The 54859-nt window shown below is 72.3% G+C and carries 56 protein-coding genes and 1 pseudogene (1 of these 57 cut by a window edge); 34 read left to right on the forward strand and 23 right to left on the reverse strand.

From position 1 onward, the window contains the following. Positions 1-878, reverse strand: partial view of a group II intron reverse transcriptase/maturase gene (gene ltrA, locus FHS34_RS22745; RefSeq protein ID WP_184968321.1) — the 5' portion only. 877 nt of this gene lie to the left of the window's left edge; the window shows 878 of its 1755 coding nt (coding positions 1-878); the start codon lies at positions 876-878; its stop codon lies off the left edge, out of view. 652 nt (positions 879-1530) lie between these two features. Next, positions 1531-1713: pseudogene (locus FHS34_RS22750) on the reverse strand (helix-turn-helix domain-containing protein); the annotation flags it as partial. Positions 1714-2047: 334 nt separating this feature from the next. On the opposite strand from FHS34_RS22750, the gene FHS34_RS22755 reads away from it, so the two are divergent. From FHS34_RS22755 to FHS34_RS22795, 9 genes are all read left to right on the forward strand, one after another. Further along, the gene (locus FHS34_RS22755; RefSeq protein ID WP_184968323.1) at positions 2048-3214 is read left to right on the forward strand and encodes a helix-turn-helix domain-containing protein; all 1167 of its coding nucleotides are present in this window, start codon (positions 2048-2050) and stop codon (positions 3212-3214) included. A gap of 52 nt (positions 3215-3266) precedes the next feature. Continuing rightward, the gene (locus FHS34_RS22760; protein WP_184968325.1) at positions 3267-3884 is read left to right on the forward strand and encodes a Uma2 family endonuclease; all 618 of its coding nucleotides are present in this window, start codon (positions 3267-3269) and stop codon (positions 3882-3884) included. A gap of 89 nt (positions 3885-3973) precedes the next feature. After that, entirely contained in the window at positions 3974-4828 is an 855-nt protein-coding gene (mshB, locus tag FHS34_RS22765; protein ID WP_184968327.1) for an N-acetyl-1-D-myo-inositol-2-amino-2-deoxy-alpha-D-glucopyranoside deacetylase, read from the forward strand. After that, on the forward strand, positions 4825-5241 hold the full coding sequence (locus tag FHS34_RS22770; protein ID WP_184968329.1) for a DUF6113 family protein: 417 nt from the start codon (positions 4825-4827) through the stop codon (positions 5239-5241). The genes mshB and FHS34_RS22770 overlap by 4 nt, the downstream gene beginning before the upstream one ends. A 193-nt stretch (positions 5242-5434) precedes the next feature. After that, complete coding sequence (locus FHS34_RS22775) at positions 5435-7795, forward strand: peptidoglycan binding domain-containing protein (protein WP_184968331.1); 2361 nt, start codon at positions 5435-5437, stop codon at positions 7793-7795. 350 nt (positions 7796-8145) lie between these two features. Beyond that, positions 8146-9072: an ABC transporter ATP-binding protein gene (locus FHS34_RS22780; protein WP_184968333.1), complete on the forward strand. Its 927-nt coding sequence runs from the start codon at positions 8146-8148 to the stop codon at positions 9070-9072. Continuing rightward, positions 9069-9809, forward strand: coding sequence for an ABC transporter permease (locus FHS34_RS22785; RefSeq protein ID WP_184968335.1), 741 nt, complete (start codon positions 9069-9071; stop codon positions 9807-9809). The genes FHS34_RS22780 and FHS34_RS22785 overlap by 4 nt, the downstream gene beginning before the upstream one ends. Continuing rightward, positions 9806-10999: a sensor histidine kinase gene (locus FHS34_RS22790; protein ID WP_372478591.1), complete on the forward strand. Its 1194-nt coding sequence runs from the start codon at positions 9806-9808 to the stop codon at positions 10997-10999. Before FHS34_RS22785 ends, FHS34_RS22790 begins: the two co-directional genes overlap by 4 nt. Further along, the gene (locus tag FHS34_RS22795) at positions 10996-11610 is read left to right on the forward strand and encodes a response regulator transcription factor (RefSeq protein WP_184968337.1); all 615 of its coding nucleotides are present in this window, start codon (positions 10996-10998) and stop codon (positions 11608-11610) included. The genes FHS34_RS22790 and FHS34_RS22795 overlap by 4 nt, the downstream gene beginning before the upstream one ends. A gap of 156 nt (positions 11611-11766) precedes the next feature. Here the strand turns inward: FHS34_RS22795 and FHS34_RS22800 are convergent, their stop codons facing one another. Together FHS34_RS22800 and FHS34_RS22805 are read right to left on the reverse strand one after the other, a co-directional pair. Further along, complete coding sequence (locus FHS34_RS22800) at positions 11767-12633, reverse strand: SirB1 family protein (RefSeq protein ID WP_184968339.1); 867 nt, start codon at positions 12631-12633, stop codon at positions 11767-11769. 29 nt (positions 12634-12662) lie between these two features. Further along, complete coding sequence (locus FHS34_RS22805) at positions 12663-13781, reverse strand: GNAT family N-acetyltransferase (protein ID WP_184968341.1); 1119 nt, start codon at positions 13779-13781, stop codon at positions 12663-12665. Positions 13782-13921: 140 nt separating this feature from the next. Here FHS34_RS22805 and fdxA point away from each other — a divergent pair, with 140 nt between their 5' ends. Together fdxA and FHS34_RS22815 are read left to right on the forward strand one after the other, a co-directional pair. Next, the gene (gene fdxA, locus FHS34_RS22810) at positions 13922-14245 is read left to right on the forward strand and encodes a ferredoxin (RefSeq protein WP_184968343.1); all 324 of its coding nucleotides are present in this window, start codon (positions 13922-13924) and stop codon (positions 14243-14245) included. 154 nt (positions 14246-14399) lie between these two features. After that, positions 14400-15497 (forward strand): bifunctional succinyldiaminopimelate transaminase/glutamate-prephenate aminotransferase, encoded by a 1098-nt coding sequence (locus tag FHS34_RS22815; protein WP_184968345.1) that lies wholly within the window; start codon positions 14400-14402, stop codon positions 15495-15497. A 148-nt stretch (positions 15498-15645) separates the two neighbouring features. On the opposite strand, the gene FHS34_RS22820 is transcribed toward FHS34_RS22815, so the two are convergent. Next, on the reverse strand, positions 15646-16092 hold the full coding sequence (locus FHS34_RS22820) for an ATP-binding protein (RefSeq protein WP_184968347.1): 447 nt from the start codon (positions 16090-16092) through the stop codon (positions 15646-15648). A gap of 284 nt (positions 16093-16376) precedes the next feature. Next, positions 16377-17369, reverse strand: coding sequence for a VldE C-terminal domain-containing protein (locus tag FHS34_RS22825; protein WP_184968349.1), 993 nt, complete (start codon positions 17367-17369; stop codon positions 16377-16379). Positions 17370-17463: 94 nt separating this feature from the next. On the opposite strand from FHS34_RS22825, the gene dapE reads away from it, so the two are divergent. Both dapE and FHS34_RS22835 read left to right on the forward strand, forming a co-directional pair. After that, positions 17464-18543 carry a succinyl-diaminopimelate desuccinylase gene (gene dapE / locus FHS34_RS22830; protein ID WP_184968351.1) on the forward strand — a complete coding sequence of 360 codons (1080 nt, stop codon included), beginning with the start codon at positions 17464-17466 and terminating at the stop codon, positions 18541-18543. 105 nt (positions 18544-18648) lie between these two features. Continuing rightward, positions 18649-19407, forward strand: coding sequence for an LOG family protein (locus FHS34_RS22835; protein ID WP_184968353.1), 759 nt, complete (start codon positions 18649-18651; stop codon positions 19405-19407). A 63-nt stretch (positions 19408-19470) separates the two neighbouring features. On the opposite strand, the gene folP is transcribed toward FHS34_RS22835, so the two are convergent. Next, positions 19471-20331 carry a dihydropteroate synthase gene (folP, locus tag FHS34_RS22840; protein WP_184968355.1) on the reverse strand — a complete coding sequence of 287 codons (861 nt, stop codon included), beginning with the start codon at positions 20329-20331 and terminating at the stop codon, positions 19471-19473. A 137-nt stretch (positions 20332-20468) separates the two neighbouring features. Between folP and FHS34_RS22845 the strand changes: the two genes are divergently transcribed. Both FHS34_RS22845 and FHS34_RS22850 read left to right on the forward strand, forming a co-directional pair. Continuing rightward, entirely contained in the window at positions 20469-20834 is a 366-nt protein-coding gene (locus tag FHS34_RS22845) for a DivIVA domain-containing protein (RefSeq protein ID WP_184968358.1), read from the forward strand. Then, complete coding sequence (locus tag FHS34_RS22850) at positions 20831-21415, forward strand: DNA-3-methyladenine glycosylase I (RefSeq protein WP_184968360.1); 585 nt, start codon at positions 20831-20833, stop codon at positions 21413-21415. Before FHS34_RS22845 ends, FHS34_RS22850 begins: the two co-directional genes overlap by 4 nt. Before the next feature lie 8 nt (positions 21416-21423). Here FHS34_RS22850 and chcB read toward each other — a convergent pair whose 3' ends face one another. Beyond that, positions 21424-22227, reverse strand: a complete 804-nt coding sequence (gene chcB, locus FHS34_RS22855; protein WP_184968362.1) for a 2-cyclohexenylcarbonyl CoA isomerase — start codon at positions 22225-22227, stop codon at positions 21424-21426. 372 nt (positions 22228-22599) lie between these two features. Here chcB and FHS34_RS22860 point away from each other — a divergent pair, with 372 nt between their 5' ends. Next, positions 22600-22767 carry a DUF3117 domain-containing protein gene (locus FHS34_RS22860; RefSeq protein WP_018544333.1) on the forward strand — a complete coding sequence of 56 codons (168 nt, stop codon included), beginning with the start codon at positions 22600-22602 and terminating at the stop codon, positions 22765-22767. A gap of 121 nt (positions 22768-22888) precedes the next feature. On the opposite strand, the gene FHS34_RS22865 is transcribed toward FHS34_RS22860, so the two are convergent. Beyond that, a complete protein-coding gene (locus FHS34_RS22865; protein WP_308288307.1) occupies positions 22889-23587 on the reverse strand; it encodes an O-methyltransferase in 699 nt (232 codons plus the stop codon). A gap of 225 nt (positions 23588-23812) precedes the next feature. Here FHS34_RS22865 and sigE point away from each other — a divergent pair, with 225 nt between their 5' ends. From sigE to FHS34_RS22890, 5 genes are all read left to right on the forward strand, one after another. After that, entirely contained in the window at positions 23813-24526 is a 714-nt protein-coding gene (gene sigE, locus FHS34_RS22870) for an RNA polymerase sigma factor SigE (RefSeq protein ID WP_184968363.1), read from the forward strand. Then, positions 24523-25539 (forward strand): zf-HC2 domain-containing protein, encoded by a 1017-nt coding sequence (locus FHS34_RS22875; RefSeq protein ID WP_184968365.1) that lies wholly within the window; start codon positions 24523-24525, stop codon positions 25537-25539. The genes sigE and FHS34_RS22875 overlap by 4 nt, the downstream gene beginning before the upstream one ends. A gap of 125 nt (positions 25540-25664) precedes the next feature. After that, positions 25665-27617, forward strand: coding sequence for a S1C family serine protease (locus tag FHS34_RS22880; protein WP_184968368.1), 1953 nt, complete (start codon positions 25665-25667; stop codon positions 27615-27617). A gap of 84 nt (positions 27618-27701) precedes the next feature. Continuing rightward, entirely contained in the window at positions 27702-28148 is a 447-nt protein-coding gene (locus tag FHS34_RS22885; protein WP_184968370.1) for a sec-independent translocase, read from the forward strand. Positions 28149-28389: 241 nt separating this feature from the next. Next, positions 28390-29055 carry a hypothetical protein gene (locus tag FHS34_RS22890; RefSeq protein ID WP_184968372.1) on the forward strand — a complete coding sequence of 222 codons (666 nt, stop codon included), beginning with the start codon at positions 28390-28392 and terminating at the stop codon, positions 29053-29055. A gap of 57 nt (positions 29056-29112) precedes the next feature. On the opposite strand, the gene FHS34_RS22895 is transcribed toward FHS34_RS22890, so the two are convergent. Further along, positions 29113-29850: a GbsR/MarR family transcriptional regulator gene (locus tag FHS34_RS22895; RefSeq protein WP_184968374.1), complete on the reverse strand. Its 738-nt coding sequence runs from the start codon at positions 29848-29850 to the stop codon at positions 29113-29115. A gap of 245 nt (positions 29851-30095) precedes the next feature. On the opposite strand from FHS34_RS22895, the gene FHS34_RS22900 reads away from it, so the two are divergent. Genes FHS34_RS22900 through FHS34_RS22910 form a run of 3 tightly spaced genes read left to right on the forward strand, consistent with a single transcriptional unit; the run spans position 30096 to position 32585 of the window. Then, complete coding sequence (locus FHS34_RS22900) at positions 30096-30767, forward strand: DUF4097 family beta strand repeat-containing protein (protein WP_184968376.1); 672 nt, start codon at positions 30096-30098, stop codon at positions 30765-30767. 55 nt (positions 30768-30822) lie between these two features. Continuing rightward, positions 30823-31794, forward strand: coding sequence for an ABC transporter ATP-binding protein (locus FHS34_RS22905; protein ID WP_184968378.1), 972 nt, complete (start codon positions 30823-30825; stop codon positions 31792-31794). Then, positions 31791-32585 carry an ABC transporter permease gene (locus FHS34_RS22910; protein WP_184968380.1) on the forward strand — a complete coding sequence of 265 codons (795 nt, stop codon included), beginning with the start codon at positions 31791-31793 and terminating at the stop codon, positions 32583-32585. The genes FHS34_RS22905 and FHS34_RS22910 overlap by 4 nt, the downstream gene beginning before the upstream one ends. An 87-nt stretch (positions 32586-32672) precedes the next feature. Here the strand turns inward: FHS34_RS22910 and FHS34_RS22915 are convergent, their stop codons facing one another. The 3 genes from FHS34_RS22915 to FHS34_RS22925 are packed head-to-tail and all read right to left on the reverse strand — an operon-like array spanning position 32673 to position 35743. Then, entirely contained in the window at positions 32673-33806 is a 1134-nt protein-coding gene (locus FHS34_RS22915; protein WP_184968382.1) for an Mrp/NBP35 family ATP-binding protein, read from the reverse strand. A 43-nt stretch (positions 33807-33849) separates the two neighbouring features. Then, the gene (locus FHS34_RS22920; RefSeq protein ID WP_184968384.1) at positions 33850-34464 is read right to left on the reverse strand and encodes a DUF1003 domain-containing protein; all 615 of its coding nucleotides are present in this window, start codon (positions 34462-34464) and stop codon (positions 33850-33852) included. Beyond that, a complete protein-coding gene (locus FHS34_RS22925) occupies positions 34454-35743 on the reverse strand; it encodes a magnesium transporter MgtE N-terminal domain-containing protein (protein ID WP_184968386.1) in 1290 nt (429 codons plus the stop codon). Before FHS34_RS22925 ends, FHS34_RS22920 begins: the two co-directional genes overlap by 11 nt. 207 nt (positions 35744-35950) lie before the next feature. Here FHS34_RS22925 and FHS34_RS22930 point away from each other — a divergent pair, with 207 nt between their 5' ends. After that, positions 35951-36694, forward strand: coding sequence for a hypothetical protein (locus tag FHS34_RS22930; RefSeq protein ID WP_184968388.1), 744 nt, complete (start codon positions 35951-35953; stop codon positions 36692-36694). 279 nt (positions 36695-36973) lie between these two features. Here FHS34_RS22930 and FHS34_RS22935 read toward each other — a convergent pair whose 3' ends face one another. Further along, positions 36974-37489: a hypothetical protein gene (locus FHS34_RS22935; protein ID WP_184968390.1), complete on the reverse strand. Its 516-nt coding sequence runs from the start codon at positions 37487-37489 to the stop codon at positions 36974-36976. Between the two features lie 33 nt (positions 37490-37522). Next, positions 37523-38647 carry a magnesium and cobalt transport protein CorA gene (locus FHS34_RS22940; RefSeq protein WP_184968392.1) on the reverse strand — a complete coding sequence of 375 codons (1125 nt, stop codon included), beginning with the start codon at positions 38645-38647 and terminating at the stop codon, positions 37523-37525. A 503-nt stretch (positions 38648-39150) separates the two neighbouring features. On the opposite strand from FHS34_RS22940, the gene FHS34_RS22945 reads away from it, so the two are divergent. Continuing rightward, complete coding sequence (locus tag FHS34_RS22945) at positions 39151-39735, forward strand: suppressor of fused domain protein (protein WP_184968394.1); 585 nt, start codon at positions 39151-39153, stop codon at positions 39733-39735. Positions 39736-39776: 41 nt separating this feature from the next. Here the strand turns inward: FHS34_RS22945 and FHS34_RS22950 are convergent, their stop codons facing one another. After that, positions 39777-41036, reverse strand: coding sequence for an MFS transporter (locus FHS34_RS22950; RefSeq protein WP_184968396.1), 1260 nt, complete (start codon positions 41034-41036; stop codon positions 39777-39779). A gap of 170 nt (positions 41037-41206) precedes the next feature. On the opposite strand from FHS34_RS22950, the gene FHS34_RS22955 reads away from it, so the two are divergent. From FHS34_RS22955 to FHS34_RS22965, 3 genes are all read left to right on the forward strand, one after another. After that, on the forward strand, positions 41207-41848 hold the full coding sequence (locus FHS34_RS22955) for a DUF6758 family protein (protein ID WP_184968398.1): 642 nt from the start codon (positions 41207-41209) through the stop codon (positions 41846-41848). 174 nt (positions 41849-42022) lie between these two features. Then, positions 42023-42880 (forward strand): PHP domain-containing protein, encoded by an 858-nt coding sequence (locus FHS34_RS22960; RefSeq protein WP_184968400.1) that lies wholly within the window; start codon positions 42023-42025, stop codon positions 42878-42880. Between the two features lie 85 nt (positions 42881-42965). Then, complete coding sequence (locus FHS34_RS22965) at positions 42966-43571, forward strand: MarC family protein (protein WP_184968402.1); 606 nt, start codon at positions 42966-42968, stop codon at positions 43569-43571. 56 nt (positions 43572-43627) lie between these two features. On the opposite strand, the gene FHS34_RS22970 is transcribed toward FHS34_RS22965, so the two are convergent. Next, positions 43628-43780 carry a DUF8834 family protein gene (locus FHS34_RS22970; protein ID WP_184968404.1) on the reverse strand — a complete coding sequence of 51 codons (153 nt, stop codon included), beginning with the start codon at positions 43778-43780 and terminating at the stop codon, positions 43628-43630. A gap of 206 nt (positions 43781-43986) precedes the next feature. Here FHS34_RS22970 and FHS34_RS22975 point away from each other — a divergent pair, with 206 nt between their 5' ends. Next, complete coding sequence (locus FHS34_RS22975) at positions 43987-44892, forward strand: NYN domain-containing protein (RefSeq protein ID WP_184968914.1); 906 nt, start codon at positions 43987-43989, stop codon at positions 44890-44892. A gap of 80 nt (positions 44893-44972) precedes the next feature. On the opposite strand, the gene FHS34_RS22980 is transcribed toward FHS34_RS22975, so the two are convergent. Together FHS34_RS22980 and FHS34_RS22985 are read right to left on the reverse strand one after the other, a co-directional pair. After that, on the reverse strand, positions 44973-45857 hold the full coding sequence (locus FHS34_RS22980) for an alpha/beta fold hydrolase (protein WP_184968406.1): 885 nt from the start codon (positions 45855-45857) through the stop codon (positions 44973-44975). A gap of 248 nt (positions 45858-46105) precedes the next feature. Then, positions 46106-48826 (reverse strand): DEAD/DEAH box helicase, encoded by a 2721-nt coding sequence (locus FHS34_RS22985; RefSeq protein WP_225817566.1) that lies wholly within the window; start codon positions 48824-48826, stop codon positions 46106-46108. Between the two features lie 502 nt (positions 48827-49328). Here FHS34_RS22985 and FHS34_RS22990 point away from each other — a divergent pair. Next, positions 49329-50075 (forward strand): ferritin-like fold-containing protein, encoded by a 747-nt coding sequence (locus FHS34_RS22990; protein WP_184968410.1) that lies wholly within the window; start codon positions 49329-49331, stop codon positions 50073-50075. Between the two features lie 10 nt (positions 50076-50085). On the opposite strand, the gene FHS34_RS22995 is transcribed toward FHS34_RS22990, so the two are convergent. From FHS34_RS22995 to FHS34_RS23010, 4 genes are all read right to left on the reverse strand, one after another. Beyond that, a complete protein-coding gene (locus FHS34_RS22995; RefSeq protein WP_184968412.1) occupies positions 50086-50355 on the reverse strand; it encodes a hypothetical protein in 270 nt (89 codons plus the stop codon). Between the two features lie 167 nt (positions 50356-50522). Further along, positions 50523-50750, reverse strand: coding sequence for a DUF3107 domain-containing protein (locus tag FHS34_RS23000; protein ID WP_184968414.1), 228 nt, complete (start codon positions 50748-50750; stop codon positions 50523-50525). Between the two features lie 145 nt (positions 50751-50895). After that, the gene (locus FHS34_RS23005) at positions 50896-51537 is read right to left on the reverse strand and encodes a TetR/AcrR family transcriptional regulator (protein ID WP_184968416.1); all 642 of its coding nucleotides are present in this window, start codon (positions 51535-51537) and stop codon (positions 50896-50898) included. A 156-nt stretch (positions 51538-51693) separates the two neighbouring features. Then, positions 51694-51927, reverse strand: a complete 234-nt coding sequence (locus tag FHS34_RS23010) for a hypothetical protein (RefSeq protein WP_184968418.1) — start codon at positions 51925-51927, stop codon at positions 51694-51696. Positions 51928-52125: 198 nt separating this feature from the next. Here FHS34_RS23010 and FHS34_RS23015 point away from each other — a divergent pair, with 198 nt between their 5' ends. The 3 genes from FHS34_RS23015 to FHS34_RS43835 are packed head-to-tail and all read left to right on the forward strand — an operon-like array spanning position 52126 to position 54710. Next, positions 52126-53124, forward strand: coding sequence for an alpha/beta fold hydrolase (locus tag FHS34_RS23015; protein ID WP_184968420.1), 999 nt, complete (start codon positions 52126-52128; stop codon positions 53122-53124). Between the two features lie 8 nt (positions 53125-53132). Beyond that, complete coding sequence (locus tag FHS34_RS23020; protein WP_184968422.1) at positions 53133-54557, forward strand: DUF3152 domain-containing protein; 1425 nt, start codon at positions 53133-53135, stop codon at positions 54555-54557. 57 nt (positions 54558-54614) lie between these two features. After that, positions 54615-54710, forward strand: a complete 96-nt coding sequence (locus tag FHS34_RS43835) for an Ms4533A family Cys-rich leader peptide (RefSeq protein WP_313149375.1) — start codon at positions 54615-54617, stop codon at positions 54708-54710. Positions 54711-54859: the final 149 nt, after the last annotated feature.

Genomic DNA, 54859 nt, shown 5'->3' on the forward strand with positions numbered 1-54859 from the left:
CAGATGACCACGAAGTCGTCCGCGTACCGCACAAGCGCCGGGGAGTCCTCCTTGAGGATCCGGGAATCCCGGTGCTTCCTCCAGGAGACCCCGGCCGCCTCCTCCATTCCGTGCAGAGCGATGTTGAGTAGGAGCGGGCTGATGACCCCTCCTTGCGGAGTGCCTTCCACCGTCGGTGCGAAGACGCCCCTGTCCATCACTCCAGCCTTCAGCCATCCCTCGATCGCATCCCTGGCCGGGAAGCTGCCGATGGACCGCATCAGGTGCGCATGGTCGATCCGGTCGAACGCCGCCGACAAGTCGGCGTCCAGCACCCATTTCCGGTTGCTGGCGGGCTTGCCCACCACCTGGAAGATGGTCGCCAGGGCGTCGTGACATCCCCGGCCGGGACGGAAGCCGTAGCTTCGCGCCTCGAAACGCGCCTCCCACTCCGGTTCCAGGGCGTTCTTCACCCTGGCCTGGTGGACCCGGTCCCGGATGACCGGGATGCCGAGCGGACGCGTCTTTCCATTCGCCTTCGGAATCTGTACTCGCTTCACCGGGCGCGGACGAGCGGCCCCGTCCCGCAGGAGCCGGCGGGCCAGTCGGCCCCGCTCCTTCGGGCTCAGTGCCGTCTCCCCGTCCACTCCGGCGGTCTTCCGCCCCCGGCTCACCTGCGTCACCCGGCGCACACTCAACAACGTGTTCGCGGCCGACCGCATCATGAGCTTCTGGAGGTTTCGGATCTTCTTCATGTCACCGGCTTGGGCGGCCTTGAAGATCCGCTGCCGCAATCTCGTTACTTCGCGGTCGACTTGGCCCCAGTCGATCTGGTGCCACGCTTCCGCGTCGTCGACAGCTCCGTTCCAGAAGGGCACCGGTCCGGTGCTCTGGTCCATGCGCCCTCCCTGTCCAACTTGCACTGTCGTGAACTCGATTCGTCATCGGTGCCTCAAAAACCCACCCGGTCCGCTTGGGCGTCCTTTCGGACCCGGGCATCAGCCCGGTATCCGCCGGGTTATAGCCGGAGGGCGGAGCCCCTGATCCCGGCCTTTCCCCTTGCCTTTCGGCATAGCGGCATTCGCTTCTCGGGCCATCCTTTTCCCGCAGAGGAGTTCAGCCTTCGTTGCCTCCGGCCTACCCATAGGGACCTCTACGGGGTTTCCCTGTTCCATACACACGAGATGCGTCCGGGGTGGATGCCCTCTCTGACCCGGGAGCCGCGGTGACCTACTCCGGTGATGGCAGATGGCATCCGGAGTCGCGCAGGGGTTCTCACCCGGTAGCTCCTGGACCGCCTCGACAGCTTCCACTGAGGCGGCTGATCTTTACGAGTCCTCATCAAGGGTTCACTTGTGTTCATCCGTTCGGACTTTCCCCGACCCGTACCGATCCAGTGGTCGTCTCGGCCTTCGGTCTGATGGCCAGGCTCCGCACCGAGGAATTACTTCCTCCGCACGCTGGCTGGGGAATCGACCAATTAGTCACAGGTCGAGAGCGTCGATATCTCCATCCCTACGCTCGCTCGCATTGTGCGGCTTTCAGGTCGCACATCTTGTAGACCATGTCCTCGCCGTACCCGACCGCCTTTCCGAAGTCGGCGGCCCGCATCCCCACCGCCTCGCGGCGCAGCCGCAGTTGCCTGCCCACGGTCGTGATGACCGCGACCCCCCACTCGTCGTCCGGGTCGACTTCCCACCCCGGCTCGCTCACGGCCTCCGTGTCCACCGACATCCGCGCCCTCCGTCGCACCCGTGGTTTTTCATCACGGTAAGTGCCGACGGCGACACGGAGTGATGCGAACACCGGAACCCGACCCCACGAGTTCCGGTGGCGCCGGCCGCCTAGAGCCAAGGACGGACGGGGGGAAAGAACCCCACCGAGCCCCACCCCTCCCGCCCGGAGCGCACGCTCACTCGGGTGGGTGAATATGCCCCGGTCAGCTGGATTTTGTGGACCCGGGCGGCTCTACGCTCGGCACAACACAACCGAAGACATGCGACGGCCCCCGCCGGGACGGCAATCCCAGTGCGAGGGCCTGACCACCGAGGAAGGTAAGGACTTCCCGATGGGTACCCAGAACCCTAGCGCGCCCCCGTGCGCCCAGGCCCCCGTTGCGGGCGACAAGCACCCGATCCGGCGTCCCCGGGCCGGTGGGCTCACTCACGACAACACCCGCCACGCCAGCCGCTTCACGGTGATCGGCAACCACCTCACCCAGCACCCGGACCTCTCCCTCCTCGCGATCGGTCTGGCGTGTCACATCCAGTCGCTGCCGAGGGGTGCCCGCGTCGACATCAAGAGCCTCGCCGCACGGTTCCCCGAGGGGGCGACCCGGATCGCGGCGGCCCTGCGGGAGTTGGAGGCCCACGGCTACCTGCGGCGCGAGCGCGAACGCGTCCCCGACGGCCGCATCGTCACCCGGACGGTCTCCTGCAACCAGCCGACGACCGCCCACCACCGGCCCGCCGCCCACCACCCGCCGGGGGCCCTCGACCGGACCGGGGTCCACCACCGGCCCGCGGCCCACCACCCGCCGGGGGCCCTCGACCGGACCGGGGCCCACCACCGGCCCGCGGCCCACCACCAGCCCGAGGCCCACCACCAGCCCGAGGCCCTCGACCGGCCCAAGGCCCTCGACCGGCCCAAGGCCCGCCACCAGCCCGCGGCCCTCGACCGGCCCGGGGCCCACGACCGGACCCGGGCCCACGGCCGCCCGGAGTCCCGGGCCGCGGCGGCTCCGCGGCGGCGGGAGACGTGCGAGGGCGGCGAGACGAACCCCGCGCGGCCGGCGCGCGAGGAGCGAGCGCCCCGCAAGCCGCTGCCGGCCGTGCCGAGCCCCGGGTACGCCGCCCCCGCGCTCCTGGAGGCCGCCACCGGCCTCCTGGCGGACCTCCACCGCCACGACCCGCGGCTGCTCCTCTCCGCCCGCGACGCCGCCCATCTGGCCCCGGGCGTCGCCGCCTGGCTGGAGCGGGAGGTCGCCCCCGCCGCCGTACGCCGCGCCCTGACCGCCGACCTGCCCCCCGAGGGCGTACGCCGCCCCGCGGCCCTCCTGGCGCACCGCCTCGCCGCCCAGCTGCCGCCCCCGCCGCCGTTCCGGGCGCCGGCCGCTCCGCCGCCACCCCGTCACCCGATGCGGAACTGCGACGGCTGCGACCGCGCCTTCCGCTCACCCGACCCCGGAACCACCCGCTGCCGCGACTGCCGAACCGACTCACTGGAGGCCGCCTAGCATGAAAGCGACGATCCTTGCCCCTGGGCACAGACGACGAGGAGCGAGCGCCATGACCATCGCACCGGACGACGCGCGCCAGGGTGCCTCCCACATCTACCGAGCCATGCGGGATCTCGTTCAGTCCATGGACGACACCATTCCGGGCAAATTCGAGATCACGAAAAAGGGGATCGTCCACGACATGATGGCGCCGATCGGTCCGCACGAGCTGACCACGCTGCACGTCCGGAAGCGGCTTGAAAAGGTCATGCCGGACGAGATCGTGGCGCACACCGGAGAGCCCGACGTCGAGAACGAACTCGAGGGCATCCTGCGGCGCCCCGATGTGATGGTGATCGCTTGGGAGGACATGGACGTACCAGGCTCCTTCGACCCCCGCACGCTGTTCGCCGCCGTCGAGATCGTCTCCCGCTCCAACCCGGACAACGACTGGGTGGGCAAGGTCCGCGACTATCCTCTGATGGGCGTCCCCGTCTACGCGGTCTTCGACCCCCGGACCGGTACCGGCGCCGTCTTCTCGGACATCCACCCCACCCCCGACGGCCCCCGCTACGCCACCCGCAAGGATTTCGTCTACGGGGAGGACGTCACCATCGCCGACTGGACGATCTCCACCGAGGGGCTGCCGCGCTACGAGGACCAGAGCGGCACGGAACCCCGGCCCTGACATCGAAGGGTGCCTTCCGGATGGGGATGAGCCGGTTTCGGCCGACTTGGCCGGAAGGGGCGGCCCCCGTCACCTCGTAGGGTGGTCCCATGACGGAACTGCCCGCGCGGCGTCTGCTCCTCGTGCACGCGCACCCGGACGACGAGTCGATCAACAACGGCGCGACCATGGCCAAGTACACGGCCGAGGGTGCCCATGTGACTCTGGTCACCTGCACCCTGGGCGAGCGGGGCGAGGTCATTCCGCCGGAGCTGCGGCATCTGACGGGCCCCGCGCTGGGCGCGCACCGGCGCGGCGAGCTGGACGCGGCCCTGGCCGCCCTCGGCGTCACGGACGGCCGGCTGCTCGGCGGCGCCGGGCGGTACGGCGACTCCGGCATGACCGGCCTCGCCGACAACGACGACCCCGGCTGCTTCTGGCAGGCCGACGTGGACGAGGCCGCCGGCCGCCTCGCCGAGGTGATCCTGGAGGTCCGCCCGCAGGTCGTCGTGACGTACGACGACAACGGCGGCTACGGCCACCCGGACCACGTCCAGGCCCACCGCGTCACCATGCGCGCGGTCGACCTCGCGGCCGAACGGGGCCACCGGATCGCCAAGGTGTACTGGAACCGCGTCCCGCGCACCGTCGCCGAGGCCGCCTTCGCCCGCCTCCAGGACGAGTTGGCCGCACTGCCGTTCGACAAGAGCGCGGCCCTGGACGACGTGCCGGGCGTGGTCGACGACGAGCGGATCACCACCACGATCGACGGCAGCGCGCACGGCGCCGCCAAGGCCGCCGCGATGCGTGCACACGCCACCCAGATCGAGGTGGCCGAGCCGTACTTCGCGCTCTCCAACGAACTCGCCCAGCCCCTGTTCACCACCGAGTACTACGAGTTGGTGCGCGGAACGGGACAGCGCGGGGAGACCGACCTGTTCGCCGGTGTCGAGGAGGCGTCATGAGCAACGACGGACCGGGCTCCCTGCTCGCCCAGCCCCTGCGCCCGCCCTCCGTGGGCCGGGCCGCCGCCCACGTCGGCCTGTTGCTGCTCGGCGCGGTCACCGGCCTCGCCGGGGCCCTGGTGCAGGCCGCCTGGTTCCCCGGCGGGCTGCTGCTCGCCCTCGCGGGCGCCGCCGGGCTCTTCCTCGGCGGAGGCTACGCCACCAGGAGCCGGAGCGGGGCGGTGGCGCCGGCGGCCGGCTGGATCGTCGCCGTCATCCTGCTCACCACCACACGTCCGGAAGGCGACTTCCTGTTCGGCGCGGGCGGTGGCTCCTACCTGTTCCTGCTCGGCGGCATGGCCCTCGCTGTGATCTGTGCCACCGTCGGCGCCGGACGGCAACCGGCCGCCGGCTCCGCCCGACTTGGCAAGTGACGTACCACTTCGCCGGACGGCGCAGGTGCGAGTCCCGTGTGGGTTTCCTCAGCGGTCCTGGGATAAGCGCCAGAAGCGGCCAGTATGGTGGTGCGCGCCGCCGAGCCTCCCCCAAGTTCTCGACTGCGCTCGAACAGGGGGTACCCCCACCTGAGGTCGAAACGGGCGGCGGAGCCAACCGGGAGAACCTGCCTTGAGTCGTGAAACTGACACTCCGTCCTCCGGGCCCAACGGGCGCGGAGGAGCCGCATACCCCTCCGGCACGCCGCCGTACGGGACCCCCATGGCTTCCGAAGACGGTACGGTCGCCGGCCGGTCCGGCACGCGGCCGGAGGAGAAGAAGACCGAGACCACGCTGACGACCCGGATCCGGATCAACATCCCCGGATCCCGGCCCATTCCGCCGGTCGTCATGCGCAAGCCCGTCGGGGACGGCGAGAGCGCCCCGGACGAGGCGCCCGCCGCCGAGCCGCGGCCCGTGGCCGACCCGGCGCCCGCCGCCACCAGTGGCCCCGCCGACGCCCCGGCCGAACCCGCGGCCCAGGCGGAGGAGAAGACCAGCGACTGGTTCGCGCCCCGCAAGTCCTCCGCCCCCAAGGGCGGTCCGGGCGCCGGCGGCACGAACGGCGCCGGAAACCCCGGCGGTTCCACCCCCTCGGCGCCCTCCGCCGGCCCGGCGAGCCCCCGTCCGGGTGGTCCCGGTGCGTCCGGCCCGGCCGGTACCACCGGCGCGCGCCCCGGCGGCGGCCGTCCCGGCGGTGTGGTCGGCTCGATGAGCGTGCCCGGCCGCCCCGGCGGTACGAACGGCAAGGGCCTGCCCGGTGCCACCGGCGGCCCGGTCGCCCCGGGACACGGCGGCGGCACCGGCTCCTTCGACGTGACCGAGGCGCTGACCGCGGGCCCGCTGGGCGGCGGCCCCCGCCCCGGCGCCCCCGGCTCCGGCGAGCCCCGCCGGGACAACCTGCCGTACTTCTCGGAGAGCCACCCGGACAACGGCGACGGCTTCGGCGCCGGTGCGGCGGGCGGTGCCCGCGGGCGCGGCGGCCCCGGCGGCGCCAGCGGCTTCGACGGCCCCGGCGGTCCCGGCGGTCCCGGCGGCCCGCAGGGCCCGGCCGGCCCCACCAGTGGCCCGGTCACCGGCGACGGTCCCCTCGTCCCGCCGGCCACCGGCGGCCCCGGCATGAAGCCGGGCGAGCCCTTCGACGGCCCCGCCGTCCCCGGCTTCGGCGGCCAGGGCACCACGCCCGCCCGCAGCGCCCTCGCCGATCTCGCCGACATCGAAGGACCCACCGGCTTCGGCGGGCCCGGCGGGCCGAGGGCCGGCGGTCCCGCGGGCGTCGGCCCCGGCGTCGGTCCCGCCGTCGGCCCCGGCGTCGGGCTGAGCGACGACACCGCGATCCTCACCCCGCAGAAGCCGGCCCCCGAGGGCACGCCCGGCTACCCCTCCCCGGCCGCCGACAACGTCTCCGGACACACCGTCACCAGCGGCATCCCGGTCGTACCCGGCGCGGGCAAGTCCCCGTTCGGCCCGCACGCCGACGGCCCGGCGACGCCCGCCGCGCCCAGGCCGGGGCCGGCCGCCGCGCCCAAGGCGGCCGCCAAGCCGAAGAAGAAGGGCCGCAGCAAGCTGGTGCTGCTCGGCGTCGGCGTGGTCGTCGTCGCGGGCGGTGCCTACGGCGCCGGACTGCTGATGAACCACACCGACGTGCCCAAGGGCACCACGGTCCTCGGCGTCGACATCGGCGGCGGCACCCGCGACGACGCGGTCAAGAAGCTGGACGACGCCTTCGGCAGCCGGGTCGACAAGCCGCTGAAGCTGGCCGTGGGCGGCAAGACGGTCACCCTCACGCCGGAGAACGCGGGTCTGCAGTTCGACTACCAGGCCACGGTCAGCGAGGCCGCGAAGAGCGACTACAACCCCGTGCACGTCATCGGCTCCCTGTTCGGCGAGAAGCGCGTGGTCGAGCCGGCCATGCCGGTGGACGAGGAGAAGCTCCAGGCCGCCCTCGAACAGGCCGGCGGGGGCTCGGGCTCGGTCACCGACGGCAGCATCGACTTCAAGTCCGGCAAGGCCGTGGCCGTCTACGGCAAGGCGGGCAAGGCCATCGACGCCGCCCAGTCCACCGACGCGGTCGCACAGGCCTACCGCACGCTGGTGGAGACGGGCACGTTGACCCCGGTCACCGTACCGACCGCCACCAAGCAGCCGACGGTCCCGGACTCCGAGGTCGACCGGATGATGAAGGAGTTCGCGAAGCCCGCGATGTCGGACCGGGTGACCGTGCAGACGGACGCGGCCCACTCGATCCCCCTCAGCCCGCAGAACTCGCTGTGGAAGTTCCTCAGGGTCACGGCCGTCGACGGCAAGCTGGTCGACAAGCCCGACCTGAACGCCCTCAAGCAGCTGTATGGGCAGACCTTCGACGGGGTGCTCATCACCCGGGGCAACGGCAAGAAGACCCCGGTCACCCCCGAGGACGTCTACGCCGCCATGCGCCCGGCACTGATGAGCAAGACCAACCGGGTCGCCGTCATCGAGACGAACCCGAGCTAGGGGGTTTCGTTTGGATCAGCCCGGGTCCGCGACGCCCGGCACGGCACCTCGCCGCGTTGTCGGACCACCCGAGTACGCCCAGTACGCGGATGGTCCTCCGCCTTGCGATGCACCGCACCGGACGCCGCGGCCTGATCCGACCTGATCCAAACGAAACCCCCTAGTCGCCGCCGCACGCTCAGGGGCGCCCTCGGCCGAGGGCGCCCCTGAGCCGCCGTCCGGCCCGGCGTCATCCGCCGCCGTACCCGCCGTCCGGCCCGGCGTCATCCGATCCGCATGACATCTGTCATCCGGCTCTCAGGACCGCCGACACTGCCCGGCACCCGGCCCTCACCGCGAACATGGTCGCCATGACGACGACAGCGGCACCGGCCACCACCCCGGTGGTCGGGTTCGACCAGGTGACCAAGACGTACGGGGACGTGCGGGCCGTCGACGGCCTCTCGCTCCGGCTGTACCCGGGCGAGACCGTCGCCCTCCTCGGCCCGAACGGGGCCGGCAAGTCCACCACCCTGGACCTGCTCCTCGGGCTCAAGCCCGCCGACGGCGGCAGGGTCAGCCTGTTCGGCACCAGCCCGCGCGAGGCGATCGTCGCCGGGCGGGTCGGGGCCATGCTGCAGAGCGGCGGGCTGATGGACGGGGTCACCGTCGCCGAACTGGTGAAGCTGTCCTGCTCCCTGCACCCGCGGCCGTACCCGGTCTCCGACGTGCTGGCACGCGCGGGCATCGCCCAGATCGCCGACCGCAAGGTCGACAAGCTCTCCGGCGGCCAGGCCCAGCGGGTCCGGTTCGCCCTCGCGACCGCCGGCGACAGCGACCTGATCATCCTGGACGAGCCGACCACCGGCATGGACGTCTCCTCCCGCCAGGCCTTCTGGGCCACCATGCGGGAGCAGGCCGACCAGGGCCGTACCGTCCTGTTCGCCACCCACTACCTGGAAGAGGCCGACGCCATCGCCGACCGGGTGCTGGTGCTGCACCGCGGCCGGCTCCTCGCCGACGGCACGGCGGCCGAGATCAAGGCCAAGGCCGGTGCCCGCCGGGTCTCCTTCGACCTGGAGGGGGAGATCGACGAGGCGGCCCTGCGCGGCCTGCCCTTCCTCACCTCGATCGACGTATCGGGCCAGACGGTCCGCATCCAGTCCTCCGACGCCGACGCGACCGTCCACGCCGTGTACGGCCTCGGCGTCTACCCCCGCAATCTCGAGGTCGCCGGCCTCGGCCTGGAGCAGGCGTTCGTCGCCATCACCGCCGCCGAGGAGGCGAAGCAGTCGTGAACAGCCTGATCAAGCTCGAAGTGTCCCGCGCCCTGCGCAACCGCAAGTTCCTGTTCTTCTCCGTGATCTACCCCGCCGGACTGTTCCTGCTGATCGCGGGCGGCGCCGACAGCCACACCAGGATGGACGGCACGGGCCTGACCCTGCCGACCTACATGATGGTCTCCATGGCCTCCTTCGGCGCCCTGACCGCCGTCCTCATGGGCAACAGCGAGCGCATCGCCAAGGAGCGCGAGAGCGGGTGGGTACGGCAGCTGCGGCTGACCACCCTGCCCGGGCGCGGGTACGTCCTCGCCAAGACCGCCAGCGCGGCCGTGGTCAGCCTGCCGTCCATCGTGGTCGTGTTCGTGGTCGCCGCCGCCGTGAAGGACGTACGCCTCGGCGCCGGGCAGTGGCTCGGCCTCACCGGCGCGATCTGGGCCGGCAGCCTGGTCTTCGCCGCGCTCGGCGTCGCCCTCGGCTACCTCGCCAGCGGGGACGCGGTCCGCCCGATCACGATGATCATCTACTTCGGCCTGTCCATGCTGGGCGGCCTGTGGATGCCGACGACCACCTTCCCGCAGTGGCTGCAGGACATCGCCAAGTGGCTGCCCACCCACGCGTACGCTTCCCTGGGGCGGGCGATCGAACAGAGCCAGGCGCCGCACGCCCAGGACATCGGCGTCCTCGCGGTCTCCTTCGTCCTCTTCGCCGGCGGCGCCGCCTGGCTGTACCGGAAGGACACGCTGAAGGCGTGAGCACGATGACGGAAGACCGGCAGGGAATGCCCAAGCACACGCCCGTGGGGTGGCCGCCCCGCAACCGGCGCGAGCTGCTGGTCAAGACGCTGTGGATCGCGGTCTGGCTGGTCTTCCTCAGCTCGCCGGTCGACGACCTGGTCAACGGCGGCCACAGCACCGCCGCCACCGTGGCCGGCGCACTCGGCCTCACCGCCTTCGTCGGGGTCTATCTGACGCTGGTCTTCCGCAACATGGGCCGGCCGTTCGACCCGCGGACCGTGCTCACCCTGGGCGGGATCCTCGGCGTGCTCGCCCCGCTGCTGGCCTCCACCCTCGGCAGCGCCTGGCTGGGCCTCTTCGTCTACCTGTCGGTCGCCTTCGGGGCCACCCTGCCGCTGCGGGCCGCCTACTGGGCCATCCCCGCCTCCGGCGTGGTGATGTACCTGATCGGTCTGCGCTTCCACGAGGAGAAGGAGGCTCGGGGCCTGCTCCTGCTCGTCGTGCTCATCGGGTTCGCGATGACCGGCGTGGGACAGCTCGTGCGCACCACCATCGAGCTGCGCAAGGCCCGGGCCACCGTCGCCCAGCTCGCCGCCAACGAGGAGCGCCTCCGCCTCGCCCGCGACCTGCACGACCTGCTCGGCCACTCGCTGTCGCTGATCACGCTGAAGAGCGAGCTGGCCGGCCGGATGCTGCCCGGCCATCCCGACAAGGCGGCCCAGCAGGTCGCCGACATCGAACAGGTCAGCCGGCAGGCCCTGGTGGACGTCCGGGAGGCCGTCACCGGCTACCGGCGGCCCCGGCTCGCCGCCGAACTCGCGGGCACCCAGGTCGCCCTGACCGCCGCCGGGGTGACGGCCGAGGTGCCCGCCGAACCCGACCTCACCGGGGTCGCCGAGGAGTCCGAGTCCGCGCTCGCCTGGTCGCTGCGCGAAGCGGTCACCAACGTGGTCCGGCACAGCGGCGCCGACGCTTGCGTCGTCCGGCTGCTGCGCCTCCAGACCCTCGACGGGCCGGTGCTCGAACTCCGCGTCGAGGACAACGGATCCGGCGGCTCCGGCAAGGGGCCCGGCAACGGTCTGACCGGCCTGACGGAACGGCTGGAGAAGGCCGGCGGCACCCTGGAGGCGGGCCGGGTCAAGCACGGGTTCCGGCTGGTCGCCCGCGTCCCCGCGGCCACCTCGGCCGACGTAGTATCCGGGGCATGACGAGCACGATCAAGGTCCTGCTGGCCGAGGACCAGTCGATGGTCCGCGAGGCTCTGGCCGCGCTGCTCGGCCTGGAGGACGACATCGAGGTCGTCGCCCAGGTCGCGCGCGGCGACGAGGTGCTCGCCGCCGTCGCCGCCCACGGCGTGGACGTGGCGCTGCTCGACATCGAGATGCCCGGCTGCACCGGCATCGAGGCCGCGGCCCGGGTGCGCCGCGAGTTCCCGCGGGTCAGGCTGGTCGTCCTGACCACCTTCGGCCGGCCCGGCTATCTGCGCAGCGCCATGGAGGCGGGCGCCGACGCCTTCCTCGTCAAGGACGCCCCGGCCGCCCAGCTCGCCGAGGCGATCCGCAAGGTGCTGGCCGGTGAACGGGTCATCGACCCCACGCTGGCCGCCGCCGCGCTCGCCGAGGGCGCGAACCCGCTCACCGAGCGCGAACGCGAGGTGCTCCGCGCTGCGGCCGACGGCTCCACCAACGCCGAACTGGCCCGGGCCCTGCACCTCTCCCAGGGCACGGTCCGCAACTACCTGTCGACGGCCATCCAGAAACTGGCGGTCCGCAACCGCGCGGAGGCGGTACGCATAGCCCGCGACAAGGGCTGGCTGTGACCACGCACGTGCCCCGGGGCCGCCGGCCCGCGCGCCCCGCGACGCTCCGCCGCCGGTGCGCACCCCGGCGCTCGTGAGGCCGGCGCACCGGCCTCCGGGTGGCGCTGGACGGGGTCGCCGGGCCTCGGCCGCAGCCGCCGCCCCGCCGCCGGTACGTCAGTTGAGCTTGGCCCGGGCCGTGCGGGCCTCCTGGCGGACCTTCACGGCCGCCGGCTCGTCGACCACCTCGATCAGGTCGGCGTACGCGGTCAGCTCCTCGGCGCCCGCCACGAACTCGCCGCGCTGCACGAGCAGTTGCCCGTGCTCGTAGCGCAGCCGCGCCGGATGCGAAGGGATCAGCAGCGCCAGCTCCACGGCCCGCAGGGCGACGTCCGACCGCTCCGGCCGGGCCGCGGCCCACGCCCGGACGTTGTTCAGGATGCGCTGCACGACCTCCAGGGGCCGCGCCGGCTCCAGCATCGAGGGCTGCAGCGGCGCACCCGTGGCGCCCACCACCAGCAGCTCGGCGTCCGTCCCCGTCAGCACCCGCCCGGTGTCGAACGGATCGGCCAGCACCTGCTCCTCCGCCGCCCCGAACCCGACCACGAAGTGCCCGGGCAGCGCGACCCCGTACACCGGCGCCCCGGCCCGGCGCGCGACCTCCAGCCACACCACCGACAGCAGGATCGGCAGCCCCCGCCGCCGGCGCAGGACCTCGTGCAGCAGGGAGGACTCCAGCCGCTGGTAGTCGCCCGGCGTGCCGTGGAAGCCGTAGCGGTCGCCGAGCAGCCGGCGTACGGCCTCCGCCCACGCGCGCGGCCCGCCCGGCCGGTACGGCAGCTCGCCCGCCAGCCGGTCCAGCTCCGCCTCCGCGGCGTCGATGCCGGCCTCGTCCAGCGAGCCGTCCGTCTCCGCGGCGATCAGCAGGCACAGCGCGGACAGGTCCGGCCGCTCGGACCGGGCCTCCGCGGCGAACCGCTGCCTCAGCTCGGCGGAGCGCTCCGGCGGCGGCGGATACGGGGGCGGCAGATACGGGTGACGCATGGCAGGCTCTTGCCCTTCCACGGCGGGTTCTACGAGCGTCCGGGGCCGGCGGATGCGTCCGGCTCCGGTGCCCGGTAGTGGTGGTAGGCGTGGTGCGGGGCGAAGCCGAGCGCGCGGTAGAGGGCCCGGCCGCCCTCGTTGTCCGTCTCCACCTGCAGCCAGGCCGCCGAGGCGCCCTCCTCCAGCGCCCGCCGGGCCAGTGCGGCCATCACCTCGGTGGCCAGCCCCTGCCGCCGCCGGCCGGGGTCCACCTCGACGGCGGCGAACCCCGCCCACCGCCCGTCCACGACGCACCGCCCGATCGCGGCCGGCGGCTCGCCCGCACCGGCGCCGGGCACGGCCGCGAACCACACCGACGGACCTGCCCCGCTCCCGGCCTCAGCGGAGCGGGAGGGTCCGCCCTCCAGCACCCGCAGGGCCACCTCGCTCACCCCCTTGCGCCGGTACCGGGCGAGCCATGCCTCGTCCGCCGTCCGGGTCAGGACCACACCCGCGCCCTCGGCCCGGTCCGCGACCGGCGCCAGCGCGCCGGTCCACAGCTCGGCGGTCACCTCGCGCACCCAGCCGCGCCGCTCCAGCTCCGCGCAGAGCAGCTCCTGCGTGCCCTCGGCGCCGGTCGCGGCCTGCACATAGGCGGGCAGGCCCCGCTCGCCGTACCAGCGTCGTACGGCGTCCAGGGCCGCGTCGAGCGGGAGCCCCGGATCGCCGAGCGGCAGCACACTGTTGGCCCGCCGCGTGAAGCCCGTCCGTCGCGGAGCCGAAGGCGGTGGGGGACCGCCGTCGCGCGGCCCCACCTCGACCGCCGCCCGCAGCTCCCACTCGCCGAGCCGCTCGCTCTCCACCGGCCGCCAGGCCCGGGCGGCCACGCGCGCCAGCTCCGGGTAGGTGGCGGCGGGCCCGCGGCGGCGCGCCGGGGCGGCCGGCACGACCTTCCCCGCGACCAGCGAGGTTTGCGGAATTCTGACACTTTCCCCGTCCCGCCGTGTGATCATGAGCACGCCGCTGTCCCATGATGTGAGAACACCTACCGTGTCAGTGAACTTCTCCGGCCCAGCACCGGGTTCGCCCAAGCGCCTTACCGCGACCCGTTTCCCCACGTCAGAAGGGGTGATTCGGACTTCCAGGTGTCCTGTCGCCGAGATTTCCACTGGTCAGTTCACCCCTCCTGTTCGGATCGTGCTCCGGAACGGAGATACTAGGGGCGGGCATCGACGACGCCGCGCTCCCGCGCGCCAGGCGGCGGAGCCTGAGGAGGCCCGCCAGCGCCCTATCGAGGAGGAACGACAGCGTGACCTACGTCATCGCGCAGCCTTGTGTCGACGTGAAGGACAAGGCGTGCATCGAGGAGTGCCCGGTCGACTGCATCTACGAGGGCCAGCGGTCCTTGTACATCCACCCGGACGAATGCGTCGACTGTGGTGCCTGTGAGCCGGTCTGCCCGGTCGAGGCGATCTTCTACGAGGACGACACTCCGGAGGAGTGGAAGGACTACTACAAGGCGAACGTCGAGTTCTTCGACGAGCTGGGCTCGCCCGGCGGTGCCAGCAAGCTGGGCCTGATCGAGCGCGACCACCCCTTCATCGCCGCGCTGCCGCCGCAGGGCGGCGAGTGACCGTCTGAGCGTCAGCGGCCGGCCCCCGGTTCCCGGCTCCGCCCGGCCCGGGGGAATCCGGCGCCGCCTCGGTCCCGTACGGCCCGATCACCCTGATCGGCGCCGCACGGGACCGAGCCGTTTGCAGCACCGTACGAAAGTGAGCCTGATTCCCGTGTCCGCAGTCTCCGACCGGCTCCCCACCTTCCCCTGGGACAAGCTGGAGCCGTACAAGAAGACGGCCGCCGCGCACCCCGACGGGATCGTCGACCTCTCCGTGGGCACCCCGGTCGACCCGGTTCCCGAGCTGATCCAGAAGGCCCTGATCGACGCGGCCGACTCCCCGGGCTACCCGACCGTCTGGGGCACCCCCGCCCTCCGCGACGCGATCACCGGCTGGCTGGAGCGCCGCCTGGGCGCCCGCGGGGTGACCCACCGCCACGTCCTGCCGGTCGTCGGCTCCAAGGAACTGGTGGCCTGGCTGCCGACCCAGCTGGGCCTCGGCCCCGGCGACAAGGTCGCCTACCCGCGCCTGGCCTACCCCACCTACGAGGTCGGCGCCCGCCTCGCCCGCGCCGAGTACGAGGTCTACGACGACCCGCGCGAGCTGGACCCGGCGAACCTGAGGCTGCTCTGGCTGAACTCCCCGTCCAACCCGACGGGCAAGGTCCTGTCCCGGCAGGAGCTGACGGAGATCGTCGCCTGGGCCCGCGAGCACGGCGTCCTGGTGTTCTCCGACGAGTGCTATCTGGAGCTGGGCTGGGAGGCCGACCCGGTCTCGGTCCTGCACCCGGACGTCAACGGCGGCTCCTACGACGGCATCGTCGCCGTCCACAGCCTCTCCAAGCGCTCCAACCTGGCCGGCTACCGCGCGGCCTTCATCGCCGGTGACCCGGCCGTCCTGGGCCCGCTGCTGGAGATCCGCAAGCACGGCGGCATGATGACCTCCGCGCCGACGCAGGCCGCGGTCGTGGCCGCCCTCGGCGACGACGCCCACGTCCAGGAGCAGCGCGAGCGCTACGCGGCCCGCCGCGCGGCCCTGCGGGAGGCCCTGCTCGCAGGCGGCTTCCGCATCGAGCACAGCGAGGCGAGCCTCTACCTCTGGGCCACCCGGGGCGAGTCCTGCTGGACCACGGTCGCCGGGCTGGCCGAGCTGGGCATCCTGGTGGCCCCGGGCGACTTCTACGGCCAGGCGGGCGAGGAGTTCGTCCGCCTGGCCGTCACGGCGACCGACGAGCGGGTGCGGGCGGCGGTGTCCCGCCTGACGGCGTAACCCGGCCGGCCGCGGTCCCGCCCACCTGTCCGCGGTCCCGCCCACCTGTCCGCGACCCGGCCTCCGCCGACGGGAACACAGCGGGAACACAGAACGACGGGGCCCGGGGAGAAGCCCCGGACCCCGTCGGTGATGCAGAGCCGCGCGCTCAGCCGATCGGCAGACCCTTGGTCGGCAGGGACGACGTCGGCAGCCCACCCTTGGTGAGCGAACCCGTCGGCAGCCTGTCCGTCGTCGCACCGGCGGCGGCCTCCCCGATGACGCCTCCCGCGGTCCCGGCCGCTTCCCCGGCGGCCCTCTGCACCGCGGGCGCCGTCTTCTTCACTGCGTTGCCGCCGGTCTTGCCCGCCGCCGGCACCGCCTGCTCGACGGCCTTGCTGCCCGCCTGGCCGGCGAGCGAAGTGGCGTTCTGCGCGGCGGTGTCCACGGTGTTTCCGACGTGCGCCCCGTCCAGCGCGGTCAGACCGCCCAGGTTCGGGGTGGCCGCCGGCAGGTTCGCCGCACCGGCGGAGCCGGCCGCACCGACCCCGGCAGCCGCTCCCGCTGCGACGAGCAGCGCGGCACGGGCGATCCGGCGGGTCAGAGGGAGGGACATGATGCTCCATTCGACGGGAGAGAACGGTGTGTGTCCGGGCTCGGGTGCGGCCCGGACGCCGTGACTACCGCTCGAAGCCCGCGAAGGTTGCGGATGCCGGAGGTAAAGAATGGGTAACGCATCGCATTATCAGGTGTGGATAAAAACGGGCAAAGAGCGTCTGTCCCGCGCTGTGCAGAATCCTTCCGGCCCTTGATTTCCAAGGGTTTATACGCAGGGCACGCCACCCGCCCGCACGGCGGGGCCACGCGGCGCCGCGCAACCCGCCGGAGTGATCCGCCGTACTACTGTCCGGTCACGATCCGGACCGCCCCCGCGGACCGCTCCGCCCCCGCGGCCCCCTCCGGGCCGGCCGTGCGCCACTCGTCGCTGCTGCTCCCCACGGTCCACTCCCGCCCCGCGTACGACACCCGCTGGATGTGCAGGGCCGAGGAGTTGGCGACCGCCCACTGCGCGAGCTGCCAGCCCCGCGCCTCGTCGTCGCGACCGGTCGCGGCCGCCCCCGGGCCCTCGGTCACCGGAACGGTCACCGTCCGCCCGTGCGCGGTCGCGGTCACGCTCGGCGACGGAGACGGCGACGGGACCGGCGTGCCGCCCACCACCGCCCCGGTCTCCTGGAGCGCGTCCCGCCCGAAGTCCCGTACCAGCGCCGTCCGCACCGCGCCCGGGCCGACCGCCGAGGCCGTGCGCTCCGGGCGCCCGTCGCAGGTCAGCGCGGCCGCCGCCCGCCCGGTCAGGGCCGCCGACAGCAGCGCGGCGTCCGTCTCGTGCTTGGCGTACGCCTCCGGGTAGCCGCTGCGCTGCACCCGCTGCGCGGCCACCGTCAGCGGCAGGTCGGTGTAGTCCTGCACCTTCGCCAGGTGCGCGTAGAAGATGCCCGCCGAGTACGTCGGGTCCATGATCTGCCGCTCGGTGCCCCAGCCCTGCGAGGGCCGCTGCTGGAACAGCCCCAGCGAGTCCCGGTCGCCGTGCTCGATGTTCCGCAGCCCCGACTCCTGCAGCGCGGTCGCTATCGCGATCGTCACGGCACGCTCGGGCATTCCGCGCCCGGTGCCGACGGCGGCGATCGTCGCCGCGTTCTTCGCCTGCTCGGGGGTGAACTCGTACGACGCGTCGCCGCCGGAGGCCGCGACCACCTTGCAGCCGCGCGCTCCACCGCCTCCGGTGATGTACTGCACCACGAGGTAGGCGACGACGCCGCACAGGACCAACAGGGCCGCGGTGAAACGGAAGAGGCGACCGCGACGCTTGGGACGGGTGGGGGACGGCTCTGACACGCGTACAAGGTACTGGAGCCCCGCCCGGTCCTCGCGGGCGGTCCGAGTCACGCGTCGCGCCGGCCCCGTCGGGCGGCGCGCTAGGGTCGTGGCCATGGCCGACACCTCGCTTGATCTCACGCTGGACGCCGCCTCGCTCACCGCGCGGCTCGTGGACTTCCCGTCCGAAAGCGGAACCGAGAAGCCGCTCGCGGACGCGATCGAGACCGCCCTGCGCGCCCTGCCGCACCTGACGGTGGACCGCCACGGCAACAACGTGATCGCCCGCACCGACCTGGGCCACGCCGAGCGCGTCATCCTGGCCGGCCACATCGACACCGTCCCGATCGCGGACAACGTCCCCTCGCGGCTCGACGAGGACGGGGTGCTGTGGGGCTGCGGCACCTGCGACATGAAGTCGGGCGTGGCGGTACAGCTGCGTATCGCGGCCACGGTGCCCGCCCCCAACCGCGACCTGACCTTCGTCTTCTACGACAACGAGGAGGTCGAGGCGGAGCGCAACGGCCTCCGGCACGTCGCCGAGGCCCACCCGGACTGGCTGGCGGGCGACTTCGCGATCCTGCTGGAGCCCTCCGACGGCGAGGTCGAGGGCGGCTGCCAGGGCACGCTGCGGGTGCTGCTGAGGACCAAGGGCGAGCGGGCCCACTCGGCACGCTCGTGGATGGGCTCGAACGCCATCCACGCGGCCGCCCCCATCCTGGCCCGTCTGGCCTCCTACGAGCCGCGCCGGCCGGTGATCGACGGCCTGGAGTACCACGAGGGCCTGAACGCGGTGGCCGTCAGCGGGGGAGTGGCCGGCAACGTCATCCCGGACGAGTGCGTGGTGACGGTCAACTTCCGCTACGCCCCCGACCGCACCGAGGAGGAGGCCGTCGCGCACGTCCACGAGGTGTTCGCCGACTGCGGCGTGGAGGAGTTCGTGGTCGACGACCACAGCGGCGGCGCGCTGCCCGGCCTCTCCCACCCGGCCGCGGCGGCCTTCATCGAGGCGGTGGGCGGCACCCCGCGGCCCAAGTACGGCTGGACCGACGTGTCCCGCTTCTCCGCGCTCGGCGTCCCCGCGGTCAACTACGGACCGGGCAACCCGCACTTGGCCCACAAGCGCGACGAGCGCGTGGAGACCGCGAAGATCCTGGCGGGCGAGGAGCGCCTGCGGAACTGGCTCACCGCATAGCGGACGCCCGCCGCCGCACGCACGGCGGACACGCGCAGGTCCCCCTTCCGTAACCCGGCTGGATCTAGTCTGAGATCGAACTACCCGCAAGCGGAGGGAGCGCACATGGCTACCGGCAACCCCGAGGGGAAGAAGCAGCCGCCGGACGAGCAGCGGCTCGGACCGGTCCTCCGGCGGCGGGGCCAGGTCACCGCCAGTACGACCGACCAGCGGCTGCTGGACGCGGGCGGTCCCTCGGACTGGGTCCACACCGACCCCTGGCGGGTGCTCCGCATCCAGTCGGAGTTCATCGAGGGCTTCGGCACGCTGGCCGAACTTCCCCCGGCCATCAGCGTGTTCGGCTCGGCGCGGACACCGGTGGACTCGTCGGAGTACGACGCGGGCGTGCGGCTCGGCCGGGGGCTGGTGGAGGCCGGCTGGGCGGTCATCACGGGCGGCGGGCCGGGAGCCATGGAGGCGGCCAACAAGGGGGCGTGCGAGGCGGGCGGCACCTCGGTCGGCCTCGGCATCGAGCTGCCCTTCGAGCAGGGGCTCAACCCCTACGTCGACATCGGCCTGAACTTCCGGTACTTCTTCGTCCGCAAGATGATGTTCGTGAAGTACGCGCAGGGGTTCGTGGTCCTGCCCGGCGGCCTCGGCACCCTCGACGAACTCTTCGAGGCCCTGACCCTGGTCCAGACCCAGAAGGTCACCCGCTTCCCGATCGTCCTGTTCGGCAGCGCGTACTGGGGCGGACTCGTGGAGTGGCTGCGGAACACGGTGGTCGCCCAGGGCAAGGCGGCGGAGAAGGACCTGCTCCTGTTCCACGTGACGGACGACGTGCAGGAGGCGGTGGCCCTGGTCTCGAAGGAGGCGGGCCGCTAGCGCGGCGCTTCGGCCGACATCCCTCTCCCACCCGCCCAGTGCGGGTCGGTGGGGGTGGGGTGGTCAGGCGAGGCCGCGGCGGGCCACCGCGGGGGCGCGGTGGCCGGCGATGGACGCCACCATCTCCAGCACCTGACGGGTCTCGGCCACCTCGTGCACCCGGTACACCTGCGCCCCGAGCCACGCGGAGACGGCGGTCGTCGCCAACGTCCCGATCAAACGTTCCTTCACCGGCCGGTCCAGCGTTTCCCCCACGAAGTCCTTGTTGGACAGCGACACCAGCACCGGCCACCCCGTGGCGACCATCTCGTCCAGCCGCCGCGTCGCCTCCAGGCTGTGCCGCGTGTTCTTCCCGAAGTCGTGCCCGGGATCGATCAGCACGGACTCCCGCGGGACACCCAGCGCGACCGCCCGCTCGGCCAGCCCGAGGGTCACGTCGAGGATGTCGGTCATGACGTCGTCGTACGTCACCCGGTGCGGACGCGTACGCGGCTCCACACCCCCCGCGTGCGTGCACACGAGCCCCACCCCGTGGCGCGCCGCGACCTCCGCGAGCCCCGGGTCGACCCCGCCCCACGCGTCGTTCAGCAGATCCGCGCCCGCCTCGCACACGGCCTCGCCGACCTCGGCCCGCCAGGTGTCCACACTGATGATCACATCGGGGAACCGGCGCCGTACCTCCGCCACGAAACCGACCGTCCGGCGCGCCTCTTCCTCGGCCGTGACCTCTTCGCCCGGCCCGGCCTTGACCCCGCCGATGTCGATGATCGCGGCACCCTCGGCCACCGCCTGCTCGACACGCGCCAGGGCCGGCTCGTCGCGGAAGGTGGCTCCCCGGTCGTAGAAGGAATCCGGCGTCCGGTTCACGATCGCCATGATCACCGGCTCGTGCGGCCCGAATTCCCGCCTGCCCAGCCTGAGCATCCGCTGTGACCTTTCCTAGTACGTCCCGCTGTACGGCCGCCTGTGACCCTAACTGTCAGACTCGCATGGCACGATCGGAGCCTGACAGATTCTGCTTCCGGCACAGCGTCCGGTACCGAGCGTGGGGACCCCTGGCAATGGTGATGTTCTTGTTCCTGGTCGTCGCGCTGGCCGTCGTGGTCGCCGCGGTGACCCTGGCCGTGGTGAGCGGCGGCGAGAGCGCCCCGCTGCCCGAGGTGGCGCCCGAGCGGCTCCAGGACCCGCTGCCCGCGGACCGCCCCGTGGACAGCGCGGACGTGGAGACCCTGCGCTTCCCGGTCGCGCCGCGCGGCTACCGCATGGCGGACGTCGACGACGCACTCGGCCGGCTCGCCGCCGAACTGGCCGAGCGGGACGCCCGCATCGACGACCTGGAGTCCGCGCTGGCCGGCGCCAGAGCCGCCGTGGCGCACGAGCGGCACGGACAGCGGGAGCAGGGCGAGGGCACGGAGGACCAGCGATGACGCCGGGAGCCGTCGCCGGTCCGGACGGCGCCCTGCGCTGCCCCTGGGCCCTGTCCACCGACGACTACGTGGCGTACCACGACGAGGAGTGGGGCCGCCCGGTCCACGGCGACGACGCCCTCTTCGAACGGATCAGCCTGGAGGCCTTCCAGTCGGGCCTGTCCTGGATCACGATCCTGCGCCGCCGCCCGGGCTTCCGCGCCGCCTTCGCCGAATTCCGCATCGAGAAGGTCGCCGCCTTCACCGACGCCGACCGCGAGCGCCTGCTGGCCGACACAGGCATCATCCGCAACCGGGCCAAGATCGACGCCACGCTCGCCAACGCGCGCGTTCTCGCCGACTGGGCCGAGGGCGACCTGGACGAGCTGATCTGGTCCCACGCCCCCGACCCGGCCGGCCGCCCGGCCCCGAAGACCCTCGCCGACGTCCCGGCGGTCACCCCGGAGTCCACGGCCCTCTCCAAGGCGCTGAAGAAGCGCGGCCTCAGGTTCGTCGGCCCGACGACGGCGTACGCCCTGATGCAGGCGTGCGGACTGGTGGACGACCACTTGGAGACGTGCGTGGCGAGAGCCGCCCGTTAGCGGACGGGCTACCGCCCCAGGTACTTGGGCTTCTCCTTGTTCACGAACGCCTGCACGGCGATGGCGTGGTCCTCGGACCGCCCCGCCCGCGCCTGCAGCTCGTCCTCCTTCTCCAGCGTCTCCTCCAGGGAGTGCGTCAGGCCGTGGGCCACGGCCTCCTTGATCGCCGCGTACGCCACCGTCGGCCCCTCGGCCAGCGCCCGGGCCACCTTCTCCGCCTCGGGGCGCAGTTCCGCCGAGGGGACGATCCGGTTGGCGATGCCGAGCTCCAGCGCGTCCTGGGCGCTGATGCTGCGCGGGAAGAGGAGCAGGTCGGCGGCGCGGCTCGGGCCGATCACCCGGGGCAGCGTCCAGGAGATGCCGGAGTCGGCGGTCAGGGCCACGCCCGCGAACGAGGTGTTGAAGGCGGCGGTGTCCGCCACCAGCCGGTAGTCCGCGGCGAGCGCGAACCCGAACCCGGCCCCGGCCGCGACGCCGTTCACCGCCGCGACCACCGGCTTCGCCGCCCCGGCGAGCGCCCGCACGATCGGGTTGTAGTGCTCCTTGACCGTGCTCATCGTCTGACCCGCCCCGGTCTCCCGGTCACTGGCCAGCAGCCCGATGTGCTCCTTCAGGTCCTGGCCCACGCAGAACGCCCGGTCCCCGGCGGCGGTCAGCAGGATCGCCCGTACGGCCGTGTCGCCGGCCGCCGATTCCGCGGCCTCCCGGAGGGCGACCTTGGTCGCGACGTTCAGCGCGTTCATCGCCTCGGGGCGGTTGAGCGTGATCGTCGCGAGTCCGTCGCTCACCTCGTAGAGCACGGTGTCGGCCATGGCGTATCCCCTCGGTGTGCCGGCTGGTGACGTACCGCTCAGTACGTCCATGTCTGAGGACAGCATGGCGGAGATCCCAGGCCAAGGGCCGGACCGGACGTGTGACCTGCGTCAAAGAAATACGGAGCGGAGTCGGTCGGCGGATCTCCGTGCGGTGGCGCAGTATCGCAGGCACATCGCCGAATTGGGTGGTTTTGCTCGCGCGCGTTGCCCAAGCGATGCCGACTGATGTTGGTCATCGGGTCCTGCGATGCGGGATAATGGCTGGGAAGCAATGTGTTCGATGCCGGTGTCGCCTGTCCGTTCCGGATGGCGGATGCCCTCGTGGGGTCGTCGGCAGACGATGAGCTGGTTTCAGGAAGGGGAACGAGCATGGCGGCCATGAAGCCGCGGACGGGTGATGGCCCGCTCGAGGTGACCAAGGAGGGGCGGGGCATCGTCATGCGCGTTCCGCTCGAAGGCGGCGGTCGACTCGTCGTCGAACTGACCCCTGACGAGGCCGAGGCGCTCGGCGACGCCCTCAAGAAGGTCGTCGTCTGACGTCCCAGGATCCTGTCCTCACGCCTGCCCCGGCATCGTACGCGGTGCCGGGGCAGACGCGTTCCCAAGGGCCGACGCGGCCCCGGTCACCGCGTGACGCGTGCGGCGTCCCGTCGCCCGGTCACCGCTTGACGGCGCACAGCAGCCCGTCGCCCACGGGCAGCAGCGACGGGATCAGCTCCTGGCTCTCCCGGACGGTGCGCAGCAGCTCCCGCAGCCGCAGCACCTCGGTCGGCTGCGGCCCCGAGTCGACCGTACGGCCGTTGGCGAACACGCCCTCGAAGACCACCAGGCCGCCCGGACGCAGCAGGCGCAACGATTCAGCGAGGTAGTCCGAGTACTCCAGCCGGTCCCCGTCGCAGAAGACGAGGTCGTAGCCGGCGTCGGCGAGACGCGGGAGCACCTCCAGGGCCCGGCCGGGGATGAAACGGGCCCGGTTGCTGGCGAAGCCGCAGACGCGGAAGGCCTGCCGGGCGAACTGCTGATGCTCCGGCTCCGGGTCCACCGTGGTGAGCACGCCGTCCGCCCGCATGCCGTGCAGCAGATGGATCCCGGACACCCCGCAGCCCGTGCCGATCTCCGCGACCGCCTTCGCGTCCACGGAGGCGGCGAGCAGTCGCAGCGCGGCGCCCGTGCTGGGCGACACCGAGCGCAGCCCTGCCTCCCGGGCCCGGTCACGGGCCCAGTGCAGCGCTTCGTCCTCGGCGACAAAGGCGTCGGCGAACGCCCAGCTCGTCTGCCGGTTGCCGGTAATGACCCTCTCCTGTCCCCGTGGTTGCCTGGGCGTGACTGTATCCGTTGGCGCCGGGAACCCGCAGATGGGACCGGGCGTTTATAGGGATGAGACGGTGGCCGGGGAAGCGACGGGGGGCGAGGGGTGGATCAGGGCGCCGAGCAACTGCTGACGCAGCAGTATCAGCATGTATCAAATTCTCGTAAAACCGCTTATCCGGAGCTAACGGGCGAGGTGGCTATGGTAGGGGCTCCACTGGACACCACCAGAGCCGACAGGGGAGGTGCGGCTGTACCCGGGGACCGGGGCGGAGTGCTGCGGCGCTTCCTCGGGTCGGCGGGCAGGCCGAAATCCGTGACCGACACCGCTGCTGACCGCCACGCCGCGGGTGCCGCCGCAGGCGAGACCCAGACCGCGACCTTCGCCACCGACGCGGACGGGCAGGCGTGGACTCCGCCCACGTGGGACGAGATCGTCAGCACGCACAGCGGCCGGGTCTACCGACTCGCCTACCGTCTGACGGGCAACCAGCACGACGCCGAGGACCTCACCCAGGAGGTCTTCGTCCGCGTCTTCCGCTCCCTGTCGACGTACTCGCCGGGCACCTTCGAGGGCTGGCTGCACCGCATCACCACCAACCTCTTCCTGGACATGGTCCGGCGCAAGCAGCGCATCCGCTTCGACGCCCTCGGCGAGGACGCGGCCGAGCGCCTGGCCAGCCGCGAGCCCACCCCGCAGCAGCTCTTCAACGACGCGCACTTCGACGCCGACGTCCAGCAGGCCCTCGACACCCTCGCGCCCGAGTTCCGCGCCGCCGTCGTCCTGTGCGACATCGAGGGACTGTCGTACGAGGAGATCGCCGCCACCCTCGGCGTGAAGCTGGGCACGGTCCGCTCCCGTATCCACCGCGGCCGGTCCCAGCTCCGCAAGGCCCTGGCGCACCGCTCGCCGGAGGCGCGCGCGGCCGAACGGCGCTCCTTCATGGCCCGTGTCCCCGCTCTGGGGGGAGGGGGCGCGACCGCGTGAGTGGATCACGACCGAAACCTGTGGAGAAGGCGCACCTCGCGGAGCAGCACCTGGGAGACCGGCTCTCCGCCCTGGTGGACGGAGAGCTCGGTCACGAGACGCGTGAGCGGGTCCTGGCGCACCTGGCCACCTGCGCCCGGTGCAAGGCGGAGGCGGACGCCCAGCGCGCGCTGAAGAACGTGTTCGCGGAGGCGGCCCCGCCCCCGCCCTCGGCGAGCCTCCTGGCCCGCCTCCAGGGTCTCCCCGGGGGAGGTGACCTGGACGGCGGCGGCACGCCGTCGCCCGGGGGCGGATTCCTCGGAGGCGGCTCCGTCCCGGAGACCTCCGGGGCCTTCGGAGTGAGGCGCGGCGAGCGTCTCCCGTTCGGATACGTCCCCGCACCCGCGCACGGCTTCCTCCCCACCGCCGCGGACGGCATCGCCGGACCCGAGGGCGGCGGCTTCCGCATCCACCCCGTCGGCCGCCCGGACGACGGCCGCTCCGCCTCGCGCGGACTGAGGTTCGCGTTCGCCGCCGCCGGCGCGGTCTCGCTGGCCGCGGTCGCCCTCGGCGGCGTGACCACCGCCTTCCCCGGCGACCTGACCACGGACGCCCGCGGCGGCTCCGGCAACGGCAGCAACGTGACCCCGACGCGCCCGGCGGGCACCGGAGCGGGCGGGGGCGCGGCCACGCCGGACAGCCAGCGCAGGAGGCCGGCCGGACCGCTGCTCGCCCAGGGAAGCTCGCTGCTCGGGCCGGCCCCGGTGGCGCCGACCACCCTGTCCGCGCCGCTGCTGCCCGGGGTGCCCTTCACCTCCACCGGGCAGGCCCGCACCGAGGCGGTACGCGGCCTGACCGCCCCGGTGTTCGCCGGTGCGGCCGCCGTCTCCCCACTGATACGCCCGCTCGACGAGACCGTCGCCCTTCCGCTCGCCGAGGGGTCCACCACTTCCGGAGCCACCGGCCCCGGCCTGCTGTCCGCCCCCGTCCCCGACACCGCCTCCGCTCCCGCCGCGCCCCGCCCGTCGCCCTGACCGGTCACTGCGCCACGGCCCGCGAACCTGGTTGAATCCTGTGAGGCCGTGCCCGCGGCGATGACCCGGGGCGGCGACGTCCCGTGGCCGCGGCAGCACGGTCGCGGCTCAGCCGTGGGGAGAGCATGAACGAGGGGAACCGTGTCCCGCCGGTGGAGCAACCGGAGGAACCGGAGGGAGCGGCGCGGCTGACACCGGCCGCCCGGCCCGACGACGCCGCCCGGAGTGCCGACGGGATCGGTGGCGGCGACCGGATCGAGAGTGCCGACCGGTCCGGTGGCGGCGACCGGACCGAGAGCGGCCGGGTCGTCGTACCGGAAGCCACAGGGGCCGACGGGGACTTCGAACTGGCCAAGCCGGCACCGGTTCCGCCGACCGCGACCGACGGCCAGGCCGCCGCACCGGCCGGGGAGACTGCCGTACCGAGTGGGGAGACCGGCGTACCGGCCGTGGAGGCCGCGGCGGTGCCCGTCGAGGAGCGGACCGAGTCCGCCGGGGAGACCGCCGTGGTGGCGTCCGGCGAGCGGCCCAAGCCGTTGCACGACCCCGATCCCTACAGCACCCCGCCGTACGGGGAACCCGGTCCCTGGGCGCCGGCGCCGCCGGTGCAGCACCCGGCCGTCACCCCGACGCACGGGACGGCCGTACCCGCGCCGGCGGCCCACGCACCGGCCCCGGCGCCCCACGTACCGGCACCCGCACCGGCGCCCACGGCTCCCGTACCGGCCCCCACGGCTCAGGTACCGGACCCGGTAACCCCCGTACCGGCAGCCGCCCCCGCCCCCGTCGCGTCTCCCGCGCCCGCGCCGGTCTCCGCGCCGCTGTCCGGTGACGCCGATGCGCAGGGGGCCGATCCCTGGGGGCGTTACGACCCCTGGGCCGCCGGCTCCGCCCAGGAGCGGACGCTCGCCCCGGGACCGCTGCAGCAGACCGGCGCGGCGGTGCTGACGCACGAGCAGCGCAACCGGCGGGGGAAGCGCCTCCTCCTCGTGTGGACCCTGGTCGTCGCCCTCGTCGCCGCGGGCATCGGCGGAGCCGTCGGCGCCTACGTCGAACGCGAGGGCCTCGGCGACGACGTCCGGCTGCCGCAGGCCGGGAGCGTGCCGGTCGGCCGGGCACCGGACAGCGTGGCCGGGATCGCCGCCCGCGCCCTGCCCAGCGTGGTCACGCTGCACGTCAGGGGGACCGACGCGGCGGGCACCGGCACCGGCTTCGTGCTCGACGAGCGGGGTCACATCCTCACCAACAACCATGTGGTGGAGCCGGCCGGGTCGGGCGGCGAGATATCCGTGACGTTCAGCAGCGGCGAAACCGTCGGGGCGAAGGTCGTCGGCCGGGACAGCGGCTACGACCTGGCCGTCGTCCAGGTGCACGGCGTGCGCGGACTCACCCCGCTGCCCCTCGGCAACTCCGACGACGTCAGGGTCGGCGACCCGGTGGTCGCCATCGGTGCCCCCTTCGACCTCGCCAACACGGTCACCTCCGGCATCATCAGCGCCAAGGAGCGGCCGATCACGGCCGGCGGGGAGAAGAGCGACGGCAGCGATGTGTCGTACGTCGACGCCCTGCAGACCGACGCCCCCATCAACCCGGGGAACTCCGGCGGTCCGCTGCTCGACTCCCGGGCCGAGGTCATCGGCATCAACTCCGCCATCCGCTCCGCGGGCAGCGGCTCCGGTTCCGCGGGCGGCGGCCAGGCCGGCTCCATAGGTCTCGGCTTCGCCATACCGGTCAACCAGGCCAAGCGCGTCGCCGAGGAACTGATCAACGAAGGCCGGGCCACGCACCCCGTGATCGGCGTCACCCTCGACATGGGCTACACCGGTGACGGCGCCCGCATCGACGACAAGAGCGCGAACGGCGGCCCCGCCGTCACCCGGGGCGGCCCCGGTGAGCGGGCCGGTCTGCGGGCGGGTGACGTCGTCCGCGGGGTCGGCGGTGAGCGCGTCCACACCGGTGAGGAGCTGATCGTCAAGATCCGCGCCCACCGGCCGGGCGACCGGCTGCGGCTGCGGGTCCAACGCGACGGGACCGAGCGGGAGGTCTCACTCGTGCTGGGCGCGTCGGAGCAGAACTGACAGAAGTCTCACCTCGGGACGGTACCGGTCGGACGGTGACGCCGGGTACCGTTGAGCGACCGAGGACATCGCAAGGAGCGTCAGGTGTTCAATGACATAGGACCACTGGAGCTGGTCACGATCGTCGTGCTCGCCGTGCTCGTCTTCGGTCCGGACAAGCTCCCGAAGGTGATCCAGGACGTGACGCGCACGATCCGGAAGATCCGCGAGTTCTCGGAGAGCGCCAAGCACGACATCCGTACCGAACTGGGTCCGGAGTTCAAGGACTTCGAGTTCGAGGATCTCAACCCCAAGAAGTTCATCCGCAAGCAGCTGGACAACGATGACCTGGGGCTGAAGGAGATCCGCAACGGGTTTGACCTGAAGAAGGAGATGGCCGAGGTCACGGACGCGGTGAACAGCCGCGAGAGCGAGGCCTCGTCGTCGTCCTCCGCGTCGTCCTCCCCGTCCTCCTCCGGTGGGCGCATCGACATGACCAAGAAGCCCGAGGCGCCCGACGACCGGCCGCCCTTCGACGCGGACGCCACGTAGCCGCCGCTCCTCCGCACCGACACGCGCACGCGGGCGCACGCCGCGCACGTGACGCGTTTCATAGCGCACACCCGTCGCGCACGGCCTGAACAGGCCGTGCGCGCGACCCACGCATCCAGCGCCTGCCCTGCCGGTCTCAGCGGTGTGGATATGCTGCCGAGTTGTTGCGCGGACCGGACGCGTACGCCCGAAGGGGGGCGGGTCAGCCCGGTCCGACGAGAGCGAGGAGGCGTCCGGGCAGATGGAGACGACGAGTCGGGTGGGCGCGCAGGCGCCGGCCGCGGAGGGCGGACAGCAGGTCCCCTCCGCCCGGCGCACCATCGACGGTTACCTGCGGGCGCCCTTCCCCTGGTACGGCCTCGACGAGGCATTCACGGGGCCGCGCTGGCTGATGCAGGTCGGCATGACGGCCGACGGCGCGGTGGAGCACGGTTCGATCGGGCACGGCGACGAGCCCTCGGTGCGCACCGAGACCGGGACCGCCGGTGAGCCGCGGGAGAAGTTCGCCGTCGTGGTGACGGTCGCCGCGCAGCCGTCCCGGCGCAGCGCCGACGGCACGGGGCTGCTGGAGGCGACCTCGGTGTCCTCCGCGGCGTGGCTGGCCGGGGTGGGGCTGCTGTCGTTCACCTGGCCCGGGCAGATGGACCACAGTCTGCGGGACGACTGGCTGGAGCAGCAGACGGAGACGGCGTGGGCCCTGGCCGACGATCTCGACGGTCCGGAGTGGTCCAGGCTCTCGCTGCCGGTGGACGGGGTCGCGGCCTCGTTCCACTACCGGGAGTCGGAGTACGGGTGGGTGCTGGCCGGCACCACCGAGGCCGGGGTTCACCTGGGCGCCTACGGGCGGGGTATGAGCGCGTACGGGCTCGGCTTCGCCGTGGTCAAGGACATCGCCGCCTACGCGTAGACGGCGTCCCGGTCCGGGACCGTCAGGACGGCTGCGGGGCAGCGATCTGAGCGAGGCTCAGGTGGTGCTGTCCGCAGCCGTCTCGGGTTTTGTGTACAGGACGTCGCGGGCCTGCTCCGCGGCGCGGGCGATGCTCTCGCCGACGAAGTCGAGGAAGCGGGCGATGTTCTCGAGGCGGACCGCGGCCGGGGTGTCGGGGCCGAGGACGCCTACGCCCTGCCGCGCGGTCTCGGCGAGCCGGAAGTTGGACTGGGCGGCGGCGGCCATCGACTGGAACCAGATGTCGTCGTTGACGGCGTAGCGCTCGCGGCGGCGTTCGTCGCGTTCCCGGCTGATGAGCCCCTGGTTCTCCAGGAACGTGATCGCCTTGGACACGGACGCCGGGCTGACCTGGAGGCGCTGGGCGAGTTCGGAAGCGGTGAGGCTGCCCGCGTCCGTGATGAAGAGGCAGGTGAGCACCCGGGACATCATCTTGGGCAGGCCCTGCTGCATGAGGAGCGCGGTGAACGCCTCCTCGTACTCGCGTACGGCCTCGGGGTCGCGTCCGTCGTCGGCACGCGGGGGTGCCTCCGCCCTCCGGGGCGCGGTCTGCCTGCGCCGGTGGGCGCGGCGTTCCGTGGCGTGGTGAGCGAGTTCGGCACGGTAGGCGGTGGGGCCGCCGTTACGCATGACCTCGCGCGTGACGGTCGAGGTCGGGCGGTCGAGGCGTCTGGCGATCTCCGCGTAGGCGAGGCCGTCGGCCAGTCCCAGCGCGATCTGCTGGCGTTCCTGCTGGGTGAGTCTGCCTCCCGGCATCGCTTGTCTCCTTCGCTCTCCTCGGGTGCCTCCACTATAGCGTTCACTTCCAATCCATTGCAACGAACTCCGTGCGACCTGTTGCGTTGAAATCAGAGCCATTGCAATGATTTTGCGGCTGTGACCTGCATTGATCACTGTTCAGCGCAACGAAGATGTTGCCGCATCGGCGAACGCAACGTAGCGTTTCTCATGTCAGAAACGACGGGCGGACGGAACGCCCGAGGTGGAAGAAGGAGCGCACGATGCAGAAGTTCGACAGCCCCGCCCCGGTGAGCGCCGTCCTCGACATCCCGGCGGGACGTATCCAGTTCATCGCCGCCGACCGGGCCGACACCACGGTCGAGATCCGCCCCGCGAACCCCGCCAAGGCACGTGACGTGAAGGCGGCGGAGCAGATCGAAGTCGCCTACGGCGACGGAGTGCTGCGGGTCGCGGCCCCGGCGGCGAAGAACCGGATCCTCGGCAACTCGGGATCCGTCGAGGTGACCATCCAGCTGCCCGCCGGCTCCCGCGTCGAGGCGAAGGCGGGCGCGGCGGAGTTCCGCGGCGTGGGACGGCTCGGTGACGTCGTCTTCGACGGCGGCTACCGCTCGGTCAAGCTCGACGAGGCCGCGAGCGCCCGCCTCACCGCCCACGACGGCGATGTCTCGGTCGGCCGTCTGGGCGGCGCCGCCGAGATCAGCACCCAGCGGGGCGACATCCGGATCACCGAGGCCGTGCGCGGCACGGTCGCCCTCCGCACCGCGCAGGGCGAGATCTCGGTCGGGGCCGCCCGCGGAGTCTCCGCTTCCCTGGACGCCGGCACCAGCCACGGCAGGGTCCGCAACGCGCTCCGCAACACCGACGGTGCCGACGCCGGCCTGAACATCCGCGCGACCACCGCCTACGGCGACATCACCGCCCGCAGCCTGTGATCCGCGGTCGGCGGCACGAAGCAGTCGGCAGAACGAAACCAAGGGGGCACCTCTCATGACCGGTCCGGCCATCGCGGCGCACGGGCTGCGCAAGTCCTACGGCGACAAGACCGTCCTGGACGGCGTCGATCTGACCGTCGCGGAGGGAACGGTCTTCTCCCTGCTCGGCCCGAACGGCGCCGGCAAGACCACCGCCGTGAAGATCCTGTCCACCCTCATCTCTCCCGACCCCGCCTCCGGCCGGATCAGCGTCGGCGGCCACGATCTGGCCGCCGACCCCCAGGCGGTACGCGCCGCGATCGGGGTCACCGGGCAGTTCTCCGCCGTCGACGGCCTCATCACCGGCGCGGAGAACATGCTCCTGATGGCGGACCTGCACCACCTCCCCCGCCGCGAAGGCCGGCGGGTCACCGCCGAACTGCTGGAACGCTTCGACCTGACCGAGGCCGCGGCGAAGCCCGCCTCCACCTACTCCGGCGGGATGCGACGCCGCCTGGACATCGCCATGACCCTGGTCGGCAGCCCACGGATCATCTTCCTCGACGAGCCGACCACCGGCCTCGACCCCCGCTCCCGCCACAACATGTGGCAGATCATCCGCGAACTCGTCACCGACGGCGTCACCGTCTTCCTCACCACCCAGTACCTCGACGAGGCCGACGAACTCGCCGACCGCATCGCCGTACTCCACAACGGCACGATCGCCGCCGAAGGCACCGCCGCGGAACTCAAGCGGCTCGTCCCCGGCGGACACGTCCGGCTCCGCTTCACCGACCCCGCCGCCCACCGGGCCGCGGCCTCGGCGCTGCGCGAGGCCACCCGCGACGACGAGGCCCTCACCCTGCAGATCGCCAGCGCCGGCAGCCAGCGCGAACTGCGCCTGCTCCTCGACCGGCTCGACACCGCCGGCATCGAGGCCGACGAGCTGACCGTGCACACCCCCGACCTCGACGACGTCTTCTTCGCCCTCACCGGCCCCACCCGCCCCGCCGGCATCCCCGACCAGCCCCAGGAGACCGCCCGATGAGCTCCCTCTCCCTCGCCGTACGCGACTGCTCCACGATGCTGCGCCGCAACCTCCTGCACGCCCGCCGCTACCCCTCCCTCACCCTGAACCTGCTGCTCACCCCGATCATGCTGCTGCTGCTCTTCGTCTACATCTTCGGAGACACGATGAGCGCGGGCATCGGCGGCGGCGACCGCTCCGACTACGTCGCCTACATCGTCCCGGGCCTGCTGCTGATGACCATCGGCTCCACCACGATCGGCACCGCGGTCTCCGTCTCCAACGACATGACCGAAGGCATCATCGCCCGCTTCCGCACCATGGCCATCCACCGTCCCTCGGTGCTCGTCGGACACGTCATCGGCAGCGTCCTGCAGGCCGTCACCAGCGTGGTCCTCGTCGGCGCCGTCGCCGTGGCCATCGGCTTCCGCTCCACCGGCGCCACCGCCCTGGAATGGCTCGCCGCCCTCGGACTGCTCGTGCTCTTTGCCCTCGCGCTCACCTGGATCGCGGTCGGCATGGGTCTGATCAGCCCCAACGCCGAAGCGGCCGGCAACAACGCCATGCCCCTGATCCTGCTGCCGCTGCTGTCCAGCGCCTTCGTCCCCCTCGACTCCATGCCCGGCTGGTTCCGGCCGATCGCCGAGTACCAGCCGTTCACCCCCGCCATCGAGACGCTGCGCGGCCTGCTGCTCGGCACCCGCATCGGCGACAACGGATGGCTCGCCGTCGCCTGGTGCCTGGGCCTCGCGGTGCTCGGCTACTTCTGGTCGGCCTCGAAGTTCGCCGGCGACCCGAAGCAGCCGTCATGACCACGGGGGGCCACCCCCGCACAGCACAAACGCGGACGCGCCACCCTCAGAGGGCGGCGCGTCCGCGTCACAGGGCCTGGGGCCGTGTCAGAACTTGTTCTTCGGCGTGATGCCCAGGGACAGGCCCGAGAGGCCGCGCTGGCGGCCGCCCAGCTTGCCGGCGATCGCGCGCAGGGCCGAGCCCGCCGGGGAGTCGGGGTCGGTCAGGACGACCGGCTTGCCCTCGTCGCCGCCCTCGCGCAGGCGGACGTCGATCGGGATGCTGCCGAGGACCGGGACCGTCGCACCCGTGGTGCGGGTCAGGCCGTCGGCCACCATCTGGCCGCCGCCCGTGCCGAAGACGTCGACCATCTCACCGCAGTGCGGGCAGGGCAGGCCGGACATGTTCTCGACCACGCCGACGATCTTCTGGTGGGTCTGCACGGCGATGGAGCCGGCCCGCTCGGCGACCTCGGCCGCCGCCTGCTGAGGCGTCGTCACGACCAGGATCTCGGCGTTCGGGACCAGCTGGGCCACGGAGATCGCGATGTCGCCCGTGCCGGGCGGCAGGTCGAGCAGCAGCACGTCCAGGTCGCCCCAGTAGACGTCGGCGAGGAACTGCTGGAGCGCGCGGTGCAGCATCGGGCCGCGCCAGACGACCGGGGCGTTGCCCGGGGTGAACATGCCGATGGAGATGACCTTCACGCCGTTCGCGGACGGCGGCATGATCATGTTCTCGACCTGGGTGGGCCGGCCGTCCGCGCCGAGCATGCGCGGCACGCTGTGGCCGTAGATGTCGGCGTCCACGACACCGACCTTCAGGCCGTCGGCGGCCATCGCCGCCGCCAGGTTCACCGTCACCGAGGACTTGCCGACACCGCCCTTGCCGGACGCGACCGCGTAGACCCGGGTGAGGCTGCCCGGCTTGGCGAAGGGGACCTCGCGCTCGGACTGGCCGCCGCGCAGGGCCGTCGCCAGTTCCTTGCGCTGCTCGTCGCTCATCACGTCCAGGGTGACGTCGACGCGGGTGACGCCCTCGACCCGGGAGACCGCGTCGGTGACGCGCTGCGTGATGGTGTCACGCATCGGGCAGCCGGACACCGTCAGATACACGGTGACCGCGACCGCTCCGTCCGCGCCGATCTCCACCGATTTGACCATCCCCAGTTCGGTGATCGGGCGGTTGATCTCGGGGTCGTTCACCGTCGCCAGTGCCTCGCGCACCGCGTCTTCCGTAGCCATAAGGACGATGGTACGGCGCGTCGAGGGGCGTCCGGGATGCCCCTCAGCGGTCGTCTGTGTCACGTCCCGGTGGGTGTTCTGCCCGTTCCGCCGGGAATACGACGTGACCGGCATGTCCGTCGTGCCGGCGGAGCTCCTCCAGTTCCTTCACCAGGTCCTGCAGTTCCGAGCGGATCCAGTCACGGGTGGCCACCTCGCCCAGGCCCATGCGCAGGGCGGCGATCTCCCGGGTCAGGTACTCGGTGTCGGCGATGGACCGCTCGTTCTGCTTGCGGTCCTGCTCCAGGTTGACCCGGTCGCGGTCGTCCTGCCTGTTCTGCGCGAGCAGGATCAGCGGGGCCGCGTAGGACGCCTGGAGGGACAGCATCAGTGTCAGGAAGATGAACGGGTACTGGTCGAAGCGCAGCGTCACCGGCGCGGCGACGTTCCACAGCACCCACATGATGATGACGACCGTCATCCACACGATGAAGCGTCCGGTGCCCAGGAACCGGGCGATCTTCTCCGACAGCCGGCCGAAGGCCTCCGGGTCCCACTCGGGCAGGATCCGGCGGCGCGGCGGCCGCGGCTGGTCCAGCCGCGGCGTGCGGGGCCGGGGCGCGGCCGTGGCGCCCGCGGGATGGCGCTCGCGGGACGCGCTCTCGCGCTCAGGAGCCATGGGTGGGTGCCTCCTCCCCCTCGTTCAGGTGGAACTCCGTCTCCCGCCAGTCGTCGGGGAGCATGTGGTCCAGCACGTCGTCCACCGTCACCGCGCCGAGCAGCGACCCCGACTCGTCCACCACGGGCGCCGCCACCATGTCGTAGGTGGCGAAGAACCCGGCGATGATCGGCAGGGTGGCGTCCGGGTCCAGCGGCTGCAGATCGTCGTCCAGGACGGAGCTGACCAAGGTGTACGGGGGGTCGCGCAGCAGCCGCTGGAAGTGCACCGTGCCCAGGTACTTGCCGGTCGGGGTCTCGTCGGGCGGGCGGCAGACGTAGACCTGGGCGGCGAGGGCGGGGGAGAGGTCCGGGTTGCGGACCCGGGCGAGCGCGTCGGCGACGGTGGCGTCGGGCCGCAGCACGATCGGCTCCGTCGTCATCAGACCGCCGGCCGTGTGTTCCTCGTACGACATCAGGCGGCGCATGTCGGCCGCGTCGGACGGCTGCATCAGGCTCAGCAGCCGCTCCTTGTCCTCCTCGGGCAGCTCGGAGAGCAGGTCGGCCGCGTCGTCCGGGTCCATCGCCTCCAGCACGTCCGCCGCGCGCTCCTCCTTCAGCTTGCCGAGGATCTCGATCTGGTCGTCCTCGGGCAGCTCCTCCAGCACGTCGGCGAGCCGGTCGTCGTCCAGGGCGGCGGCGACCTCGGCCCGCCGCTTCGACGACAGGTGGTGCAGGACGTTGGCGAGGTCGGCGGGGCGCAGCTGCTCGAAGGTGGCGAGCAGGCTCTCCGCGCCCTGCCCGTGCTCCTCCAGGGAGAAGCCGGTGACGGCCGACCACTCGACGGTCAGCGTCTCCCCCTTCGCCCGCCGGAAGGCGCCGCCCTTTCTGCCCTTGCGCAGGAAGACGCGGTCGACCTCCCAGTCCCGGCGGGCGGGCAGCTGCTGCACGGACACGTCGAGCACGGTGACCTCCTCGCCGGTCTCCACCAGCTTCACGCGCCGGTCCAGCAGCTCGCCGAAGACCAGCCGCTCGGTGGGCCGCTGCTCGAAGCGGCGGACGTTGACCACGCCGGTGGTGATGACCTGGCCGGACTCGATACCGGTCACCCGGGTCATCGGCAGGAAGATACGGCGCCGGGTGGACAGCTCGACGACCAGTCCGAGGATCCGCGGGGGCCGCCGCCCTACGCGCAGCATGACGACCAGATCGCGGACGCGGCCCACCTGGTCGCCGGCCGGATCGAAGACGGGGACCCCGGCGAGGTGGGAGACGAAGATCCGGGGGGCGCCGGCTGCCATGGCTCTGCTTCCTTTGCCTGGGAAACGAGGGGGACTGGTGTGTGCGGAATTTGCTCGGAATTGCCCGCTCGGGTGCGCTTCAGGCTAGCCCGTACCGGTCGGATACGCCCTGGTGGGGGGTCCGGACGGACTGACTCCGCCGGGCGGCCGACGCACCGGTACGCTGCGGTACGCCGCTCAGGAACCGTCAGAAAGGCAGCTCCACCTGTGACTGCGATTCCCCGGGGCCGTGCCCGCCGGACCGTGCTGGTGACCGCGACCTGTGCGGTGGCCGTGACGGGAGCGATGGTGCTGTCGGGGTGCGGCGGCGGCGACGATCCCGACGCCGGGACGAACGGGGTGGGCAGACTGCCCGCCGACAAGATCCAGACCAGGACGCGGGCCGCGGCGGACGGGGCCACGGCGGTACGGCTGTCCGGGACCGTGGTCACCAGTGGCCGTACGTACCAGCTGGACATGCAGCTCAAGGACAACGGCGGGACCGGTTCGGTGACCTCCCAGGGGGCGACCTTCAAGCTGCTGAGGGTGGGGCGGGAGCTGTATCTCAAGGCCGACGCGGACTTCTGGAACCATGCCGACGGCAGCGACGGCGCCACGGGGAAGCTGGACGGCAAGTACGTGAAGGTGCCGCAGGGGGACCCCGCGTACAAGAAGTTCAGCGGCTTCACGGACAAGGACGTCCTCCTCGACGGTCTGCTGACGCTGCACGGGGCGCTGGCGACGGACGGCCACCACGCCGAGTCGGGTACCCCCACGATCCGCATCACCGGCGACGAGGGCACCGGCGGCACGCTGGACGTCTCCCTCCAGGGCCGGCCGTACCCCCTCCGCCTGGTCCGCGCCGGCGACGCGGGCACGCTCCGCTTCGCGGACTGGGACAAGGACTTCACCGTCAAGAAGCCGTCCACATCGGAAACGGTGGACTACGGCAAGCAACTGCCGACGTCGTAGAACCACTGCCTACGTCGCAGAACCCCATCCGACCCGCGACCGGCCCCGCAGGCGGCGGTGGCCCACGGCGGCGGCGTAGGGCGCGACGACGCATTGGCGCGACGACGCGTGGGTGGGGCTAAGCGGGCGCGCAGCGATGCCGACGGGTGCTGGTATCGGGGGCCGTCACCTGAGCATCGGCACCTCCGTACCGGCCCGATGGCGCTTGCCCCCCGGTGCGGCCCGGCGGTGCCGGACTCCGGTCGGCTCCCGTGGTGGGCTTTGTCCGGGGGCCGCCGGTTACTTTTTCTTGCGGCGTTTGAGCAGCAGCTTCGGTAGGGCCGCCGGTACCGGGTGGCGGGTGGTCGCCGGGGTGTGTACGGGGCGTTCGGCCAGGTTGCCGGCCGGTACCGGGGTCACCGCCCCCGTCGGCACCAGGCGGAGCACCCGGCACTCGCGGGCCCAGCGGGCCGGCATCTCCTCGCCGTCGGCGGCGTTCAGCCGCTTGCCCTTCAGCTCGGCCACCACCGCCTCCCACTCCTCGGAGCCGGACACCAGCTCGGACACGGCCACCGGAAACGTCACCAGCCGGCCGCCCTTGTCCTTGCTGCGCACGCTCACCTCGGCGGAGCCGCCGTCGGCCAGCCCCTCCAGCGGCTGCTCCCCCGGCCCGTCGCCGACCACGCACACCGCGCCCTCGTGCCACACGTGCCACAGCGCACGCGCGGCCCGGGCACCCGTGCCCCGGACCCAGACGAGGCCGGACTTCTTCGAGGCCTCCTCGATGAGGGCCCGGTCGAGCAGCTCACTTGTCATGCGCCCCAGCCTATCCAGGCCGTCCGCACCCGCTCACAGCCAGCCGTTGCGCTTCAGCGTGCGGTGGATCCCCAGGCAGATGACGCCGGTGATGGCCATGATCACCGGGTAGCCCAGCCGCCAGTGCGTCTCCGGCATGTAGTCGAAGTTCATCCCGTACACCCCGCACACCATCGTCGGCACGGCCACGATCGCGGCCCAGGACGTGATCTTGCGCATGTCCTCGTTCTGCGCGACGGACGCCTGCGCGAGATTGGCCTGGAGGATGGAGTTGAGGAGTTCGTCGAAGCCCAGCACCTGCTCCTGGACCCGGGCCAGGTGGTCGGCGACGTCCCGGAAGTACTTCTGGATGTCCGGGTCGATCAGCCGCATCGGCCGCTCGCTCAGCAGCTGCATGGGCCGCAGCAGAGGCGCCACCGCGCGCTTGAACTCCAGCACCTCACGCTTGAGCTGGTAGATGCGCGCCGAGTCCACACCGCGCGAGACCCCGCCCTTGCGGCCGGGCGAGAACACCTCGGTCTCCACCTCGTCGATGTCGTCCTGCACCGCGTCGGCGACCGCGATGTACCCGTCCACGACGTGGTCGGCGATGGCGTGCAGCACGGCCGAGGGGCCCTTGGCGAGCAGCTCGGGGTCGTCCTGCAGGCGGTGCCGCAGCGCCCTGAGCGAGCCCTGGCCGCCGTGCCGGACGGTGATGAAGAAGTCCCGGCCGGTGAAGCACATCACCTCGCCGGTCTCGACGACCTCGCTGTTGGCGGTGAGCCGGTCGTGCTCGACGTAGTGGATGGTCTTGAAGACGGTGAAGAGCGAGTCGTCGTACCGCTCCAGCTTGGGCCGCTGGTGCGCCTGTACCGCGTCCTCCACGGCCAGCGGGTGCAGCCCGAACTCCCCGGCGATACCGGCGAATTCCGACTCGGTCGGCTCGTGCAGCCCGATCCAGACGAACCCTCCGTCGCGGCGCACCAGCCGCATCGCCTCCTGCGGGGTCAGCGGCAGCGCGGTCTGCACACGGGCGCCGTCACGGTAGACCGCGCAGTCGACGACGGCCGAGGGCGTCGCGGGGTCGCGCGTGGTGTCGTAGGACGCGCTGGGGTCCTTGCGCAGCGAGACGCGGGACGACGGGCGGACCACGGCACGCAGGTCGCGGATCATCGACATGGGCAGGCTCCTTCGCGGGCGGGCAGCGAAAGCGCGCGGCAACGGGTGGAACTACCCGGAATGGGGACGTCCTGCGGGGTTCCGCCCTTGAGGCAAGGGAAGGATGTTTGGCACGTCCACAAAGCGGGGAGCACCGCACCGTCGCGGTGGCGACTTCGCTACTGATGCAGAACTGATTCAGATCAGACAGATCAGGCAAAGCGAGACGAAGTGCTCTTCCGAACGACGATGCGCAGGGGAAGGCGGCGGCCAGCCGGGAACTACATCAGCAGCCGGAAGAGCGAGTGGTACTGCACGGTCGACTTCGATCCATGACAGCCCCACCTCCTCCGGCCGGTCCCTCGTAAGGGAGTTCCATCGGTGCCGGGACTCGACCGACTCCCCGGTGCCCGAAGGGCTTGGGGGGCCGGGCACGCTGCCCCGAACCACCGGCTCAGAGTACCAGCCGCCCGTACTGTCAAGGCGACGCTTTGCCCGCTGCTGACGAGTTCTATGCTCAGCGCATGGCAGATGTTCTTCCTCTGGTCGAGGCCCGGTTGAGCACCGCGCTGGGCGAACCGGACGCCCGCGCCGCGGTCACCTTCCTCGGCACGGACCGCATCGAGGTGCTCCGTTTCCAGGAGGGGGACGTCGTCCGGTACGCCACCCTCGGTATGTCCCAGAACCCCATGGCGGACCCCACGGCGGTCCTCGCCGACCCCGTCAAGGGCCCCCGCGCCGAACTGGTCCTGTCCGTCCGCGCGGGCCTCGCCGACACCGACAAGGTGCTCCGTCCGCTGGCCGTCCTGGCCGCGACCCCGCAGGTGGAGGGCCTCGTGGTGACCCCGGGTGCCTCCCTGGACGTGGGCGAGCCGCTGTGGCCCGGCGCCCCTTTCACCTCGGTCCTGGTCGGCGAGCCCGGCGGTCTCGTCGAGGACCTGGAGCTCGACGATCCGATGGACCCCGTACGGTTCCTGCCGCTGCTGCCGATGACCCCGAACGAGGCCGCCTGGAAGCGCGTGCACGGTGCCCAGGCCCTCCAGGAGCGCTGGCTCGCGAACGGGACGGACCTGAGGGACCCGGCCCGGGGATCCGTCCCGCTGGACTGACGCCTACGTGACCCATCTCACCAACACAAGGCCGGATCCGGTCAGTTGGCGAAAACCGTGACACCGTCCTCGATGGCGTGCGCCGGCTCCAGCTGCTCAGCCATGGGGGTCCCCCCGCTCGAGCGAAGCCGAGAGTGGGGGAGGGTGAGGGCCCGGCGTCGCACGAGCACCACGAGCGCGCCCAGCACCGCGGTGACGGCCGCCACCACGAACGGGATGTGGATGTCGGTCCACTCCTCGATCTTCGGCGCGAAGAAGGGCGCCGCGGCGGCGGCGAACCAGCGGACGAAGTTGTAGCCCGCGCTCGCCACCGGGCGCGGGGCGTCCGACACCCCGAGGGCGAGTTCGGTGTAGACGGTGTTGTTCACGCCGATGAACGCACCGGACAGGATCGTGCAGACGACGGCCGTGGTGTGGTCGCCGTAGCCGAGCACGAGCACGTCGGCCGCGAGCAGCACCAGCGAGCCGCCGAGCACCTTCAGCGAGCCGAACCGCGCCTGCGTGCGCGGTGCCACGATCACGGAGAAGACGGCGAGCAGCACGCCCCAGGCGAAGAACACCGCGCCCGAGCGGTACGGCGTCATGTCCAGCACGAACGGCGTGAAGGCCAGCACGGTGAAGAACGTGTAGTTGTAGAAGAACGCCGAGACCGCCGCCGAGGCGAGGCCGCCGTGGCCGAGCGCCTTGAGGGGGTCGAGGACCGATGTCTTCCGGGCCGGCCTCGGCTGCTCCTTCAGGAACGCCGTGATGCACAGGAAGCCGATCGCCATCAGCGTGGCCGTGCCGAAGAAGGGGTAGCGCCAGCTGATGTTGCCGAGGACCGCGCCGAGCAGCGGGCCGCAGGCCATGCCGAGGCCGAGCGCGGACTCGTACAGCAGGATCGCCGCCGCGCTGCCCCCGGCCGCCGCGCCGACGATGACCGCGAGGGCGGTGGAGACGAAGAGCGCGTTGCCGAGGCCCCAGCCGGCCCGGAAGCCGACGAGCTGGCCGACGGAGCCGGAGGTGCCGGCCAGGCCCGCGAAGACGACCACGAACGCGAGGCCGAGCAGCAGGGTCTTCCGGCTGCCGATGCGGCTGGAGACGAAGCCGGTCAGCAGCATCGCCACGGCGGTGATCAGGAAGTACGAGGTGAAGAGCAGGGACACCTGGCTCGCGGTGGCGTGCAGCCCCTGGGCGATGGACGGCAGGATCGGGTCGACGAGGCCGATGCCCATGAAGGCGACGACCGAGGCGCCGGCCGTGGCCCAGACCGCCTTGGGCTGTCGCAGGAGGCCGCCGGCTCCCGCGTCGAAGGAGTCCATGTGCTTCTCCCGTCCTCACACAGATGGTTGGGTTATACACATAGTAAGTTAGGGCAGCTAATTAATGTAAGATGCATCTATCTTGGCCGGTCGGGCATATGGTCCGGTCTTCCGTCCGGACGGGTGATCGTCCTTGACGTGGGCGGGCGGGGGTAGGAGCGTGGAGCCCTATGAGGGGCGAACCCAGTTGCCCGAAGTGCGGTGGCCGGGTCAGGGCTCCCGGACTCTTCGCCGATGCGTGGCAGTGCGATGTGCACGGCACGGTGTATCCGCTGCAGCCTGTGATCCCGCCCAGCGTCGAGGCGCTCAACGTCGTCGTGCGCCGCACGCAGGTGCCGGTCTGGATGCCGTGGCCGCTGCCCGTCGGATGGCTTTTCACGGGCGTGGCGTACGCCGGCGATGATCGCAGCGGCGGCCGGGCCACCGCGGTGGCCTGCTCGGGTCCCGGGCCGCTCGGCGGTCCCGGGGAGATGATCCTGATCGCCGAGGAACTGGGCGTCGGGCTCGGCGCGCGCTACGCCGGCATCGACGGCCCGGACCCGGGGTCGTACATGAACGTGGAGAAGCCGCCGCAGGCCAAGGTGCTGGCCGCGGGCCGGCCGACCCCGCTCTGGCACGTCTACCGCACCCCCGACGACCGGGCCGTCTTCGCCGGTGAGGCGCTCGGGATGTGGGTGTGGGCGGTGATGTGGCCCGAGCAGGCCGGCCTGCTCATGTACGACGAACTGGTGCTCACCGATCTGCGGGACGCGGGGGCCGAGATAGACCTCGTGCCCTGCGGGGCGTTGTCACCACGCCTGCTCCGGCCGTAGCACCCTGAGGGGTGCCGGGTCCCGGGGGGCCGCCCGGGCTGGTCGCGCGGTCCTGCCCAGCCCTTTCGGGGCACTGAAGTAAAGGGCGCCGACCGGTTTCGGCTGTGACAGTGGGGGTTGAAATCCCCGCTATCCTTAGGTGTCCCCTTCCCCCCGTCACCGCCTGGAGCTGTCGTGCGCATCGATCTGCACTGCCACTCCACGGCCTCCGACGGTACGGACACCCCGGCCGAGCTGGTGCGCCATGCCGCCGCGGCCGGACTGGACGTCGTCGCGCTGACCGACCACGACACCACCCGCGGGTACGCCGACGCGATCGGCGCGCTGCCCGAGGGGCTGACCCTGGTGACCGGCGCCGAGCTGTCCTGCCGTGTCGACGGCGTCTCGATGCACATGCTGGCCTACCTCTTCGACCCCGAGGAGCCCGCCCTGCTCGCCGAGCGCGAGCTGGTCCGGGACGACCGGGTGCCGCGGGCCAAGGGCATGGTCGCCAAGCTGAACGCGCTGGGCGTACCGGTCTCCTGGGAGCAGGTCGAGCGGATCGCCGGCGGGGGCTCCGTCGGGCGTCCGCACGTCGCGACCGCGCTGGTCGAGCTGGGTGTCGTGCCCACGGTGAGCGACGCGTTCACCGAGCAGTGGCTGGCCGACGGCGGGCGTGCCTACGTGGCGAAGCACGAGACCGACCCCTTCGAGCTGATCCGGCTGGTCAAGGCCGCGGGCGGGGTCTGTGTGTTCGCGCACCCGGCCGCCGCCAAGCGCGGCCGCACCGTGCCGGAGTTCCGCATCGCCGAGATGGCCGAGGCCGGTCTGGACGGCATAGAGGTCGACCACATGGATCACGACCTCGACGCCCGGGCCCGACTGCGGGGCCTGGCCAAGGAGCTGGGGCTGCTGGTCACGGGCTCCTCGGACTACCACGGCAGCCGCAAGACGGTGGCGCTGGGCGCGTACACGACCGACCCCGAGGTGTACGGGGAGATCACCCGGCGGGCGGCCGGGGCGTTCCCGGTGCCGGGCGCCGGCGGAGCCTGAGGCCCTACGGGGCCGTTCCGCGTCGGCTCACGCCGGCTTCACGCCCGTATCACTCTTTTCTCGCAGCAAGGCCTGTAGCACCCCCATGTTCGACATCGCCGTCTTCGGCTCCCTGTTCCTGACCCTTTTCGTCATCATGGATCCCCCGGGGATCACCCCGATCTTCCTCGCCCTGACCGCCGGACGGCCGGCCAAGGTCCAGAAGCGGATGGCCTTCCAGGCCGTCTGCGTGGCGGGCGGGGTCATCGCGGTCTTCGGCGTCCTGGGCCACCAGATCCTCAACTACCTGCACGTCTCCGTCCCCGCGCTGATGATCGCGGGCGGGCTGCTGCTCCTGCTGATCGCGCTGGACCTGCTCACCGGCAAGACCGACGAGCCGAAGCAGACCAAGGACGTCAATGTGGCGCTCGTGCCGCTGGGAATGCCGCTGCTGGCGGGGCCCGGTGCGATCGTGTCCGTGATCCTGGCCGTGCAGAAGGCCGACAGCGTGGCCACGCAGGTCTCGGTGTGGTCCGCGATCCTCGCGATCCATGTCGTGCTGTGGCTGGTGATGCGCTACTCGCTGCTGATCATCCGGGTGATCAAGGACGGCGGTGTCGTCCTGGTGACGCGGCTCGCGGGCATGATGCTCTCCGCGATCGCGGTCCAGCAGATCATCAACGGGATCACTCAGGTGATCCGGGGGAGCTGAGCCCTCGTCGGCTCGGCTCCCCCGGAAAGCTTGAGGGGCGAACGCCCGCGTGCGTGTTACGAGGCCGTGGTCTCGGCCGGGCGGATCCACAGGCGCTGTCCGATGGCGGCGGCCTGCTGCACGATCCGGTTGACGGAGGCGGCGTCCACGACGGTGCTGTCCACGGTGGTGCCGTCGACCTCGTCGAGTCGCATGATTTCGAAGCGCATGGCTTCTCCCTTCGTCTGGTCATCCTCCTGCGGAGAACTACTTGGAGTGACGTCTGTGTATCCAGCGTCGTACGTAGTCAACGCGACGCTTGTTACAAACATTCCCTACGCTAAAGAAATTTTTCGAACGACTAATTACTGACTGGTAAGCGGTGGGGCAGGGACCGACCGGGACCGGTTGTGTTCGCAGTGTGACCACCGGGACAATGGAGGCGATGAACGACGACCTGGCCGCCCTCGGCGCCCGTATCGACCACACCAACGAGCTGCTGGAACGCATGCTCGCCGAGGTGGCCAAGACGCCCTCGACCCACGCGATCTTCGTGGACGCGGGCTATCTGTACGCGGCCGCGGGCCGGCTGGTCGCCGGGACCGAGGACCGCCGCGCCTTCGACCTGGACGCCGAGGGCCTGATCGACGCGCTGATCGACAGGGCCCGCACGATCTTCGCGGACAGCCGGCTGCTGCGCGTCTACTGGTACGACGGTGCCCGGCGCCGCATCCACACCGCCGAGCAGCAGACCATCGCCGAACTGCCCGACGTCAAGGTCCGCCTCGGCAACCTCAACGCCAACAACCAGCAGAAGGGCGTCGACTCGCTGATCCGCACGGACCTGGAGTCACTGGCGAGGCACCGCGCGATCAGCGACGCGGCCCTCCTCGGCGGCGACGAGGACCTGGTCTCGGCGGTCGAGGCGGCCCAGGGCTACGGCGCCCGCGTCCACCTCTGGGGCATCGAGGCGCCGGAGGGCCGCAACCAGGCCGAACCGCTGCTCTGGGAGGTCGACAGCCAGCGCACCCTCGACCTGGAGTTCTTCAAGCCGTACGTCTCCCGGCGCACGGCCGCCGCGTACGACGCCACCGGCACCGCCCGCCCGAGCCGCGAGGACGTGCGCTTCGTCGGCGCCCAGATCGCGGCGAGGTGGCTCGCCTCCCGGGGCCGCGAAGCCCTCGTCGAACTGCTTCCCGGCCACCCCTACCTGCCCGGCTCCGTCGACCAGGACCTGCTGGTCGAGGCCGAGGGGCTGCTCCAGTACTCCCTGCGCGGCCACGCGGACCTCCGCCGCGCCCTCCGGGACGGGTTCTGGGGGCACCTGCAGGCGCAGTACTAGCCGCCGGCCCACGGCTTCGGCCGCCGGCTTACGGCTTCGGTGCGGGCTGCGGGCTGCGGTTTGCGGTCTGCGGTCTGCGGCTACGGGCGGCGGGCCGGGACGTCGTCCCAGAAAGCGGCGAGTGCCCGCGCCGTCTCCAGGGGACGGTCGGTGTTGGGTGAGTGCTCGGCGCCCTCGACGACCGTCCGCCGCGCCTCCAGCCGTACCGCCATGTCGTCGAGCAGCGGCACCGGCCAGGTGTCGTCCCGCGCGCCCGACAGCACGTGGAACGGCAGCGGTACGGCCGCCAACTCGGCCACCCGGTCCGGCTCCGTACACAACTGGCGGCCCGTGGCCAGGAGTTGGGCGGGCTTGGTGGCCATCCACCGGCGCCGCAGGTCGTCCCGGTCGTCCAGCCCGGCGTCGAGCGCGGGCGTGTCCGTCTCCTCCGGCGGCTCCATCGCCTGGATCGCCTCCCACACCTCCGCCATGCCCAGTACGGCGAGCGCGTCCCGGAGCAGCTTCACGCGCTCCTGCTGGGGCGTCGAGATCTGCGCCGGGCCCGAGGACATCAGGGTGAGCGACCGGAAGGGCGAGTGGTCGAGCAGGACGGCCGCGCGGGTGATCTGGCCGCCGAGGGAGTGCCCCAGCAGATGCACCGGGCCGCCGATCGCCTCCGCCAGCGCGAGTACGTCCCGCGCCAACTCCTCCTGCGCGTAGGCCGACTCGTCCGTCACGGGCCCGTCCGACTCGAACTGACCGCGCCCGTCCACGGCGACGGTCCGGTAGCCGCGCTCGGCGAGCGGCACGTGCAGCGGGTTGAAGTCCTCCTTGCTCCCGGTGAACCCCGGCAGCAGCAGCGCGACGCCCCTGGGCTCCACACCGACGGCCACGGGCGCGTCGACCACGGCGAACTCCCCGCGCGCCGTCCGAAGGGGATAGGCACGGGCGCCGGGCGGCGGAACGAAGGAAGCGGGCCTGCTCATGGGGGAGAGGCTATCCGCCGGCAGCGGGAGCGCGGGTGCCGGGTGGGCGGCACGGGTGAGGGGTGAATCTGGGGGCCGACGGGACGGGAAGGACACGGGCCGGAGCCGGACCGTCCGGGGCATCTGCTGGGGGAGGCGTGCTGCCCGGGGCATTTGCTGGGGGCAGCCGGAAACGCCGAGGGCCGGGCCCACGTGTCGTGGACCCGGCCCTCGGACCGGCTTACGCCTCCGCGTGCGCGGCGCCCGCGTCAGGCCTCAGTGGCCTCCACGGCCGCCGTGGCCTTACGGGTCCGGCGCGGCTTGGGCGTCGTCTCGGCGCTCTCACCGGCCGCCTCGGCAGCGGACGCCGCCGTCTTGCGGGTCCGGCGCCTCGGCTTGACCTCCGGCTCGTCGGTGGCCTGCGCCGGAATTTCCGGAGCGGCCGCCTCGGCAACGGCCTTGCGGGTCCGTCGCGCCTTCGGAGCGGCGACCGCGTCCCCGTCGACCGCCTCCACGGCAGCGGCCGCCGTCTTCCGGGTCCGGCGCGGCTTGGCCTCGGCCTCGGGGGCGTCGGCCGCGGCAGCGGCGGTCTTCCGGGTGCGGCGAGGCTTGGCCTCGGCTTCCGCTTCGGCCGCTTCCGGTGCGGTGGCGGCGGTCTTGCGGGCGCGACGGGGCTTGGCCTCGGTGGCCTCGGCGGTGTCGACGGCGGCCTCGGCGGCTGCCGCGGTCTTCCGGGTGCGGCGCGGCTTGGTCTCCGTGGCCTCGGCCTCCGCCGGGGCGTCGGCCGCGGTCGCCGCGGTCTTGCGGGTGCGACGCGGCTTGGCCTCGGTCGCCTCGGCGGTGTCCACGGCGGCCTCGGCGGCTGCCGCGGTCTTCCGGGTGCGGCGAGGCTTGGCCTCGGCTTCCGCTTCGGCCGCTTCCGGTGCGGTGGCGGCGGTCTTGCGGGTCCGGCGCGGCTTGGCCTCGGTCGCCTCGGCGGTGTCCACGGCGGCTGCCGCGGTCTTCCGGGTGCGGCGCGGCTTGGTCTCCGTGGCCTCGGCCTCCGCCGGAGCGTCGGCCGCGGTCGCCGCGGTCTTGCGGGTGCGACGGGGCTTGGCCTCGGTGGCCTCGGCGGTGTCGACGGCGGCCTCGGCGGCTGCCGCGGTCTTCCGCGTGCGGCGCGGCTTGGTCTCCGTAGCCTCGACCGTGTCCACCGCGGCCTCCGCCTCGGCGGCCGGCTGGGCCGTCTTCCGCGTACGGCGGCGCGGCTTGGTCTCCGCGGCCGGAGCGGCCTCGGGCGCGGGCTCCGCGACCGGGGTGACCGCGATCACGGGCTCGGCCACGACCTCGGCCGCCGGGGACGCCGCCACCGTCGGCTCCGCCACCGGAGCGGCGGCGACGGCGGGCTCGGCCGCCGCCGACTTCCGGGTACGACGGCGACGCGGCTTCTCCGGAGCCTCCAGGACAGCCGGACCCTCCACCGTGGCCACCGTCTCGACCGCGGCGGCTTCGTCGGCCGTCGTGGGCGTCGCGGCGGCCGTCACCTGCTGCGCGGGCGCTCCGCCGCGCGTACGGCGACGGCGGCGCGGCGTGCGGGTCGCGGCCTGGTTCTCCTCCGTACCGGCGGTCGTACCGGCGATCTCGTCGGCCGGCGCCGACACGGCGGGGGAGGCGTCCACCGGTGCTCCGTTGCGCGTGCGGCGGCGTCGGCGCGGCGTACGGGCCGGACGCTCATGCTCGGCCGTCTCGGCCCGGTCGCGGCCACCACGGCCACCCCGGTCGCCCCGGTCGCCCCGGTCGCCGCGAGCGCCACGCCCGCCGGTCTCGCCCAGGTCCTCCAGCTCCTCCGCGCCCAGACCCGCACGGGTCCGTTCCGAGCGCGGCAGTATGCCCTTCGTGCCCTCGGGGATGCCGAGGTCGGAGAACAGGTGCGGGGAGCTCGAGTACGTCTCCGCCGGGTCGTTGAAGTCCAGCTCCAGCGCCTTGTTGATCAGCTGCCAGCGCGGGATGTCGTCCCAGTCGACGAACGTGATCGCCGTACCCTTGGCGCCCGCCCGGCCGGTGCGGCCGACGCGGTGCAGATACGTCTTCTCGTCCTCGGGGGACTGGTAGTTGATGACATGGGTCACGCCCTCGACGTCGATGCCGCGCGCGGCGACGTCGGTGCAGACGAGGACGTCGACCTTGCCGTTGCGGAAGGCGCGCAGCGCCTGCTCACGGGCGCCCTGGCCGAGGTCGCCGTGGACCGCGCCGGAGGCGAACCCGCGGCGCTGGAGCTGCTCGGCGATGTCCGCGGCCGTGCGCTTGGTGCGGCAGAAGATCATCGCCAGTCCGCGGCCCTCGGCCTGCAGGATGCGGGCGACCATCTCCGGCTTGTCCATGGAGTGCGCGCGGTAGACGAACTGCTTGATGTTCGCGACCGTCACGCCCTCGTCGTCCGGCGCGGTGGCGCGGATGTGCGTGGGCTGCGACATGTACCGGCGCGCGAGGCCGATGACCGCGCCCGGCATGGTGGCCGAGAACAGCATGGTCTGGCGCCGGGCCGGCAGCAGGTTGATGATCTTCTCGACGTCGGGCAGGAAGCCCAGGTCGAGCATCTCGTCGGCCTCGTCGAGGACCAGGCTCTTGATGTGGCCGAGGTTCAGCTTCTTCTGGCCCGCGAGGTCGAGCAGGCGGCCCGGGGTGCCGACGACCACGTCGACGCCCTTCTTCAGGGCCTCGACCTGGGGCTCGTAGGCCCGGCCGCCGTAGATCGCCAGCACGCGCACGTTGCGCACCTTGCCCGCGGTCAGCAGGTCGTTGGTGACCTGCGTGCACAGCTCGCGCGTGGGAACGACGACGAGCGCCTGCGGGGCGTCGGTGAGGGCCTCGGGGGCGGCGCGTCCGGCCTCGACGTCGGCGGGGACGGTGACGCGCTCCAGGAGCGGGAGGCCGAAGCCCAGCGTCTTTCCGGTGCCGGTCTTGGCCTGGCCGATGACGTCCGTGCCGGAGAGGGCGACGGGGAGTGTCATCTCCTGGATGGGGAAGGGAGTGGTGATGCCGACGGCTTCCAGGGCCTCAGCGGTCTCGGGGAGGATCCCAAGTTCTCGAAACGTCGTAGTCAGGGTGCTGCCTCTTCTGTGTGTGCGGTGCGAGGCGAGCGCGGGGATCATGTCTGACCGTGCCGGGGACGTCGGCCGCCGTACGGGCGAGCCACTCGGGCAAGCCGTTGGACACGGGACCTCTGCCGACGCTCTAGCGCTCGTACCGCTGAGGGTCCCTCCTGTCGTCGTACGGTCCTAGCCGTACGGCCTTGGAGGGCTGTCGGGTCGGAGCCGATCGGGCCACCGACCGGGCATCCTCAATGCGTGCAGCCTGTCGGGACACGTCGAACACCGTCGACGCACTCAGCAGGCGCATTACCACCATACCCCGGATTCACGCACATGCGATGGCCGATTTGGTCACGTAGTCGTGGTCACAGTGATCGGCCAGGGGCCTGAGAGGGGTGCCGAGCGGGCTATTGTGCGGCTCATGACTAGCTCTGACAAGCCTGAGAACGCGTCCGCCGCACCCGCCGAACCCACCGGTGTCGCCGCCCAGGACTGGGCGCAGGCGTCCGCGGACCCGCAGTACCGCGCCGCGGTCGTGGACCTGCTCGGCGCGCTCGCGTACGGAGAGCTGGCGGCGTTCGAACGGCTCGCGGAGGACGCCAAGCTGGCGCCGACCCTCGCGGACAAGGCCGAGCTGGCGAAGATGGCCTCGGCCGAGTTCCACCACTTCGAGCGCCTGCGGGACCGGCTGACCGGGATCGGCGAGGAGCCGACGGCCGCCATGGACCCGTTCGTGGCCGCACTGGACGGCTTCCACCGGCAGACCGCGCCCTCGGACTGGCTGGAGGGCCTGGTCAAGGCGTACGTGGGCGACTCGATCGCGAGCGACTTCTACCGTGAGGTCGCGGCCCGTCTCGACTCCGACACGCGCGAGCTGGTGCTCGCCGTGCTCGACGACACCGGCCACGCCGGTTTCGCCGTGGAGAAGGTGCGTGCCGCCATCGACGCCGACCCGCGCGTGGGCGGCCGGCTGGCCCTGTGGGCGCGGCGGCTGATGGGTGAGGCCCTGTCGCAGTCCCAGCGGGTGGTCGCCGACCGGGACGCGCTGTCCACGATGCTCGTCGGGGGCGTCGCCGACGGATTCGATCTCGCCGAGGTCGGCAGGATGTTCTCGCGGATCACCGAGGCGCACACCAAGCGGATGGCCGCGCTGGGCCTCGCCGCGTAGCGCTCCGCGGCTACGCCGTCAATGATCGTCGGCGCAGGCGGCCCGTCGGCCGGAGCAGCAGCGACAGGGACGCCACCGCGATGATCGCGGCACCCAGGAGGCTGAAGAGGGCCGTGCCGGGGCCCAGGGCGGTGCGGGTGACGAAGTCACCGAAGAGGGCTCCGGCGACGCCCGTCGAAAACACCAGCGGGCGGGCCGGCAGCCGATGGGCGAGGCGGTGCGCCGCCGCCCAGGCAAGGATCAGACCGAGCACGGCGGAGCCGAGTGCTTCCAGGATCATGTCGGGGGTCCCTCCCACGGCCGGTCTGGCTCGACGGTCGTAGCCCGTCATACCCGTGACCTGCGGATTGCAATCCTTGGCTGTGGGGGAGTTGTGCTCCGTATGTGTGCGCGAACACGCGCGAGGGCCCGGCGGCACACGGCCGCCGGGCCCTTCGCGACTTCGGCTCAGAGCGTGCCGAAACCGACCTTGCGCACGGTCGGCTCGCCGATCTCCACGTACGCCAGACGGTCCGTCGGCACCAGGACCTTGCGGCCCTTCTCGTCCTGGAGGCTCAGCAGCTGCGTCTTCCCGGTCAGCGCCTCGCTCACCAGGCGCTCGACCTCCTCGACGCTCTGACCGCTCTCCAGAACGATCTCGCGGGGCGCGTACTGCACGCCGATCTTGACCTCCACGGCTATGTCCCTCCGACGGTCAGTGATGTGCGCGATCTTCCGCGCCGTACTCCGCACACATTAGCCCGGTGAGGGGACGTACACGCTGCGGGACGGAACGCCAGGAGCGAACACCGTGCGGGAACAGACCGGCGCCGAGCCGAGTTCAGTGGTGCTCGGTGCCGTGCAGCGGGAATCCGGCGATGCCCCGCCAGGCCAGCGAGGTCAGCAGCTGCACCGCCTGGTCGCGCGGGACGCTGCGGTCGCTGTGCAGCCAGGAGCGGGCGACCACCTGGGCGAGGCCGCCGAGTCCGGAGGCGAGCAGCATCGACTCCGCGCGCGAGAGACCGGTGTCCTCGGCGATGACGTCGCAGATCGCCTCGGCGCACTCGTTGGTGACCTTGTCCACGCGCTCGCGTACCGCGGGCTCGTTGGTCAGGTCGGACTCGAAGACCAGCCGGAAGGCCCCGCCGTCGTCCTCCACGTACGCGAAGTAGGCGTCCATCGTCGCCCGCACGCGCTGCTTGTTGTCGGTCGTCGACGCCAGGGCACCGCGCACCGCCTGGATCAGCGACTCGCAGTGCTGGTCCAGCAGCGCGAGGTAGAGGTCCAGCTTGCCGGGGAAGTGCTGGTACAGCACCGGCTTGCTCACACCGGCCCGCTCGGCGATGTCGTCCATCGCCGCCGCGTGGTAGCCCTGCGCGACGAAAACCTCCTGAGCGGCACCCAGCAACTGGTTCCGCCGGGCTCGGCGCGGCAGACGGGTGCCGCGCGGGCGTGCTGCCTCAGTTTGCTCGATGGCTGTCACGCCGCCTCCCAAAGTCGTCCACTTGCGGTGTCGGCCGCGCGGCCATCGTACTTTTCGGTAACCGTGGTGTGCGCGGTGCGAGCGCAGAATTTCACGTACCGGACGACGGCGAAAGCCGTGCGGCGCCCCAGGGGCGGCCGGACGGGTCCCGTGAGGTCAGCGGTAGTCGTCCTCGTCGAGCGAGACCACGCGCGCCTGTTCGATGAGATCGCCCTCGCTTCCCCGGTCCGGGTCCACGTCCGTCAGCGGGTCGTCGCGGTCCGGAGCGATGTCGGCGTGCTGCTCGACGGCGTCCACCTCGGGCGCCTCGACGTCGATCTCCGGTGCCACGTCGGCCGCCGGGTCGTCGAGGTCCTCGAACGCGTCGGGCTCGGTCGGGTCATATGCCATGGTGGGCTCCCTTCCTACGAACGTCCCTGGAAGCAGCAGGGGCCACACGAGGGTGCCCTCTGTACGAGCCTAGGAGACAGCTGATCCGGACGCCATGCCGTCCGGCCTGTTCGCTGCCCCGGTTCTCCGGCCGCGGCCGGTTCACTCTGTGACGGCGAACACACCGACCTGGACGTGATCACCTCGTAACATTGCCGCATGTCTTCGACCGAGTCGCCGTCCGTGCCGGCCGCAAGTGTGCTCCCCCGGGTGGCGCCCGTCCGGGTCGGCGAGGGCGAGCGGCTGCGGTCCGTGGGCCTGCCCGGCGTCACCCTGTCGATCCGTTCCCGGCGCCCCGCGCGCGAGGACCTGCCGCCCGCGCTGTACGTGCACGGGCTGGGCGGCTCCTCGCAGAACTGGTCGTTGCTGATGGCCGAGCTGGACGGCGTCGTCGACAGCGAGGCGGTCGACCTGCCGGGCTTCGGCGACTCACCGCCCCCGGACGACGGCGACTACTCCGTCACCGGTCACGCGCGCGCGGTGATCCGCCATCTCGACGCCGCCGGCCGCGGCCCGGTGCACCTGTTCGGCAATTCGCTGGGCGGCGCGGTCGCCACGCGCGTGGCCGCCGTACGCCCGGACCTCGTCCGCACGCTCACGCTCGTCTCGCCCGCCCTGCCGGAGCTGCGCGTCCAGCGCACCGCGGTGCCCACGGGGCTGCTCGGCGTGCCCGGGATCGCCGCCCTCTTCACCCGGCTCACCAGGGAGTGGACGGCCGAGCAGCGGGTGCGCGGCGTCATGGGGCTCTGCTACGGCGACCCCGGCCGGGTCCCGCCGGAGGCCTTCCGGCACGCCGTGGAGGAGCTGGAGCGGCGGCAGCAACTGCCGTACTTCTGGGATGCCATGGCACGCTCCGCGCGCGGGATCGTCAACGCCTACACCCTGGGCGGACAGCACGGGCTGTGGCGCCAGGCCGAGCGGGTGCTCTCCCCGACCCTGCTGATCTACGGCGGCCGGGACCAGCTGGTCGGCTTCCGCATGGCCGGCAAGGCGGCCCGCGCCTTCCGCGACTCCCGGCTGCTGTCCCTGCCGGACGCCGGGCACGTGGCGATGATGGAGTACCCCGACGTGGTGGCCGACGCCTTCCGGGAACTCCTGGCACAGACGGCCGGCTCCGCCGAGGGCGCCGCGCCCGCGGCCGTGGGTGCGGGGAGCTGAGGGCCGGGGTGGGACGACACAGCCGCCGCGGACCGGCTCCGAAGACCGAGTCCGCCGACATAGACGCGAACCGGGGGAACCAGCGCATCCCGGGGGCCCGGCGGGGCGCACGCGCCGACGACCGGAAGGACGGTGCGTCCCGGCAGCCGGACGGCACTCCGGCGCACGGCACACCCGGGCCCGGGCTTCCCGACGGCACTCCCTCGCGCGGGACGCCGGGGACTCCCGGGGGTACCCCGGCGCGCGGTGTGCCCAGGCTTCCCGACGGGACCCCCGCGCACGGTGTGCCCAGGCTCCCGGACGGGACCCCCGCGCGGAGCGGGCACCCCGAGCAGCGGGAGGCCGGTGGCGGCTGGGGACGGTTCACCGGCCGTGCGGCCGGTACCGGGGGGCCCGGTGTGGTACTGCCGCGGCAGCGGCAGGCGGGGCCGGACGGTCCGGGGCGCGGCTCCGGACCCCGGCAGGACTACCTCGACGCCTTCGAGGGCGCCGGCACCCGGAAGCCCGGGGACACCGGTGCGCGCGCGGCCGGCGAGGGCCGGACGCGTCCCACCGACGGCCGGCCGGCCGAGGCGCCGCGGGCGGACGGCGTCGCGGCGGACGGGGGCGCGGACGGGGTGGCCGTTCCCGCGCAGCGCGGCGGCACCAAGGGATGGGCCTTCACCGGTATCGCGGCCGCCGCCGTCACCACCGTGCTCGCCGTGGTCGTCGCCGGGCAGGTGACCAAGGGGCGGGCCGAGGGCGACGAGCAGTCGCGGTCGGCCACCGGCCAGGCCCCCGGCCCGGGGACCTCCGGCGCGCCGACGCCCTCCGCCGTGCCGGGCGCGGTGGCTCTGACGTACGACCAGAAGATGAGCAAGACGTACCCGCTGGGCGCCAAGCTGACCGGGCCGGGGAAGTTCGACGCCGTGCCCGGAGACGACAAGGCGCCCGGCACCGGGCAGCGGTACCGGTACCGCGTCGACGTCGAGCAGGGGCTGGGACTGGACGGCGTGCTCTTCGCCGAGGCCGTGCAGAAGACCCTCAACGACAAGCGCAGCTGGGCACACGGCGGTGCCCGGACCTTCGAGCGCGTCTCCTCCGGCAAGCCCGACTTCGTGATCACCCTGGCCAGCCCAGGCACCACCGCCAAGTGGTGCGCCAAGTCCGGCCTGGACACCACGGAGGACAACGTCTCCTGCGACTCGGCCGCGACCGAACGCGTCATGATCAATGCGTACCGGTGGGCCCAGGGCAGCACGACCTACGGTGACCGGATCCATGCCTACCGGCAGATGTTGATCAACCATGAAGTCGGGCACCGGCTCGGCAACGGGCACGTCACCTGCCAGAAGGACGGCGCGCTGGCACCCGTCATGCAGCAGCAGACGAAGTTCCTGAACCACGACGGAATCCACTGCCGTCCCAACCCGTGGCCCTATCCCACGAGTTGACGGACCCCGCTTATGTCACATTGACATGAGCCCGCATGGTCGTTCATATTTCTGCGCATGTGGTCCAGTCATGCCGTCCCTTCGAGCGCCTCCATCGAGCTGGCGCTCATCGGCGTGACCGCACTCTGCGTGGCCGACATCCACTGTCGCTGACGCCGCCTCCCAGGCGTTCGCGTCGCGACTTCTTTCCCTCTTTGTGTCCGTGACCGTGTCACGGACCTTTCGACGACCCGACGCCGGGGCCGACGTCTGCCCGCAGCCGTCTCATTCCTCGTCCACATGTCTCACCTGTCGAGAATCCC

It is taken from the genome of Streptomyces echinatus (assembly GCF_014203595.1).
Classification (GTDB): domain Bacteria; phylum Actinomycetota; class Actinomycetes; order Streptomycetales; family Streptomycetaceae; genus Streptomyces; species Streptomyces echinatus.

Excerpts from the sequence above, each read along its gene's own strand:
- FHS34_RS22755 (WP_184968323.1), top strand. The coding sequence starts at position 2,048 with ATGGGTACCCAGAACCCTAGCGCGCCCCCGTGCGCCCAGGCCCCCGTT.
- FHS34_RS22760 (WP_184968325.1), top strand. The coding sequence starts at position 3,267 with ATGACCATCGCACCGGACGACGCGCGCCAGGGTGCCTCCCACATCTAC.
- mshB (WP_184968327.1), top strand. The coding sequence starts at position 3,974 with ATGACGGAACTGCCCGCGCGGCGTCTGCTCCTCGTGCACGCGCACCCG.
- FHS34_RS22770 (WP_184968329.1), top strand. The coding sequence starts at position 4,825 with ATGAGCAACGACGGACCGGGCTCCCTGCTCGCCCAGCCCCTGCGCCCG.
- FHS34_RS22780 (WP_184968333.1), top strand. The coding sequence starts at position 8,146 with ATGACGACGACAGCGGCACCGGCCACCACCCCGGTGGTCGGGTTCGAC.
- FHS34_RS22795 (WP_184968337.1), top strand. The coding sequence starts at position 10,996 with ATGACGAGCACGATCAAGGTCCTGCTGGCCGAGGACCAGTCGATGGTC.
- FHS34_RS22800 (WP_184968339.1), bottom strand. The coding sequence starts at position 12,633 with ATGCGTCACCCGTATCTGCCGCCCCCGTATCCGCCGCCGCCGGAGCGC.
- FHS34_RS22820 (WP_184968347.1), bottom strand. The coding sequence starts at position 16,092 with ATGTCCCTCCCTCTGACCCGCCGGATCGCCCGTGCCGCGCTGCTCGTC.
- dapE (WP_184968351.1), top strand. The coding sequence starts at position 17,464 with ATGGCCGACACCTCGCTTGATCTCACGCTGGACGCCGCCTCGCTCACC.
- FHS34_RS22835 (WP_184968353.1), top strand. The coding sequence starts at position 18,649 with ATGGCTACCGGCAACCCCGAGGGGAAGAAGCAGCCGCCGGACGAGCAG.
- folP (WP_184968355.1), bottom strand. The coding sequence starts at position 20,331 with ATGCTCAGGCTGGGCAGGCGGGAATTCGGGCCGCACGAGCCGGTGATC.
- FHS34_RS22845 (WP_184968358.1), top strand. The coding sequence starts at position 20,469 with ATGGTGATGTTCTTGTTCCTGGTCGTCGCGCTGGCCGTCGTGGTCGCC.
- FHS34_RS22850 (WP_184968360.1), top strand. The coding sequence starts at position 20,831 with ATGACGCCGGGAGCCGTCGCCGGTCCGGACGGCGCCCTGCGCTGCCCC.
- chcB (WP_184968362.1), bottom strand. The coding sequence starts at position 22,227 with ATGGCCGACACCGTGCTCTACGAGGTGAGCGACGGACTCGCGACGATC.
- FHS34_RS22860 (WP_018544333.1), top strand. The coding sequence starts at position 22,600 with ATGGCGGCCATGAAGCCGCGGACGGGTGATGGCCCGCTCGAGGTGACC.
- FHS34_RS22880 (WP_184968368.1), top strand. The coding sequence starts at position 25,665 with ATGAACGAGGGGAACCGTGTCCCGCCGGTGGAGCAACCGGAGGAACCG.
- FHS34_RS22890 (WP_184968372.1), top strand. The coding sequence starts at position 28,390 with ATGGAGACGACGAGTCGGGTGGGCGCGCAGGCGCCGGCCGCGGAGGGC.
- FHS34_RS22895 (WP_184968374.1), bottom strand. The coding sequence starts at position 29,850 with ATGCCGGGAGGCAGACTCACCCAGCAGGAACGCCAGCAGATCGCGCTG.
- FHS34_RS22900 (WP_184968376.1), top strand. The coding sequence starts at position 30,096 with ATGCAGAAGTTCGACAGCCCCGCCCCGGTGAGCGCCGTCCTCGACATC.
- FHS34_RS22905 (WP_184968378.1), top strand. The coding sequence starts at position 30,823 with ATGACCGGTCCGGCCATCGCGGCGCACGGGCTGCGCAAGTCCTACGGC.
- FHS34_RS22910 (WP_184968380.1), top strand. The coding sequence starts at position 31,791 with ATGAGCTCCCTCTCCCTCGCCGTACGCGACTGCTCCACGATGCTGCGC.
- FHS34_RS22915 (WP_184968382.1), bottom strand. The coding sequence starts at position 33,806 with ATGGCTACGGAAGACGCGGTGCGCGAGGCACTGGCGACGGTGAACGAC.
- FHS34_RS22920 (WP_184968384.1), bottom strand. The coding sequence starts at position 34,464 with ATGGCTCCTGAGCGCGAGAGCGCGTCCCGCGAGCGCCATCCCGCGGGC.
- FHS34_RS22925 (WP_184968386.1), bottom strand. The coding sequence starts at position 35,743 with ATGGCAGCCGGCGCCCCCCGGATCTTCGTCTCCCACCTCGCCGGGGTC.
- FHS34_RS22935 (WP_184968390.1), bottom strand. The coding sequence starts at position 37,489 with ATGACAAGTGAGCTGCTCGACCGGGCCCTCATCGAGGAGGCCTCGAAG.
- FHS34_RS22940 (WP_184968392.1), bottom strand. The coding sequence starts at position 38,647 with ATGTCGATGATCCGCGACCTGCGTGCCGTGGTCCGCCCGTCGTCCCGC.
- FHS34_RS22945 (WP_184968394.1), top strand. The coding sequence starts at position 39,151 with ATGGCAGATGTTCTTCCTCTGGTCGAGGCCCGGTTGAGCACCGCGCTG.
- FHS34_RS22950 (WP_184968396.1), bottom strand. The coding sequence starts at position 41,036 with ATGGACTCCTTCGACGCGGGAGCCGGCGGCCTCCTGCGACAGCCCAAG.
- FHS34_RS22955 (WP_184968398.1), top strand. The coding sequence starts at position 41,207 with ATGAGGGGCGAACCCAGTTGCCCGAAGTGCGGTGGCCGGGTCAGGGCT.
- FHS34_RS22965 (WP_184968402.1), top strand. The coding sequence starts at position 42,966 with ATGTTCGACATCGCCGTCTTCGGCTCCCTGTTCCTGACCCTTTTCGTC.
- FHS34_RS22970 (WP_184968404.1), bottom strand. The coding sequence starts at position 43,780 with ATGCGCTTCGAAATCATGCGACTCGACGAGGTCGACGGCACCACCGTG.
- FHS34_RS22975 (WP_184968914.1), top strand. The coding sequence starts at position 43,987 with ATGGAGGCGATGAACGACGACCTGGCCGCCCTCGGCGCCCGTATCGAC.
- FHS34_RS22980 (WP_184968406.1), bottom strand. The coding sequence starts at position 45,857 with ATGAGCAGGCCCGCTTCCTTCGTTCCGCCGCCCGGCGCCCGTGCCTAT.
- FHS34_RS22985 (WP_225817566.1), bottom strand. The coding sequence starts at position 48,826 with ATGACACTCCCCGTCGCCCTCTCCGGCACGGACGTCATCGGCCAGGCC.
- FHS34_RS22990 (WP_184968410.1), top strand. The coding sequence starts at position 49,329 with ATGACTAGCTCTGACAAGCCTGAGAACGCGTCCGCCGCACCCGCCGAA.
- FHS34_RS22995 (WP_184968412.1), bottom strand. The coding sequence starts at position 50,355 with ATGATCCTGGAAGCACTCGGCTCCGCCGTGCTCGGTCTGATCCTTGCC.
- FHS34_RS23010 (WP_184968418.1), bottom strand. The coding sequence starts at position 51,927 with ATGGCATATGACCCGACCGAGCCCGACGCGTTCGAGGACCTCGACGAC.
- FHS34_RS23015 (WP_184968420.1), top strand. The coding sequence starts at position 52,126 with ATGTCTTCGACCGAGTCGCCGTCCGTGCCGGCCGCAAGTGTGCTCCCC.
- FHS34_RS43835 (WP_313149375.1), top strand. The coding sequence starts at position 54,615 with ATGTGGTCCAGTCATGCCGTCCCTTCGAGCGCCTCCATCGAGCTGGCG.